This window comes from Thermosynechococcus sp. NK55a, from assembly GCF_000505665.1.
Lineage (GTDB): Bacteria > Cyanobacteriota > Cyanobacteriia > Thermosynechococcales > Thermosynechococcaceae > Thermosynechococcus.
Map to the genome: position 1 here is coordinate 57,672 of NC_023033.1, position 57,671 is coordinate 115,342.

At 54.2% G+C, this 57,671-nt stretch carries 50 protein-coding genes, 4 tRNA genes, 1 pseudogene and 1 riboswitch (2 of these 56 cut by a window edge); of the genes and pseudogenes, 23 read left to right on the forward strand and 32 right to left on the reverse strand.

Features of this window, described 5'->3' with window-relative positions; genetic code table 11:
* Both aroF and NK55_RS00270 read left to right on the forward strand, forming a co-directional pair.
* A protein-coding gene (gene aroF / locus NK55_RS00265) for a 3-deoxy-7-phosphoheptulonate synthase (RefSeq protein WP_024123867.1) crosses the window boundary here: on the forward strand, window positions 1–502 show its end. The gene continues 530 nt to the left of window position 1, outside the view; only the last 502 of its 1,032 coding nucleotides appear in the window; the start codon falls outside the window, past its left edge; it ends in the stop codon at window positions 500–502.
* Window positions 503–521: 19 nt separating this feature from the next.
* On the forward strand, window positions 522–1,010 hold the full coding sequence (locus NK55_RS00270) for a GNAT family N-acetyltransferase (RefSeq protein WP_024123868.1): 489 nt from the start codon (window positions 522–524) through the stop codon (window positions 1,008–1,010).
* Here NK55_RS00270 and NK55_RS00275 read toward each other — a convergent pair.
* Entirely contained in the window at window positions 991–1,317 is a 327-nt protein-coding gene (locus tag NK55_RS00275; RefSeq protein WP_024123869.1) for a hypothetical protein, read from the reverse strand. The genes NK55_RS00270 and NK55_RS00275 overlap by 20 nt on opposite strands.
* A gap of 3 nt (window positions 1,318–1,320) precedes the next feature.
* Entirely contained in the window at window positions 1,321–1,869 is a 549-nt protein-coding gene (locus tag NK55_RS00280; protein ID WP_024123870.1) for a thioredoxin family protein, read from the reverse strand.
* Window positions 1,870–2,067: 198 nt separating this feature from the next.
* Here NK55_RS00280 and NK55_RS00285 point away from each other — a divergent pair.
* Window positions 2,068–2,140 (forward strand) — tRNA-Val (locus NK55_RS00285).
* Window positions 2,141–2,287: 147 nt separating this feature from the next.
* Here the strand turns inward: NK55_RS00285 and NK55_RS00290 are convergent.
* The 3 genes from NK55_RS00290 to NK55_RS00300 form a co-directional block, all read right to left on the reverse strand.
* On the reverse strand, window positions 2,288–3,031 hold the full coding sequence (locus NK55_RS00290; RefSeq protein WP_225871762.1) for a TIGR03943 family putative permease subunit: 744 nt from the start codon (window positions 3,029–3,031) through the stop codon (window positions 2,288–2,290).
* A 78-nt stretch (window positions 3,032–3,109) separates the two neighbouring features.
* Window positions 3,110–3,562, reverse strand: coding sequence for a diheme cytochrome c (locus tag NK55_RS00295; protein ID WP_225871763.1), 453 nt, complete (start codon window positions 3,560–3,562; stop codon window positions 3,110–3,112).
* 49 nt (window positions 3,563–3,611) lie between these two features.
* Complete coding sequence (locus tag NK55_RS00300) at window positions 3,612–3,986, reverse strand: DUF4346 domain-containing protein (protein ID WP_024123873.1); 375 nt, start codon at window positions 3,984–3,986, stop codon at window positions 3,612–3,614.
* 132 nt (window positions 3,987–4,118) lie between these two features.
* Between NK55_RS00300 and NK55_RS00305 the strand changes: the two genes are divergently transcribed.
* Window positions 4,119–4,191 (forward strand) — tRNA-Met (locus NK55_RS00305).
* 19 nt (window positions 4,192–4,210) lie between these two features.
* Here NK55_RS00305 and NK55_RS00310 read toward each other — a convergent pair.
* The 10 genes and pseudogenes from NK55_RS00310 to NK55_RS00355 form a co-directional block, all read right to left on the reverse strand.
* Window positions 4,211–6,879: pseudogene (locus NK55_RS00310) on the reverse strand (DEAD/DEAH box helicase).
* The gene (locus NK55_RS14125) at window positions 6,876–11,093 is read right to left on the reverse strand and encodes a response regulator (protein ID WP_024123874.1); all 4,218 of its coding nucleotides are present in this window, start codon (window positions 11,091–11,093) and stop codon (window positions 6,876–6,878) included. The pseudogene NK55_RS00310 and the gene NK55_RS14125 overlap by 4 nt, the downstream one beginning before the upstream one ends.
* A gap of 18 nt (window positions 11,094–11,111) precedes the next feature.
* The gene (locus NK55_RS00320; protein ID WP_024123875.1) at window positions 11,112–14,285 is read right to left on the reverse strand and encodes a methyl-accepting chemotaxis protein; all 3,174 of its coding nucleotides are present in this window, start codon (window positions 14,283–14,285) and stop codon (window positions 11,112–11,114) included.
* Between the two features lie 222 nt (window positions 14,286–14,507).
* A complete protein-coding gene (locus tag NK55_RS00325) occupies window positions 14,508–15,038 on the reverse strand; it encodes a chemotaxis protein CheW (RefSeq protein ID WP_024123876.1) in 531 nt (176 codons plus the stop codon).
* Window positions 15,039–15,043: 5 nt separating this feature from the next.
* Window positions 15,044–15,409, reverse strand: a complete 366-nt coding sequence (locus NK55_RS00330) for a response regulator transcription factor (RefSeq protein ID WP_024123877.1) — start codon at window positions 15,407–15,409, stop codon at window positions 15,044–15,046.
* An 87-nt stretch (window positions 15,410–15,496) separates the two neighbouring features.
* Window positions 15,497–16,738 (reverse strand): response regulator, encoded by a 1,242-nt coding sequence (locus NK55_RS00335; RefSeq protein WP_024123878.1) that lies wholly within the window; start codon window positions 16,736–16,738, stop codon window positions 15,497–15,499.
* Between the two features lie 19 nt (window positions 16,739–16,757).
* Window positions 16,758–17,393 (reverse strand): MerR family transcriptional regulator, encoded by a 636-nt coding sequence (locus NK55_RS00340; RefSeq protein WP_024123879.1) that lies wholly within the window; start codon window positions 17,391–17,393, stop codon window positions 16,758–16,760.
* 316 nt (window positions 17,394–17,709) lie between these two features.
* A complete protein-coding gene (gene aroA, locus NK55_RS00345; RefSeq protein ID WP_024123880.1) occupies window positions 17,710–19,032 on the reverse strand; it encodes a 3-phosphoshikimate 1-carboxyvinyltransferase in 1,323 nt (440 codons plus the stop codon).
* 48 nt (window positions 19,033–19,080) lie between these two features.
* A complete protein-coding gene (locus tag NK55_RS00350; protein WP_024123881.1) occupies window positions 19,081–19,617 on the reverse strand; it encodes a TIGR04376 family protein in 537 nt (178 codons plus the stop codon).
* A gap of 13 nt (window positions 19,618–19,630) precedes the next feature.
* Complete coding sequence (locus tag NK55_RS00355) at window positions 19,631–20,455, reverse strand: hypothetical protein (RefSeq protein WP_024123882.1); 825 nt, start codon at window positions 20,453–20,455, stop codon at window positions 19,631–19,633.
* Between the two features lie 73 nt (window positions 20,456–20,528).
* Here NK55_RS00355 and NK55_RS00360 point away from each other — a divergent pair, with 73 nt between their 5' ends.
* Window positions 20,529–21,545, forward strand: coding sequence for a YheT family hydrolase (locus NK55_RS00360; protein ID WP_024123883.1), 1,017 nt, complete (start codon window positions 20,529–20,531; stop codon window positions 21,543–21,545).
* Between the two features lie 15 nt (window positions 21,546–21,560).
* Here the strand turns inward: NK55_RS00360 and NK55_RS00365 are convergent.
* The 3 genes from NK55_RS00365 to NK55_RS13630 form a co-directional block, all read right to left on the reverse strand.
* Window positions 21,561–21,632: transfer RNA gene (locus tag NK55_RS00365), tRNA-Cys, on the reverse strand.
* 37 nt (window positions 21,633–21,669) lie between these two features.
* The gene (gene sir / locus NK55_RS00370) at window positions 21,670–23,586 is read right to left on the reverse strand and encodes a sulfite reductase, ferredoxin dependent (RefSeq protein ID WP_024123884.1); all 1,917 of its coding nucleotides are present in this window, start codon (window positions 23,584–23,586) and stop codon (window positions 21,670–21,672) included.
* A gap of 109 nt (window positions 23,587–23,695) precedes the next feature.
* Entirely contained in the window at window positions 23,696–23,866 is a 171-nt protein-coding gene (locus NK55_RS13630) for a hypothetical protein (RefSeq protein WP_024123885.1), read from the reverse strand.
* A gap of 157 nt (window positions 23,867–24,023) precedes the next feature.
* On the opposite strand from NK55_RS13630, the gene zds reads away from it, so the two are divergent.
* Both zds and NK55_RS00385 read left to right on the forward strand, forming a co-directional pair.
* The gene (gene zds / locus NK55_RS00380) at window positions 24,024–25,463 is read left to right on the forward strand and encodes a 9,9'-di-cis-zeta-carotene desaturase (RefSeq protein WP_024123886.1); all 1,440 of its coding nucleotides are present in this window, start codon (window positions 24,024–24,026) and stop codon (window positions 25,461–25,463) included.
* Window positions 25,460–25,909, forward strand: coding sequence for an SRPBCC family protein (locus tag NK55_RS00385; protein WP_024123887.1), 450 nt, complete (start codon window positions 25,460–25,462; stop codon window positions 25,907–25,909). Before zds ends, NK55_RS00385 begins: the two co-directional genes overlap by 4 nt.
* 7 nt (window positions 25,910–25,916) lie before the next feature.
* On the opposite strand, the gene NK55_RS00390 is transcribed toward NK55_RS00385, so the two are convergent.
* The 3 genes from NK55_RS00390 to NK55_RS14130 all read right to left on the reverse strand — a co-directional run bounded on the left by NK55_RS00390 (window position 25,917) and on the right by NK55_RS14130 (window position 29,364).
* Window positions 25,917–26,906 carry an inorganic phosphate transporter gene (locus NK55_RS00390; RefSeq protein ID WP_024123888.1) on the reverse strand — a complete coding sequence of 330 codons (990 nt, stop codon included), beginning with the start codon at window positions 26,904–26,906 and terminating at the stop codon, window positions 25,917–25,919.
* A gap of 3 nt (window positions 26,907–26,909) precedes the next feature.
* Window positions 26,910–28,292: a phosphomethylpyrimidine synthase gene (gene thiC, locus NK55_RS00395; RefSeq protein WP_041429347.1), complete on the reverse strand. Its 1,383-nt coding sequence runs from the start codon at window positions 28,290–28,292 to the stop codon at window positions 26,910–26,912.
* Window positions 28,293–28,302: 10 nt separating this feature from the next.
* Window positions 28,303–28,401: riboswitch (TPP riboswitch) on the reverse strand.
* A gap of 33 nt (window positions 28,402–28,434) precedes the next feature.
* The gene (locus NK55_RS14130) at window positions 28,435–29,364 is read right to left on the reverse strand and encodes a septal ring lytic transglycosylase RlpA family protein (protein WP_024123890.1); all 930 of its coding nucleotides are present in this window, start codon (window positions 29,362–29,364) and stop codon (window positions 28,435–28,437) included.
* A gap of 515 nt (window positions 29,365–29,879) precedes the next feature.
* Between NK55_RS14130 and NK55_RS00405 the strand changes: the two genes are divergently transcribed.
* From NK55_RS00405 to NK55_RS00430, 6 genes are read left to right on the forward strand one after another with little or no spacing between them, the layout of a single operon-like run.
* On the forward strand, window positions 29,880–31,670 hold the full coding sequence (locus tag NK55_RS00405) for a DUF2339 domain-containing protein (RefSeq protein ID WP_024123891.1): 1,791 nt from the start codon (window positions 29,880–29,882) through the stop codon (window positions 31,668–31,670).
* The gene (pdxH, locus tag NK55_RS00410) at window positions 31,667–32,302 is read left to right on the forward strand and encodes a pyridoxamine 5'-phosphate oxidase (protein WP_024123892.1); all 636 of its coding nucleotides are present in this window, start codon (window positions 31,667–31,669) and stop codon (window positions 32,300–32,302) included. Before NK55_RS00405 ends, pdxH begins: the two co-directional genes overlap by 4 nt.
* Before the next feature lie 35 nt (window positions 32,303–32,337).
* The gene (locus tag NK55_RS00415) at window positions 32,338–32,643 is read left to right on the forward strand and encodes an urease subunit beta (protein WP_024123893.1); all 306 of its coding nucleotides are present in this window, start codon (window positions 32,338–32,340) and stop codon (window positions 32,641–32,643) included.
* A 33-nt stretch (window positions 32,644–32,676) separates the two neighbouring features.
* Entirely contained in the window at window positions 32,677–33,432 is a 756-nt protein-coding gene (locus NK55_RS00420) for a HEAT repeat domain-containing protein (RefSeq protein WP_024123894.1), read from the forward strand.
* A 12-nt stretch (window positions 33,433–33,444) separates the two neighbouring features.
* Complete coding sequence (locus NK55_RS00425) at window positions 33,445–34,242, forward strand: ABC transporter ATP-binding protein (RefSeq protein ID WP_024123895.1); 798 nt, start codon at window positions 33,445–33,447, stop codon at window positions 34,240–34,242.
* A 41-nt stretch (window positions 34,243–34,283) separates the two neighbouring features.
* On the forward strand, window positions 34,284–35,447 hold the full coding sequence (locus tag NK55_RS00430) for a glycosyltransferase family 4 protein (RefSeq protein WP_024123896.1): 1,164 nt from the start codon (window positions 34,284–34,286) through the stop codon (window positions 35,445–35,447).
* 6 nt (window positions 35,448–35,453) lie between these two features.
* On the opposite strand, the gene prmA is transcribed toward NK55_RS00430, so the two are convergent.
* The 3 genes from prmA to NK55_RS00445 form a co-directional block, all read right to left on the reverse strand.
* A complete protein-coding gene (gene prmA, locus NK55_RS00435; RefSeq protein ID WP_024123897.1) occupies window positions 35,454–36,353 on the reverse strand; it encodes a 50S ribosomal protein L11 methyltransferase in 900 nt (299 codons plus the stop codon).
* Window positions 36,354–36,361: 8 nt separating this feature from the next.
* Window positions 36,362–37,945 (reverse strand): phosphoglycerate dehydrogenase, encoded by a 1,584-nt coding sequence (gene serA, locus NK55_RS00440; RefSeq protein ID WP_024123898.1) that lies wholly within the window; start codon window positions 37,943–37,945, stop codon window positions 36,362–36,364.
* A 683-nt stretch (window positions 37,946–38,628) separates the two neighbouring features.
* A complete protein-coding gene (locus tag NK55_RS00445) occupies window positions 38,629–39,066 on the reverse strand; it encodes a hypothetical protein (RefSeq protein WP_024123899.1) in 438 nt (145 codons plus the stop codon).
* Window positions 39,067–39,265: 199 nt separating this feature from the next.
* Here NK55_RS00445 and gshA point away from each other — a divergent pair, with 199 nt between their 5' ends.
* Window positions 39,266–40,405, forward strand: a complete 1,140-nt coding sequence (gene gshA / locus NK55_RS00450; protein ID WP_024123900.1) for a glutamate--cysteine ligase — start codon at window positions 39,266–39,268, stop codon at window positions 40,403–40,405.
* Between the two features lie 2 nt (window positions 40,406–40,407).
* Complete coding sequence (lpxB, locus tag NK55_RS00455) at window positions 40,408–41,571, forward strand: lipid-A-disaccharide synthase (protein WP_041428844.1); 1,164 nt, start codon at window positions 40,408–40,410, stop codon at window positions 41,569–41,571.
* Window positions 41,572–41,740: 169 nt separating this feature from the next.
* Here the strand turns inward: lpxB and NK55_RS00460 are convergent, their stop codons facing one another.
* From NK55_RS00460 to NK55_RS00470, 3 genes are all read right to left on the reverse strand, one after another.
* The gene (locus NK55_RS00460; protein WP_024123902.1) at window positions 41,741–42,169 is read right to left on the reverse strand and encodes a Spy/CpxP family protein refolding chaperone; all 429 of its coding nucleotides are present in this window, start codon (window positions 42,167–42,169) and stop codon (window positions 41,741–41,743) included.
* A gap of 82 nt (window positions 42,170–42,251) precedes the next feature.
* Window positions 42,252–42,575, reverse strand: a complete 324-nt coding sequence (locus tag NK55_RS00465; protein ID WP_041428846.1) for a hypothetical protein — start codon at window positions 42,573–42,575, stop codon at window positions 42,252–42,254.
* Window positions 42,572–43,177 (reverse strand): sigma-70 family RNA polymerase sigma factor, encoded by a 606-nt coding sequence (locus NK55_RS00470; protein WP_024123904.1) that lies wholly within the window; start codon window positions 43,175–43,177, stop codon window positions 42,572–42,574. The genes NK55_RS00465 and NK55_RS00470 overlap by 4 nt, the downstream gene beginning before the upstream one ends.
* Before the next feature lie 158 nt (window positions 43,178–43,335).
* Between NK55_RS00470 and NK55_RS00475 the strand changes: the two genes are divergently transcribed.
* The 3 genes from NK55_RS00475 (at window position 43,336) to NK55_RS12215 (ending at window position 45,601) form a co-directional block, all read left to right on the forward strand.
* Window positions 43,336–43,995: a MotA/TolQ/ExbB proton channel family protein gene (locus NK55_RS00475; RefSeq protein WP_024123905.1), complete on the forward strand. Its 660-nt coding sequence runs from the start codon at window positions 43,336–43,338 to the stop codon at window positions 43,993–43,995.
* 106 nt (window positions 43,996–44,101) lie between these two features.
* Window positions 44,102–44,503 carry a DUF3110 domain-containing protein gene (locus NK55_RS00480; RefSeq protein WP_041428848.1) on the forward strand — a complete coding sequence of 134 codons (402 nt, stop codon included), beginning with the start codon at window positions 44,102–44,104 and terminating at the stop codon, window positions 44,501–44,503.
* A complete protein-coding gene (locus NK55_RS12215; protein ID WP_024123907.1) occupies window positions 44,504–45,601 on the forward strand; it encodes a glycosyltransferase family 2 protein in 1,098 nt (365 codons plus the stop codon).
* A 76-nt stretch (window positions 45,602–45,677) separates the two neighbouring features.
* Here the strand turns inward: NK55_RS12215 and NK55_RS00490 are convergent, their stop codons facing one another.
* The gene (locus tag NK55_RS00490; protein ID WP_024123908.1) at window positions 45,678–46,052 is read right to left on the reverse strand and encodes a DUF4278 domain-containing protein; all 375 of its coding nucleotides are present in this window, start codon (window positions 46,050–46,052) and stop codon (window positions 45,678–45,680) included.
* A 174-nt stretch (window positions 46,053–46,226) separates the two neighbouring features.
* Here NK55_RS00490 and NK55_RS00495 point away from each other — a divergent pair, with 174 nt between their 5' ends.
* Window positions 46,227–48,545 carry an ATP-dependent helicase gene (locus NK55_RS00495; protein ID WP_024123909.1) on the forward strand — a complete coding sequence of 773 codons (2,319 nt, stop codon included), beginning with the start codon at window positions 46,227–46,229 and terminating at the stop codon, window positions 48,543–48,545.
* On the opposite strand, the gene NK55_RS00500 is transcribed toward NK55_RS00495, so the two are convergent.
* Window positions 48,526–49,164 carry a carboxysome structural protein gene (locus NK55_RS00500; protein ID WP_024123910.1) on the reverse strand — a complete coding sequence of 213 codons (639 nt, stop codon included), beginning with the start codon at window positions 49,162–49,164 and terminating at the stop codon, window positions 48,526–48,528. The genes NK55_RS00495 and NK55_RS00500 overlap by 20 nt on opposite strands.
* 47 nt (window positions 49,165–49,211) lie before the next feature.
* Window positions 49,212–49,922, reverse strand: coding sequence for an HAD family phosphatase (locus tag NK55_RS00505; protein ID WP_051372867.1), 711 nt, complete (start codon window positions 49,920–49,922; stop codon window positions 49,212–49,214).
* Between the two features lie 346 nt (window positions 49,923–50,268).
* Between NK55_RS00505 and NK55_RS00510 the strand changes: the two genes are divergently transcribed.
* Together NK55_RS00510 and NK55_RS00515 are read left to right on the forward strand one after the other, a co-directional pair.
* Window positions 50,269–52,743 (forward strand): ATP-dependent Clp protease ATP-binding subunit, encoded by a 2,475-nt coding sequence (locus tag NK55_RS00510; RefSeq protein WP_024123912.1) that lies wholly within the window; start codon window positions 50,269–50,271, stop codon window positions 52,741–52,743.
* 14 nt (window positions 52,744–52,757) lie between these two features.
* Window positions 52,758–54,479 carry a transglutaminase domain-containing protein gene (locus NK55_RS00515; protein WP_024123913.1) on the forward strand — a complete coding sequence of 574 codons (1,722 nt, stop codon included), beginning with the start codon at window positions 52,758–52,760 and terminating at the stop codon, window positions 54,477–54,479.
* A 5-nt stretch (window positions 54,480–54,484) separates the two neighbouring features.
* Here the strand turns inward: NK55_RS00515 and NK55_RS13635 are convergent, their stop codons facing one another.
* Window positions 54,485–54,640 carry a hypothetical protein gene (locus NK55_RS13635; protein WP_024123914.1) on the reverse strand — a complete coding sequence of 52 codons (156 nt, stop codon included), beginning with the start codon at window positions 54,638–54,640 and terminating at the stop codon, window positions 54,485–54,487.
* 10 nt (window positions 54,641–54,650) lie between these two features.
* Window positions 54,651–56,462, reverse strand: a complete 1,812-nt coding sequence (lepA, locus tag NK55_RS00525; RefSeq protein ID WP_024123915.1) for a translation elongation factor 4 — start codon at window positions 56,460–56,462, stop codon at window positions 54,651–54,653.
* 103 nt (window positions 56,463–56,565) lie between these two features.
* Between lepA and NK55_RS00530 the strand changes: the two genes are divergently transcribed.
* Together NK55_RS00530 and NK55_RS00535 are read left to right on the forward strand one after the other, a co-directional pair.
* Window positions 56,566–56,639 (forward strand) — tRNA-Pro (locus NK55_RS00530).
* Window positions 56,640–56,722: 83 nt separating this feature from the next.
* Window positions 56,723–57,671, forward strand: partial view of a TrkH family potassium uptake protein gene (locus NK55_RS00535; RefSeq protein WP_024123916.1) — the 5' portion only. The gene runs 416 nt beyond the window's last position; the window shows 949 of its 1,365 coding nt (coding positions 1–949); the start codon lies at window positions 56,723–56,725; its stop codon lies off the right edge, out of view.

The window sequence follows — 57,671 nt, forward strand, 5'->3', positions numbered from 1 at the left end:
TTTAGACAAAATTGCCGAAGTGGCCGATGTGCTGCAAATTGGTGCCCGCAATATGCAAAATTTTTCTCTCTTGAAGCGGGTGGGTGCCCAACCTAAACCCATCCTCCTGAAACGGGGCATGTCCGCCACTATTGAGGAATGGTTAATGGCTGCGGAGTACATTCTGGCGGCAGGAAATCCCAATGTCATTCTCTGTGAACGGGGCATTCGTACCTTTGACCGCGAATATACCCGCAATACCTTGGATTTAGGGGCGATTCCCGTACTGCGCAAGCTTACCCATCTACCGATTATGATTGACCCCAGTCATGGCACTGGCTGGGCAGAATTTGTGCCCGCAATGGCCAAAGCCGCTGTGGCCGCAGGCGCTGATGCCCTGATGATTGAGGTACACCCAAATCCAGCCAAGGCGCTTTCCGATGGTGCCCAATCCCTTACTCCGGATCAGTTTGACGAGTTGATGCAGGCGCTCCAACGTCCCCTTGTCAGTTTGAGCCGCTAGAAAAGGCAGGAAACAGCCAATGACCGATATGCTGGTCAGGCTCTACGATCTGGTGGTGGATTGGCCCGCCGTGCTGGCGCATCAACAGCAGGGGATTCACTATCGGCAGCCCTTGGGATCAGAAGTGGATTGGATTGTCCAGTGGGTGGGCGATCGCTTGAGTGCCGGTTGGCGGAGTGAAGTGGCGATCGCCTTCAGCCAACGCCCCCCACGGGGACTGATTGCTGTTCAAGAGGGTGAACTACTCGGCTTTGCCTGCTATGATGCTGCCGCCCTAGGACTGTTTGGCCCCATGGCGGTGGCAGAACCGCACCGAGGACGGGGAATTGGTCGCCTTCTCTTGCAGTTAACCTTGGCTCAAATGCGCAGTGCAGGCTATGGCTATGCCGTCATTGGTTGGGTCTCCGCAGAGGCGTTTTATGCAAAGACCGTTGGCGCAATGCCCATTCCCGATTCTCGCCCCGGGCTCTGGCAAACTGCCCTAAGGATCAGCCCATCAGGCTCTTAACAAGGAGGCCAAGAATAAACCCCAAACCGGCAAAGCGCACAAATTGCCAAAAGTTTTCTTGAGCCAGAATCTCTTGCCAACGTTCCTGGGCCGCCTCTCCTAGATGAAAAAGCAGGGTGAGGCCAAACTCCGCCTCTAGTTGCCGCAGTTCCTGTTGCAGGCGATCGCGCTGTTGATCTAAGGCCGCCTGGTTAGGTTCTTTCAAGCGGGCTTGGGTGGCTTTGATCTGCTCATACTCGCGGTAAAGCTGGTTGATCCGCGCCTGGGTCTCTTCATAGACTTGGCGCACCTCATCTTGGGGTTCCACCGTCTAGCCCCCATGACTACGGGGATCATCACTGCGTTGACGGGCGAGGGGACCTGGGAGTTGCGACATTTCACCCGTCAGTTGACCATAGGGCAAGGGGAGGTTATTGCTGAGGGCTTCAAGATTTTTGGCCATCACTTCCTTGGGTTGGAGGCCGATCGCCACCGCTTGGGGTTCCAGTTGCCGATTCAGAAAGACAAAGTGGGGAATCCCATCCACATTAAATTGCTCAATTTCCGGTAGCCACTTGGGGTTGTCCACATTCAGCATGACAAAGTTCACGCGATCGCGATATTGCCCCTTTAATTCCCCTAAATCCTTGGCCATCGAACGACAGGTGCTGCACCAGTTGGCATAAAACTCCAAAAGTGTGGGCTTGCCATTGACTTGAGCCTCCTCCCAAGGGGTAGCGTGTTTGGCTTGCTCGGCAAGGGTGAGGGGTTGATTGCTACTGCGTAAACCAGCCAATAGGGCAAAACTAATGAGAATGGCGACAACAGCAATCACAAAATTCCGTAGCCGTTGATCACTGGCTGCCGTTGCTGCTCCCATAGGGCATTCCTTGTATATCTCAACAGGTTGATCCTAGCGGATTTTCTTTACAGGAGATGACTCGTATTGACCTACAGTGCTTTTCCCGGAGATGGTCCAGGCTTGCTTCAAACTCCTGTAGAACAGGCTAGGCCCCCTTTGGGGACCGAGATTTTAGAAATGGGCTATACCTTTGCTATGATAAATACTCTGGAACTTGGGCGGTTAACTCAGTTGGTAGAGTATCTCGTTTACACCGAGGCTGTCGGGGGTTCGAGTCCCTCACCGCCCATGAAGGCTTCCCTAGGATTCTTCGCTCTCCTTGAGCTGAGTGATCTGAGAGTCATCGGAGATTATCCTTGCTGGCGTAGCCATCTGGCTTTATCCAAGCTGTCTTTGGTTACAACAGGGAATGTGAATCAGGTGAAAAAGCATTGCCTCAGTACATAAAGGGATTTTCAGGTTCAGGAATCGGCGTGATCGTCTCAGCAACGAGTACCAATTGGCGGCGGTTGTTGAGGGTTTCTGTGGTCATCCGACCTTCAACCCGAAACCACTGATCTTGGGGATAGGCTTGGCGCGATCGCCCCAATTTCACTGGCAGGCCCACCGGATAAGCATCCGCTGCACAACAGGTAATCACAAAGCGGCTGAGGGTGAGATAGGTCTGTGGCAGTTGGGGACTATGGACAGCAAATCCCTCAATGCGAGCCGGTAGCCCGCTATAGGCGTCGGGTTCGGGATAGACGTCAAGGGTGCGAATCCAGTCAATGAGTGTGCGCTCCTGCGGCCGTTGATTCAGGCGAAAAGCCACTGGACGATTGCGTGTCACTGTCAAGCCATCCTCGAGACCGCGATGAATGGCCGTCGCACTATTGAAAGGACGGGGCGTAATCACCAAGCCCGCCACTGCCGCGAAAATGAGGATAGTGAGCGTCCAACGGGCCGGTAAGAGGGCAGCATGTTGCCCAGGTGTTACTCGCCCCCGCCACAACCGCCACCCTTGCCAACCACTCACAGCAACTAAAAGAAAACCACTGGCGATCGCCAGTCCAAAGTAGTTGGGGTGAATCAGTAACCCCAGTTGCTCCTGCAACCCATATTGGAGAAACAAAATTCCCCAGAGGAGGAGGGCCACAACCGTCCACCACTCCTGCTGTAGCCAGCGACTGCGCATCATCATCCGTTGAAGAGGCAAAGAAGAGTGATTGGAGGAGCTAGAACCCATGGGGCGCTGGAGAATTCGCCATCCCTAAACATTCTAGGGGGAATCCAGCCACTGCGGACTGAGCTCACGAAAGTTAAAGAGGGTGGCCTTGGGATGACACTGGGCACAACCATCGAGGGTGACTGGCTGCGGCACTGCAACACGGGGATGGAGGATGCGAAAGAAGGGCGATCGCCCAACGCGAAAGGGGATTTGGGCATCCTCAGGAAGCGGTCGAGAATAGGTGCGCAAATAGTTCCACAGCGGCACTAACTCTGGGCGGGGCATGGGTTCGAGGGTCGCGCCGTAGTGATTGGTATCTTGAATCAGCACCTGCCATGCTTGAGTGGGCAGTGTTTCCGGGGGCACCGCCAGATGGCAACTGCCACAGCGCTGCAGATAAATTTGCGCTCCCAACTGGGCATTTAAGGGCAAAACATCGACAGTGCCGCTCCCGTCTGGGGTGGCGATCGCTGATAGGGCAGTACCTACTAGGGCACAGAGCATCAAAAGGACTGCCCCTACCCTCCAGCGCCAGTGTTGTCTAATCTGTTGCCTAATCTTGGATATACTCAAGTCCTTCATCCAAACAAAACTGTGCCCGCATCAATTCACGACCGAGATAGGCCGCATGGTCAAACATCGTCACCAGTTGGCGATCTTTTTCAAAGAGTTCAATACATAACTCCTTAGCTGTGCGACCGCTCAGTACCAGATCGGGTTCCCGCGTGACTTTCCCTTTGGTGGGAATGGGTTTCCCGGTGTCGGGATCCACTGCTAAGCCTTTCTCATTGATGTCGTTGGGATAGTGTTTCATCCAGATCAGGTCTTGCTCAGGGTCAATGTAGATAATGAAATACCCTGCTGGATCGAGATGAATAAATCGCTGTGATAGCTTGTTGTCAAGAGCTGTGCGTTCTGCTTTGCTCAACGCCTATCCTTCCCCTAAATGGCTCTATTCTTTATCTATTCTTTATTGTAGAGTGAACTCCCCTGGAATTTGCTCGCCTGAGCCTTGAGTTTTGAGATATTCGCGTTATAATGAAGATTACGCAAAAATTTCGGCTCAGTAGCTCAGTGGTTAGAGCAGGGGACTCATAAGCCCAAGGTCGCAGGTTCGAATCCCGCCTGAGCCACTCCTTATAATGACTCAAACTATACGGTTGCCGCCTCTAGCTCCACCCCTTCCAGTAGGTCATTGACCGGGAAGCGATCGAGGAGATAGCGTGCCTGCTCGGCACTTTGGCGCAGTTGGGGACTGGTGTGAGGTGCATGGGGAATTTGGGAAAGAAAATCGAGGGTGCGCCGCAGCAATCGCACAATATCGCCGGCATCAAGATTCGTTTGAGCGCACAATTCATTCCACGGTGTACCCAAGGCCCACTGCTCCACCAAGCCAATGAGATCCCACTCGTACCAGAGGGGAAAAATAATGTGATAGCGGCGCTGCACCTGAAAGAGCCGCCGGCGAATCGGACTCAGGGCGGCCAGGCGTTCTTCCACTTCACTGGGAATGGGGTAGTTGCACCAACTGTCGGAGCGGGGTGTTTCAGTCACTAGAGCCGCGATCGCTGCCGCCAAGAGGTGGGGGGGCAAGTCATCCAGTTCGCCAGAGGCCAAGGCCAAGGCCAACCAAAGTTCGTTCTCTCCCCGCAGGGCAGCGGCCATTTCCCCAAGGGGAGTGGGGGTCAGATCATTGAGGCCACCAAAGTCTTGCAGTGCAGCAATGAGGGCAAGAAATTGCTCCCAGTGGCGTTGGGACTGTTGATGGAGCTTCTGCTGGCGATCGCGCAGCTCCGCTTGTAGCCGTTCTTCGCGACGAACTAAGCGCAGCAGCGAATGGACATTTTGCGGCAGACTTCCTTGCAGTTGGCTGAGTTTGGCCTCTAGGTCGGCAATTTGAGCAGCTTGGGCAGCCACCTCCGGCGCAGCTAAGACGGGTGGGAGATCAGGGAGGGAACCCAGGTAGTGATCTGCCCCATGGCAGGGATAACTTTCCCCTAGGCGCAGTTTCATCGCCTCTGGGAGGGGGGGAGACGATCACAGGGGGGGCGATCGGGATAGACCCCCAAAATGTCATCAATGCCAACTACCCGCAAACGACCATCGGCAGCAAGGCACAACCAGTGGGGCAACTGGCCTGAACCGGCAACGGGTTGACAGAGGACGGCGGCTAAGGGGCGCTGCTCCCGTAGGGGGGATTTGATATGGAGCCACGTTCCCGGTGGCACTGCCATCATCAAAGGGAGAAGTGCTTGGGCGCGTTCCTGCTCCGCCTGCTGTTCGAGGATTTTCAGGAGGCGTTGATCCTGCCGTAGCCGTTCCCGCAGCTTTTGATACTGCGCTAGTTGCTGGCGATCAATGCCTGCAAGGCGTTGTTGCACGGTTTGCAGTTCCGTTTCCAGTTGGGCGATCGCCTGCCGCTGCGGTGTCAGTTGCAATGTGGCCAAATATTGCCCAAAACTGCGCTCCACCAGTTCCCGCGCTTCTTCAAGGGTGTGGCGTTGGAGCAGGTTCAAGACCATGCCATAGCTGGGGGTAAATTGGCTCATCAGGGGATCGGGAGCGGCGGTGGCCAAAAATGCTGCTTCATGGGCACCCTCAAAGGGGGTTTGCAAGGTAACCACATGACCCACCGTATCCATGCCCCGGCGGCCGGCTCGTCCTGCCATTTGGAGGAACTCCGAGGCTGTCAAGAGCCGATGACCACTGTCAGTGCGCTTTGAGAGGGTAGAAATAACAGTGGTGCGCGCCGGCATATTGATCCCTGCCGCCAGCGTTTCTGTGGCAAAGACGATTTTGATCAGGCCTTCCTGAAAGAGTGTTTCCACAAGGGTTTTCACCACGGGGAGCACCCCGGCATGGTGAGCGGCAATCCCTTGGTAGAGGGGGACAATCATTTCCGGGGCAACAATGTCCTGATGCTGGACCCAAAAGGTCTCGACCCGTTCCGCCAGTGCCTGCTGTTCTGCCTTGGTGAGCAGATTCATGCCCAGGACCTCTTGAACCGCTTGGTCACAGCCACGGCGACTAAAGATAAAGTAAATCGCCGGTAGCATGTCCCGCTGCTGCAGTTGACTAACCACGTAGCGAATGCTCAAGAAGTCCCCCTTGCCGCCGCGGCGCCGCGGTTCGCTCTGGCCGTGGAGCTTCGGGTTGAGGCGTTTACGTTGTCCATCCAAAAGGGGAAAGAGTCCCTTGCCATTGCAAAAGTAAAAGTGCAGTGGAATTGGTCGCCAGTCGGAGTAGATGAGTTCGGCATCCCCATGGACAGATTGAATCCAGTCGGTGAGTTGTTCGCCGTTGGCAATCGTGGCGGAGAGAGCCACCAGTTGAATTTCTTTGGGACAGTAGATGATGGATTCTTCCCAGACGGTGCCCCGCTGGCGATCGTTCATGTAATGGCATTCATCCAGGACCACCACTTCAACGCCCGCAAGGGAGGTGCCCACTTCGCCAATGGGGGTGCCATAGAGCATATTGCGGAAAATTTCCGTCGTCATCACCAGAATCGGGGCATCACGGTTGATTGAGATATCCCCGGTTAAGAGGCCCACCTGCTCTGCGCCAAACTGCTGCTGAAAGTCACGCCACTTCTGGTTTGAGAGTGCCTTAAGGGGGGTGGTGTAAAACACCCGTTGCTGCCGCGTCAGGGCACGGTGAATCGCATACTCACCAATGAGGGTTTTGCCTGACCCAGTAGGGGCGCAAACCACCACAGAGCGACCTGCATCGAGGGCAGCGATTGCCGCCGCCTGAAAGGCATCCAGGTCAAAGGGGAGTTGGGCAAGGAAGTCTGCTAGGGTGGGCGATCGCTCACTCATGAGGTAGGTGTCGGCTCCTGCTGCACAAGAACTTCACCCCTGAGGAGCCGCGCCGCTGCATCCAGTAATTGCTCCTCCAGGTAGGGCTTCGTAAAGTAGCCCCGTGCCCCTAGTTGCGCGGCCATCTTGCGGTGGCGATCGGCACCCCGGGAGGTGAGCATGGCGATCGGCAGATGGTTGAGTTTAGGATCCTTTTGAATTCGGGAGAGCAACTCCAAACCATCCATGCGGGGCATCTCAATGTCACAAAACACTAAGTCACAGGGCAAGCCAGAGCGCAGTTTTTCCCACGCATCTTGACCATCCCGTGCCTGCTCGACGCGGTAGCCTGCCCGCGTAAAGGTCATTGAGAGCAACTCCCGCACCGTAATTGAGTCGTCGATGATCAGCACTAGGGGCTCGGAGGCTTCCTCTGGCTCGGTGACCTCCATGGTGTGGCCAAACCCACGCCACTCGCGATCCATGCGTCCTAGGGACAGATCAATGATTTCCAGCACGTCAGCGATCGCCATCGCGCGGCCATCCCCTTGGACAGTGACCCCAGCAACCCCCACCGGCTTCGGCACCGGCCCCGACAACTGCTTGATCACGATTTCCTGTTCACCAATGACCTGATCCACCTCCATGGCCACGAGATCGTCGCCACTGCGCAGCACGACAATCGAGACCATGCCATCATCTTGGGTGCTACCGCCATAGACACTGCTACGGCTGATGGGGCGGCTGTACTTCAGCAAATCCCCGAGTTTACGCACCGGCAGCTGGCGATCGCGCCACGGGAGAACGCGCTGACCATCCTCTAGGGTTTGGATGCGCTCTTGGGGAATATCCAGCATATCTTCCACGCCGTCAAGGGGGAAGGCAATGCGGCAGTGGTTATCAATGCAACAGAGGGCTTTGGTAATGCTCAGGGTCAGGGGTAGGCGGATGGTAAATGTGGTGCCTTTGCCTACCGTGGAGTCAATGTTAATCGTGCCGCGAATGTCCTCCAGATTTTTGCGCACCACATCCATGCCCACCCCCCGACCGGCAAGGGCATCCGCTTGATCTTTGGTGCTAAATCCCGATTGGAAGAGGAAGGCATAGACCTCTTGGCGGGAAAGGTTGGGGGCATCGGCCTCCTTCAGGAGACCCTTCTCGATCGCTTTGCGTTTTACCCGTTCTGGGTCAATCCCTGCCCCATCGTCACTGATGGAGATAATCGCTTGACTCCCTTGATAAAATGCCCGTACGCGAATTAGGCCTTTTTCGGGTTTGCCTAATCGTCGCCGCTCTTCGGGCATTTCAATACCATGATAGACAGCGTTATTGATCAGGTGGGTCATCGGGTCAAAGAGTTTTTCAAGGATGCCCTTGTCAATCAGGGTATCTTCTCCCTCAATCTTGAGTTCTACTTGTTTGCCGATGGTACTGGCAACGCGGCGCACCGCTCCCGGTAAGCGGGAAGACATTTCACGGAAGGGGACCATTCGGGAGCGGCTCAAGCCCTCTTGGACTTGGGTCGTGACTTGACGAAACTGCCGGGCCACCTGCTCCACTTCATCAATTACGTACTGGATGTCATCCGCTGCCTCCCGGACCCGCACAATCCGCTCAATCACCTCCTGCGAGAGGGTGTGGAAGCCGGTAAAGCGATCCATTTCCAAGGCATCAAACTCGACACCCGTGGCGTGGGTGCTCTGTTCTTCTTGGCCATTGGCTGCCCGTGCTGTTGTCACACCTAACAGTGAACTCTCTAGGAGCGATCGCTCGTAGAGGTCCTGCATTTGTTGGCTCACTTCCCCCAGTTGTTGCACCTGATAGAGCAGGTTATCGAGAAACTGCCGCAGGCGTTCTTGGGTGTCCTCGAGGCTATTGCGGTTGACCACCAACTCCCCAACGAGGTTACTCAGGGTATCGAGGTGGCGCACCGGCACCCGCATGGTTTGTTCCACTAAGGAGCCACCTTTTGCCCCTGCTGCGGTTCGCCGAGGGGTGGCCGCCTTTTCACTCCTCCCTGCGGGTTGGGGAATTAATTTCTCTAAATCGGCAAAACTATCATCAGCGGTGGGAGGTGCTGCTGTTGCCGGCGGTGGCGTGGGTGCTCCAGGGGTAGCTTGCCCCAAGAGCTGCTCTAGATCTTCAAAGGCGGATGTCGGTGGTGCTGCCGTCTCTAAAAGCTGATCCAGTTCGTGGAACGGGGCAGCCTCGGGTGGGGTTGTATGGGTTGTACTTTGCTCAATCAACCCCTCCAATTCCTCTAGGATGCTTTCGGGGGTGGCAGGTACGGTGGCGTCATTCACCACTGCTTTGGGCTCAGCAATGCTCGCAGCCTCAGCAGAGGGTACAGACTCCTGCAACAGGGATTCTAGCTCGGCGATGCCCTCAGTCTCGGCAGAGGGTACAACCTCCTCCACCAGTGCTGCGGGTTCAGTCATATTTGCCGCTGGGACGTCAGGCATCCTTGGCTCGGCGATCGCTGGCCCCTCCAAGGCGGAGGGCGTTTCCGCCCAAGGATCGTCAACGCTTGGCGGGGTAATCAATTCTGAAAGGGCTTCCTCCGCCCCATTATCCACGACCAAGTTTTCTAGGACATCATTGAGACCTGGTACCTCTTCGAGGAACTCAGCCACATCCTCAGCAACATCACTCAGGGCAGGGATTTCAGAATCCTCTTCTAGGGGAAGCAGATCGGGAACCTCGGGGGTTTCCACCTCACCCAAAAAATCTTCTAGGGAAGCAACTGCCTCATCAAAAGCTGCCATCCCTGAGGGGGCTTCCTCGGTAAATTCCGCAAGGAATGCACTCAGATCGAGTTCGGAGGGCTCTGCGGCTGCCCTCTCCTCAGCAGGACTCTCAAGTGTTAGGGACCCCTCAATACCTTCAGCTATGCTTTCGGCGATCGCCGGCGGCGTGAGATCATCAAGGGATGCCTCCACCACTTCTGCAGAGAGCCGCTCATCAGAAAGTTCCTGAATGTCATCGAGGATGGCCTCAAGGCTGGATTCTGCCTCAGGCAACTCCTCAGTCGTAGTCATGTTCAAAAAGTCGGAAATCTCCTCATCAAAGGCCGCTTCATCGACCGGTCCTAAACTGGCCAAATTCTCCTCAAGGGTGTCCTCCAGCCAGTCCGTCGGCAGCGCTGTTGGATCACTAAAAATGTCACTCAATTCTTGGAAATCAGTGCTACTTTCCTCTCCAAAAACAGTGACACCATGGCCGCCACTCATTGGCTCGGAAATCTCAACTTCTTCAGGGGCAGCCACCTCTAGAGGAGCATCTAGAGGAGCAACCTCAGAGGCCATTTCAAGGGGTGCCGATGGTTCCTCAAGGGTCACGGGGGCTGATGCCAAGACCGCAGGCTCTGGCTCTTCAGGAACAACAGCCGAAGTCTCCTCAATCACAGGGGGTTGAAGCGCCACTAAACTGTCACTGGGACGAATCGCACTGCCTTGACCATTGAGCACCAAGTCGCGAGCTGCCATAATCTCTTTGATCACCACTGGCGCCAAAGCCGTGAGGGGCTGAGCCGTGTTACTTACCGCCTGTTGGGCGATCGCCAGCAATTCAACCCACTGGGGCAGGGCAAAGGTTTCCCCCAATTGACCCAAATTAGAACAGGCCGCCGCCAATTCTTGCCGCACCTGGGGCGAATCGGTCTGCTTAAAGAGTTGCAACATTGCCCGCAGGCGATCGGGTACCTCCGTTTGAAAGACTAAGCGGTAGCTGGAATCAGCAACGGGTTGTACCGCTGGCTGAATGGGTTCGGCCGCGGGGGCAGAAGAAGCAGTCACAGGCGGCGGCGCCTCTACTCCTTGGGTCAGGTGGCTCAAGTGAGCTTGCAGTTGATTAAAGACTGGCTCCACCCGGTTCAGGGTTGCCGTTGCTGTCTCCTCCGTCAAACCAAAGGGGCCTTGCAATTCATCGAGGAGTTCCCGCAGGGCATCAAAGGCTTGCAAAAACAGGTTCTCTAGGGTTTCATCCACGGTGACGGGATGCTCCCGCAGGATTTTAAAGTAGTCCTCCAGCTTGTGGGCGGTGTGCTGAATACTGTGGAGTCCGAGCATGGCCGCTCCCCCTTTGACGGAGTGGGCCGCCCGAAACATTTCACTCATCGCCTCAGGGTCATTGACCACCTGCTGGAGATTCATCAAACTATCCTCAATGGTGGTCAGGTGTTCCTGCGCTTCCTCAATGAAGTAGCCAAGAATGCGCTTTTGTTGATCGCTTTGCATAGCCCCCTCCCGGATTGCTTAGGCTTGATCTTCAGTATTTTCAACGCGGAACCGTTCCACCGATGCCTGCAAGTTGCGTGCCACACTCACTAGACCTTGCAATGAGTCGGACACCCGCTGTGCCTCCTGAGAAGTGGCCTGCGCTGTCAGCTCAATGGATTGCATCACCTGAGCCATCGCTCGTGCCGATTCGGTTTGTTCCACCGTAGCGTTGGTAATCGAGCGCACTAGGGTATCAATTTGCGACGAAACTTGGATGATGTCCTCAAGGGCGTGCTTGGCTTGCTCTGCCCGCTTCGTCCCCTCAATCACCTGCTGCGTCCCTTCTTCCATAGCGGTCATCACCGCACCAGTTTCGCTTTGAATTTGCAAGACAATCTGCTCAATTTCCTTCGAAGCTTTGGCTGCTCGGTCGGCCAGTTGCCGCACCTCATCGGCCACCACCGCAAACCCCCGACCTGCTTCCCCGGCCCGTGCGGCCTCAATACTGGCGTTTAGGGCCAACAGGTTTGTGCGGTTGGCGATCGAGGAGATCACACCCACAATCTTGGCGATCTCTTGGGAAGATTCCGCTAGGCGCTTCACCTTGCGGGTGGTCTCCGCTACCGTTTCCCGAATCTGCAAAATACCCGCCACCGTGCGTTCCACCGCCTCACCACCACGAAGGGCTGTTTCTGAGGCATTGCGGGCCACCTCATTGGCTTCTTGGGCACTTTCGGCCACCCGCTGAATCGCATTGGTCATCATCTGTACCGAGTTTAGGGTGACGGCTAGCTCCTCCGCTTGCCGCAGGGCATCTGCTGAGAGACTACGGGCAAAGGTTTCGTTTTCTGCGGCACCACGACTCACCTGCTGGGCAGCAATTTTGACCTGTTGCACAATCGTCCGCAGGTTGTGAATTGTCAGGTTAAAGGAGTCGGCCACTGCTCCGAGTACGTCCGCCGTCACTTCCGCTTGTACGGTCAGGTCCCCGCGGGCAGCACCCTCCACATCATCGAGGAGTCGGATCACTTGGCGCTGCAAATCATCCCGCTGCCGCTCGATTTCCTCAGCTTTTCTCTGAGCATCAGCGGTAATTTGCTGGATTGTGTCGGTCATCTGGTTAAAGCTTTGGGCGAGAAGTCCTAGCTCGTCATCACTGCCCACTGGCATTCGGGCTGTCATGTCACCGGCAATCACGGCGTTACACTGAGCCTGCAAATCTGTACAGAAGTGTTTGATGCGACTGACACTGCGCCGTCCTAAGCCATAGGCTGCTCCACCGGCAATCAGACCGGTAGCAGCAGTACTGATCAAAGGAACAGGCAGCGGTGTGCGAAAACCCACACTGACAGCCCCAGCGGCTAAGCCCGAAAGAACACCGGTTAACAGCGCTGAGGTAATGGTTTGTTGCTCTAAGGAGCCTGTGGGTGCGGCCGGGGTGGACGTTGCTGGGCTCTCAACCGCAGGTGAAGCCGTAGGCGGTGAAGCAGCGACACTGGCAACCGACGCTTGCTCAGTAAAGGCTGAGGGATGTTGTTTTTCTTTGGCGGCAGGCGCTTCGGTACGGCTGGCTGTGCTTTGGCTGAGATCGAGGCTAAAATCAGCCAACTCCTCAAGACTTTGCTGGCTGAGATCAAATTCATCCGGTAGAACCGCAAAGGTCTCCGTACCAGCATCGGTCATCACTGTGGCCTCTGAGCCAACGGCACCCATGCCATGGACTTGGGGATTGGCAATGGTCATTTCATCATCAAAACTGCCAAAGGAAAGATCTTCTAGATCAAAGTTGGCAATGGATTCAACGGGTTCAGCACCACCAGAGCTAACTTCCCCTTCAGCGATCGCCGGTGCTGCCGACCCCCTCCTGTCTTCGGCAATGGCTTCACGTGCCGGAAACTCAGAGATGGCGATCGTCTGTGCATCCTCAAAGGTGGCGGGGTCAAGGGCCTCAGGAGACAGGGGTTCTGCCACGCTATCTGGAGCTTCAAAAGCTTCAAGGGAAGCTGGGAAGTCACTAAAGAGATCGTCTTCTTCCTCGGCAGCCTCAGAAGAACTTAATTCCGGCTGCGGCAGCAACTCAATGGCCTCTGCTTTTTCATCTTTTTCATTAGTTAACAAATCACTGATACCAGCAGCAGAGGTAGAGACCTCAGGAACATTCGTCTGAATAGATTCCGTCAGATTTGGCAAGAGGTTCTCTTCAGAAATGCTGGCTGCTGGGGCTTCCTCAATATCACCAAAGAGACTTTCTGTCGAGATATTTACTACCGGAGATTCCTCCACATCCGGAAAAAGGTTCTCTTGAGAAACATTGGCTGCTCCCGATTCTGTCAGCCCCCTAAAGAGGCCCTCGTCAGATGCGGCCACTTCAGCGGCAAAGGGATTATCAAATGTTTCTGGGGAGGGCGGGGTCATTTCTTGAAAAGGATCCGCAGTACTTGCTGCCGCCTCCCTATCAAAAATAGGACTAGGGCTGGGCGGTTCAGAGGGGGTCAAGGGAGAACTTCCCATGAGCATCGTGATATCATCATCCCCAATGGCTTCAACGCCTAGAGGTGGCATGGATTCACCAATGGGAATTTCTGGAATGTCTGCGACTTGCTCTTCTAAAGGATGAGCGGAAAAGCTAAAGGGATTCTGAACCGCTGCATCTTCGTCGAAGGGATTAAAGGTACCCTGTTCTAAATGGGCGTCAAACTCTTCCTCAATGCCAGCAATCTCTAGATCGTCAAAGGGGTTGCTCGTCCCTAAATCGCTGCCAAAGTCATCAAAGTGTTCAAGACTCAATTCTTCTGCTGGGGGGTTCGCGGCTTGGGGTTCCCCAATGGCTGGGGTGGTTTGCAAAATGGTATTCTCCCCCTGAAGTTGGGTATAATCTCCTTGCGCAGTGGTGTGGTATTCTTCGCCCCTGTTCTTGGCAGGTTCAGCAGTAGGAACGAGATCCTTAATCTTGGCGAGGCTCTCGTTGGCCAGATTGATTAATTCTGGATCAGTTGTGGTATTGAGAACCACCTGGTAATGCTCTTGAGCCTCCCTGTAGCGTTGTTGGCAGCAGTAAATGTGCCCCCGCAGCAGCCGTAGGTTTGGATCGCCCGGTCGGTTGCCCACCAATTGGTCAGTGATTTTGGCTGCTTCTTCGTAGTTGCCTTGCACATAAGCGGCAACCGCTTTTTGATATTCTTGGGTGTGTTGGGTGCTGCTGGATGCCATGGGCTTACTCCCAGAATGGACGATCAGAAGAGGACGATCAAAGACGATCAAAAGAGGTAGATAATTCTCAGAACGAAATCAAGGAAGCTTTAATTACAAAGTATGCGCCAATCCCTGGGAAAGATATCATGGGTGTGTTAATTTTCCTAAAGTGACTGGTCTCGATGAGTTCCATGGTGATGCTTGAGCGCGAGTCTCCATTGAGATTCTACTTTTTCTAGTTTAGAGTCCCCAGCGAGCACTGCGTAAAATGGCAAGGGGATCTAAAAGCTTCACAATGTCCTGTTGCTCCGCATCAAAGACCCACTCGCCCCGTACAAAGGGAGCCATCTGATCGCTGACATGGGTAGCGGGCCTGATGGTGTCATTGTTGAGCCACTCCATACCCCGCACCTGATGAACTGCTAGCCCCACCATTAACTCATCATCCTCAATGGCAATAATCGATAGCTCAGAGCGATCGGTATTCAAGGGGGTGTCGTTCCCCAGAAACTTACCCGTATCCGCTACCCAAATTACCTGGCCCCGCAAGTTCAAAATCCCCAGTAGGAGATTGGAGGTATTGGGCACTGGGGTAATGCGATCGGGGCTCACGGCTACGACTTCGCGCACCCCAATAGCCGGTAGCGCCAAGGTATCACCGCTAGGGATCGTAAAGAGAATATGTAAATCTCCCTCGGGGGTTCTGAGGTCATCGATACGGTCACTGTCGATGGGGGCATTGGTGGCGAGTAGGTCTGAGCTGCTAAACATCTTTTCTAGCCTCGCAAGAGTTGCTTGATGGTGCCAACGAGTTCTTTGGGATCAAAGGGCTTCGTAATGTACGCATCTGCCCCCTGTTTCATGCCCCAATAGCGATCAAACTCCTCACCTTTGGAGCTACACATAACCACGGGAATTGATTGGGTGCGGGGGTCGGACTTAATTTGGCGGCAGACTTCATACCCATTCATACGGGGCATGACAATATCGAGGACAACCACATCTGGGGTGCTCTGCTGCAATTGCTCCATTGCCTCCACACCATCGCTGGCAACCGTTACGTCAAAGCCTGTTTTTGCCAGCAATTCGCTAATCATTTCCCGCTGGGGTGGACTATCTTCGACAACTAAGACTTTGGTCATAGGGGGTTACACGTAAGAATTAAGGTTTTGCTTTATATTCTAAAAGCCCAAGAGTATGACAGCTTCATCACAGTTAACCTGGGGAGGTTAATGGGACGTCTCGAGACCTGACTTTGGTTCTAGCACGTCGCTAAAGAACTCGTCTGTTAAGGAGGTTACAGGCGGGGCTGCGCCAATGTAATGATGCGTAATTGTTAATAATTCTTGGGTTGAAAAGGGCTTACTGAGGTAATCAGTGGCACCAGCCACCTTGGCTCGCAGGCGATCGCTCCAACCAACGAGGCTAGTCAGCATAATAATCGGCGTATAGCGGAAGCGAGGCGTGTGCCGCAGGAGGGTGCAAAATTCGTAGCCATCCAATTCGGGCATGGCAATATCCAGGAAAATCAGATCGGGGTTGAGTTGGAAAATGAGACTCAAGGCGGTCAGTGGGTGGGCGATCGCTGTGGCTTCATAACCTGCGGCCTGCAGAGTAGACTCAACCACTTGACGCACAGTGGCGGCATCATCCACACACACGACCCGGGGCGATCGCCGCCAAGAAAGGGGTGGAAATGTACGGGTGTGGCCATTGGTTCCCCAAGAACTGACTTGTAAGTACCCTTTATGAAGATAGGGCAGCAGGAGTTTGCCCACAGTCACGCCATCTCGTCCCAGTTGTCGACTCAGGCGGCGCAAGGTGATGGGCGCGCGCACAAAGGGCTCCAGTTGACGAAACCACTGATCCGCTGGATCGTTGCCCGTGGGTTTAATATCCGTCAGTTCAAGGGATTGATCCAAGGAACGCAATTCTGGATGCAGTTTTTTCCATTCCTGCAGATGACTCAGGCTGTCATTGAGTAGCGCCGTTAGGGAGAGATGGTGCCATTGGGGAGTGAGGGGACTCGCACTATAAAACTTAAACCAAGCGCGATTGAGGCTAACAACGTCAAAGAGACTCTCCCGCAGCAGCGCCCGCCACACGCTATGGATTTGATTGAGCTTGCAATAATCAAGGAGCCACCACAGGCATTCGTATTCCACCCAACTGGCACCGGCTTTGCTTTCGATGAAGCTATCGGGACTTGGCCAAGGAATGTCCTGTCCATAGAGCAGATCCTGCAACCGCTCTAAACTGTGGCTGTGGCGATCAGCAATGTAAACCAAATAACCATGATTCAAAAACAGAAGCCACGTACGACCGGCATCATCTTCGATGTACAGTTCCCCAGTGCGCTGGCCAAGGGCAAGGGTTTGGCACAGCGTGTAGATATCCGTATCGTTGAGGCATCCTTCCATGGCGTTATTATAGCGATCGCCGGTGAGCTGACCGCGACACAGGATATTCAATCTCGGTTGGCGCTCTCCATTAGCGTTGGGTATAGCTAGAGAGCAATTGCACCAGTTGTTTTACCAGGGCTTCCTGATCGCGATTGATTTGGGGAAAGTTAAAGTCATCGCGAATATGAACTTCAAAGCCGGGCGCCACCTCAATGCGCTTCCAAGACTCCGGTTGCGGCGAATGACTTGAGGGCGGCACCTCGCGACGGCTGATAGTGGGACTGACGCGCATGGGCTCCCCATAGCGATGCTCGGAGCGCTCCTGTACCTGCTGCAAAAAGGCCAAAGCTGGGTTGATTGGGGGTGGATTCAATTGAAGATGCACCCCCTGCTCAAGGAGGGCCCGCAGTTCTGGGGTGCTCATGCGATACACCAGTTTGTAAATGGCACCTGCGGTATAGCCCTCCATCAACAGCCGCCGCACCACCAGCAACTGCACAAGGTGGCGATAGCCGTAGCGACCTTCGCGGCCAATGCGAGCGGGGCGGTCAATCAATTTACAGGAGGTGTAATGGCGCACCAGCCGCGGGTTGACCTCTTCCAAAACACGGTTTTTGGAGTCCTCCTGGGGGAGGTGCTGGGGCAAAAGTTCGTTGGCGATTTCCACCAACTCATCTAATGACCATTGGTCCTGAACATGAACGAAGTCTTGAATTGTTGCCATGATGAAAAAGCTCAACTTTTTTTGAACAAAAACAGAAGGTCAGGGGGGCCCAAAGCCTGAGTTAAAGGGAGCAACGTTCCTAGGATAGAAGTGAAACTATGATACCGTATTTTATTGATTGTGTATCATTTTGGCGCTCAATTTACAATTTAGTCGAGCGATCCCCGGGAACACCAACACTCCATCACCTAGGGGTACGCAGAATTCAACATCGGGCAAGCCCCGATTGTGATGCCAAAACAATTTATTTGATGCTAGCATACAGCGTTTAGTGTTGAGTGAAGTTCTCCCAAGAATTACTGGGATTTTTGTGCTATCAAGCAATTTGTTGCAGAGTTGTTACAAATTCTGGATAGGAGACCGCTGCTGCACTGGCGTTGTGAATTTCACTGGTTCCCTTGGCATTGAGGGCAGCGATCGCCAGACTCATGGCCATCCGATGATCGCCGTAGGTTTCCAGATGGCTGCCCTGCAAGGGCACGCCCCCTTGAATATCGAGGCCATCCCTGAGTTCAGTGACCTTAGCGCCCATTTTTTGCAATTCTGTGGCCACGGCCTTGAGGCGATCGCTCTCCTTCACCCGCAGTTCTGCCGCATCGCGAATTTCAGTGACCCCCTCTGCAAAAGCAGCAGCCACAGCCACAATGGGAATCTCATCAATCACGCGGGGAATCAATTCACCGCCAATATGGGTGCCCTTCAGCCTCGCCGATCGCACCCGCAGATCTGCCACCGGTTCTCCCGTAACCAGCCGCTCATTTTCAAGGGTAATCTCTGCCCCCATTGCCCAAAGAACATCGAGAATGCCGGTGCGGGTGGGGTTGACCCCCACATTGGTCAGCAGCAATTCTGAATCAGGAATAATAGAGGCTGCCACCAACCAAAAGGCAGCTGAACTGATGTCCCCGGGGACAATGACCTTCTGACCCTTTAGGACCGCCGGCCCTGCCAAACTGACTGTACAGGTGGCCTCATCCACGCTCAAACGGGCACCAAAGGCCTGAAGCATCCGTTCACTGTGATCTCGGGAGCGGTGGGGTTCGCGAATAATGGTGGTGCCTTCGGTGTGGAGGGCGGCCAGCAATAGCGCTGATTTTACCTGAGCGGAGGCAATGGGACTGTAGTAGGTGATGGGCTCTAGGGGCTGTCCCAAAACGGCCAAGGGGGCACGACTGTGGTGTTGACGGCCCCAAATCTGGGCACCCATCTGTAGGAGGGGTGTGACGACCCGGGCCATAGGGCGCGATCGCAGGGAAGCATCCCCAGTCATCGTAAAAAAGCGACCCGTTTGCGCTGCCAATACCCCCAACAATAGCCGCATCGTTGTACCGGAGTTGCCGGCATTCATCACATCCACCGGCTCCTGAAGGCGGCCAATGCCCAAGCCTTGCACCGTTACTGCTGTGGCATTGAGATCCGAAATCTCCACACCAAGGGCACGGAAACAGGAGGCAGTACTACAGATATCCTCACCCACGAGCAATCCTTCGATATGGGTGGTGCCCTCTGCTATGGCCCCCAACATCAGGGCCCGGTGGGAAATGGACTTATCCCCCGGTACTTGGAGGGTACCCCGCAGGGGATGGCCATCGGCCTGAATCTGCCAAGTGTCGTCGGATGCAATCTGAATAACCGCCATGGGACATTTGGATAAAACCGCGTTCTCGATTGTCCCACGTCTGTTGCCCTATAACCCCATGGAGCGTTTCAGTTCCTCAAGGGCAGTTTGCAATTCCAGACGGCGAAACTCAGCTTCAATTGGATCATTGAGGTCACTGCTGATGCGCGGCGGGGGTGGGGGCGGGGGCGCACTGGCGGCAGGAACGCGGTGCATCACTTCCTGACGGCGATCGCGAATCTTGTGCAAAAGCTGCTGGGTAACGGAAATTTGATTGAGGGCATCGAGACGCTGGGTCCACAATTGCTCTCCGCGGCGGCGTAATTCAGCCTCCCGCTGCTGTGCCAATGCCACAAGGTCGGGGCGCTGAGCGGCCATCGCCGTTTGGATGCGATCGCGCCAGCGGCGAATTTCGGAAACAAGGCCTAAAATCTGCTGTTCACAGGTATTGACTTCCTGTTGCAACCGTAACAGGCGCTCTTGGGTTTGCCGTTCTTGATCTTCTAGCTCAAGGAGCAGCAGATTAAGTTCAAGCTCAGGGTTGGCACGGATAAAGTCCTCGAGTTTTTGCTCTAGGAATGCATTTAGGTCCCGAAAAAAGCTCATGGGTGCCCCTTCCCTAAAAACTTTGGCCAACAGTGAGGGAGCGCACTTCCCCTTGACGTCGTAGCACCGCCCGCTGATTTTGAATCTGCACCAGTTGCCAGCCGTCGTTGCCAATGGTGTCGCCCACACTCAAGCGCAGCGTTTGGCCATTGCTTTGAAAAAGCGCCACCGAGCGATCGCCCAGTTCGAGGATGCCCACTAGGGTATGTTGGGGGGGAGCAGGCGGCGGGGGGGACGGCGCCGGTGCTGGCGCTGTTACCGTGGGTAAATTGGGCAGTGGGACCGCCGGCGGGCTGGGGGCTTGGTAAACGGGAACGTAGATGCGCTCAACGGTTGGGGCAGAGGCTGTGGGGCTGGGCATGGAATTGCTGGCGATCGCGGGGGGTGAAGGGGTTGGGGTGGCGACCTGTTGGCTAAGGAGTTGCAGGGAGGTTTGCAGATACTCAGCAAAGGCCATGTCGGCGGGGCTAGTGCTTGTGGTCACCGCAGCGTCAGGGGCAACTGCAACCGGCTGGCGATTCAGGCTGATCCAGAGGCCAACCCCCAGTACAAAGGAGGCAATGCCTACCCCCATCAAAAAGCGATCGCCCCAAGAAAATGTTTGCTGCGGCTCTGGACAGTGCAGCCAGCGAGAAGGTTCCGAAGGAGGAGTGGTGGGTTCAAAAGGGACGGGGAGGGAAGGCTTAGGCTCTAAAACCGCTGCTAGGGATTCTGGCTCATTGGGGTTGGCCTCCACAGTGGCAAAGACTTCATCTAGCAAGCGATTGGCTTGGACATCTGTCAGACAGGTTTCTCTGATGTAGGGCTCTGTCCGCTTCGGATGATTGCTCTGTGTCATCGCCCATGCCTCACAATGATCACCAAAAACGCCCAACCTTGCCCATTTTGCCTACGATGGATGACTAGATTCTATGCAATCCCTATCCTATTGGCCACCCCTGCCGCTGCACTCTGGCGTGATCCACACCGTTTTTACCGCCTATGTTCAACGCTGGGGATGCCTCTACCCTTGGCAACCACAAACTAGTCATGTTTTCCATGGAGCTGAGGGCGTGCCCCTGTACGGTGAGGGGTATCGGGTTGGCCAAGCCCGCGGCACCATCATTGCCACCTACGGCATTACGGGTGATCTCAAGAATCAATGGTACTTGCATACCCTTGCCCATTGGGCGATTGCCCGCGGCTTTGATGTCCTCCTTTTCGATTGGCGTGCCCATGGGCGCAGCGCAGAACTGTCCCCCGTGTTAACCAGTGATGGTCTCTATGAAGGACAAGACTTTGTGGCGATCGCCCAGCAGTGTCAAGCCCTCGGCTATACCCCTCCCTATTGGTTGGTTGGCTATTCCTTGGGGGGGCAGTTAGCCCTTTGGGGTGCCTGGTATGCCCAACAGCAAGGGAAAACAGAGATTGGGGGGGCTGCGGTCATCTGCCCCAACCTTGACTCCAATCGTTCCCTTGCCTACCTAGGCCAGACTTTTTGGGGACGGCAATTTGAAGGCGCCATCAGTCGTCAACTCCAACACTTGGCTCGCCACCTTCATCGCCTTTATCCTCAGATCTTTGATCTCAACACTGTTGCCAAGATTGACACTATTGCCGGTTTTGACGCCGCCCTCGTCATTGACCGCCTTGGCTTTAGCAGTGTGGCCGAGTATTACGCTGCCAGCAGTCCCTTGCCGCTGCTGCCCCAATTGACAATACCCCTATGGATTCTCTATGCCGCCGATGATCCCCTATTTGATCCCTGTCTTGTGCCCGAACTGCTCACTATTGCCGAGGGGAATCCTGCCCTTACCCTGCTGCTGACCGAACAGGGGGGTCACGTGGGTTTTACCAGCGATCGCAAGTGCCAACGCCTTTGGGGTGATCCAGACTACTGCTGGGGTATCCATCGACTCTTAGATTGGCTTGAGCAGCGAGCTGGATAAGCGATGGAATGGTGAAGGCGGCACCCGGATTCGAACCGGGGGATAAAGGTTTTGCAGACCTCTGCCTTACCACTTGGCTATGCCGCCCTATTTGGCAACTTCTCATTATAGCCGATAGGCAATCCTATCCTTGCTTGTTTTGCCGCGATTGCTCAAGGTAATGCTGAATGGCTTCACGGGTCACCGCCGCTAGGGACCTGCCCTGTGCTGCTGCCAATTCCTTGAGTTGTTGGTATTGATCAGCCCGCACATCCACGCGATAGCGCTTCGTTGTGGCAGTGGGCACGTAATTTGCTGCAAACTGTCGCAAGGCTGCAAAACCAACCCGATGGCAAAAATCACCAAAGGATTCTCCCCGCTGCCGGCGATCGCGATAAAAGACCAGCAATGGCTCTAGGGCCGTTTCCAGTTCGGCAATAGGCAACCGCTCAATGTAGACCGCTGCCAAGCGGGTTTGATCGGGACTTCCCCCCAACCAAGTTTGATAGGCGCCGGGCACAATGCCGACAAAGCCCAATTCCGCCAAGTAGGGACGGGCACAGCCATTGGGACACCCTGTCATCCGAATCACAAAATGTTCGTCCTTCAGTCCCAGCCGATCCATGAGGCGACGAATCCGCTCCAGTACCCCCGGAATTGCCCGCTCCGACTCGGTAATGGCCAAGCCACAGGTGGGCAATGCTGGACAGGCCATGCTATAGCGTTGGAGGGGATCAATGGCCCTGACATCCTGAACGCCGTGCTCCTCAAGGAGGTGCTGAATCGCAGCCTGCTGATCGGGAGAGACATCGCACAGGAGCAGATTTTGGTGGGGCGTCACCCGCAGGGGGAGATGAAAGTCCTCAACGATTTTCTTGAGGGCCGACTTGAGTCTGAAGTTGCCCTGATCTAGGATGCGGCCATTGGCAATGGACAAGCCATAGAAGAATTTGCCATCCCCTTGGGGGTGCCAGCCCAAAAAGTCCTGATAGCGCCACGGCGGCAGCGGGCGAAAGGGTTCGAGGGGTTTGCCAAAGTATTCCTCCACTTTGGCCTTGAATTTTTCGACCCCCCAGTCGTGGATCAGATATTTCAAACGGGCGTGGCGCCGATTATAGCGATCGCCATAGTCCCGCTGGGTCGCCACGATCGCCTTCACAGCCTCATAGACATCTGCTGCTGGCACAAAGCCAATTTCATCGGCCATGCGGGCAAAGGTTTCTTCCTTGTTGTGGGTGCGGCCCAAGCCACCACCGGCATAGATATTGAACCCCTCAAGATGGCCTTGGGAATCTGTAATCACCACCAGGGTCAAATCTTGGGAGAAAAGATCCACAGAATTATCCCCCGGCACCGTGACGCAGCACTTAAACTTGCGGGGCATATAGTGATCGCCGTAGATTGGCTCTTCGTTATTCGGGAAAATGGTGCCATGGCCATTGCGCTGCCGTGCTGCCTTGACATCGGGGTGCTCTTCGGCGGAGATTACCTTTTCGCCATCGAGCCAAATCTCGTAGTAGGCACCCGTTTGGGGTGTTAGGAGATCGGCAATGCGGTGGGCATACTCATAGGCAAGGATATATTCTGGGCGATCGCGAAAGGGGGCGGGGGGCGCCATGACATTGCGGTTCACATCACCGCAGGCTCCCAAGGTCGATCCCATGCTGCGGACAATGGCAGCGATCGCTGCTTTTAAATTCTTCTTGAGAATGCCATGCAGCTGAAATCCCTGCCGTGTTGTGGCTCGCAGCGTGCGGTTGCCATACTCATCTGCCAAGCGATCCAAGGTTAAATAGAGCTGCGGCGGAATATAGCCCGCTGGACTGCGGGTGCGCAGCATGAACTGGTAGTCTTTTTCCTGCCCTTTGACGCGGTTATCGCGATTGTCCTGCTGATAGGAGCCATGGAACTTGAGGATCTGCACACCCTCTTCACTAAAACGATTCGTTGGTTCTAGTAATTCTGTGGCAACAGGTTCTCGCAGATGTTGGCTCTGTTCCTTGAGAGTCTCAATTTTTGAGCGTTTCAGTGTGGCATTGGCAGAGGGGGGCGAAGCAACCATAGTATTTTTGTCTTCCAACAGGCGAAGGTAACCAAAATGACGACAGCTAAAAGTCCCTAATCTTGATCGGGAAAGTGAGCTATCTCATTTTAGCGAACCTGTGGAATGATTAACAGGAGGGTTCTTCCTTGGAGGCACAGTCCTTTTGCCAGCAGCGTTCGAGGTAAGCATTGTAATACTGCCGCCAGAACCGCTTGGGATTCAGGGTAAAGCCCGGACTAAATAGCCGTTGGTTCAAATACTGCCAGAGGGGAAAGGCAAGGACACAACGCGTAGCCATAAGCACACCGTGAGCGTGAGCGATTCAAAAACTTCAACTTACCTCGATCATAGACGAGGGTTCTGGGGGGCAAGGGTCTCTGCCAAGTTTCTTAACGCGCGGGAAAGCGCTCGAGAGCGAAAAATGTTAAAATCTGTAAAGTTTTCTGGGATCGCCGATGCGGGTTGTCATTGTTGGTGCAGGGTTGGCCGGCTTAGCCGCCGCAGTGGATTTGGTGGATGCCGGTCACAGTGTTGAAATCTATGAATCCCGTCCCTTTGTGGGGGGCAAAGTCAGCAGTTGGCAAGATGCCGATGGCAACCACATTGAGATGGGGCTGCATGTTTTCTTTTACAACTACGCTAATCTCTTTGAACTGATGACCAAGGTGGGGGCGATCGCCAACCTACTGCCCAAGGAACATACCCACACATTTATTAATTGTGGGGGTCAGGTGGGGGAACTGGATTTTCGCTTTCCCTTGGGCGCCCCCTTCAACGGTCTCAAGGCCTTCTTCACCACCCGTCAACTCTCTGCTGCCGATAAATTTTTTAATGCTATTGCCCTTGGCACCAGTCCTGTGGTGCGGGGTCTGGTGGACTATGAGGGGGCGATGCGCCAAATTCGCGCCTTAGATTGCATGAGTTTTGCGGAGTGGTTTCGGCGGCATGGTGGTTCAGAAAATAGCCTCAAACGCCTCTGGAATCCTATTTCCTACGCCTTGGGTTTTATTGATACTGAGCACATGTCTGCGCGCTGTATGCTCACGATCTTTATGATGTTTGCCGCCAAAACAACCGCCTCACGGCTGAGTATGCTCAAAGGATCACCAGCGGAATACCTGCTCAAGCCCTTGGTGAACTATATTGAAGCGCGGGGGGCTAAAATTCATCTGCGGCGACGCGTCAAGGAAATTCTGTTTCGCGGCGAGGATACCAGCACTTGGCAGGTGGAAGGCTTGCTGATTCCCCGTGGGGAAGCGCTGGAAACAGTGACGGCGGATGCCTATCTGTGTGCCTGTGATGTGCCGGGGATTCAACGCCTGATTCCAGAGGCCTGGCGATCGCACCCAACCTTCGACAACATCTTTAAGCTCGCGGCTGTGCCTGTGGCCACGGTCCAACTGCGATTTGATGGCTGGGTTACGGAACTGCAAGACCCCAGTAAACAAAAACAGGTGGCGGCAACGGGTATTGATAACCTGCTGTACACCGCCGATGCCGATTTTTCCTGCTTTGCCGATTTGGCCCTCACTAGCCCAGCGGACTACTATCGCGAAGGCCAAGGCTCTCTGCTCCAAGTGGTGCTCACCCCCGGCGATCCCTTCATTAAGGCCAGCAATGAAGAGATTGCCCAACACGTGTTGCGCCAAGTCCATGAACTTTTCCCCTCGTCGCGCCATCTCAACATGACATGGTACAGTGTCGTCAAATTGGCGCAGTCCCTCTATCGCGAAGCCCCCGGCATGGATCCCTATCGTCCACCCCAAAAGACGCCGGTTCCTAACTTTTACTTGGCGGGCAGCTACACGCAGCAGGACTACATTGACAGTATGGAGGGCGCGACGATGTCCGGACGACAAGCCGCCCAGGCGATTTTGGCAGGAGGTCACCCATGAGTTGGTTAGAGCATACGGTGCAGACTGAAGTGGCCGCTGATGTTGATCGCGTCTGGGCACTGTGGTCCGACCTAGAGAAAATGCCCCTGTGGATGAAGTGGATTGAATCGGTGGTCATCACCGCAGAGGACCCCACGCTATCCCGCTGGACATTGGCCACGGGAAACTGGCACTTTAGCTGGCGATCGCGCATTTGCCGCCAAGTAAAGCACCAAATTATTCAATGGGAGTCCGTGGATGGCCTACCCAATCGGGGGGCAATTCGCTTTTACGATCGCCAGGGCAGCACCATTGTCAAGCTCTCGGTCTCCTATGCAATTCCCGGAGTCTTAGGACAAATTATGGATCGCCTGTTCTTGGGTCGGGTAGTTGAAAGTACACTGCAAGCGGATCTCGAACGCTTTCGGGAGTATGCCCAACGGATGCAACCCACACAGGTTTCCTGAGTTTGGCTTACAGTTGCGCTAGACAAAAAGAGATTGCCATCGCCAGCAGGGCTGCACCGGGAAACGTCAGCACCCATGCCATGAAAATTTGGCCCCACACGTGCCAGTTCACTTCCCCTTGATGGCGATACCCGGCACCCGTAATTGCCCCCACCACGACTTGGGTGGTACTGACGGGAAAGCCCACTAGACTAGCGGCTCCGACTGTTAAGGCGGCACTCAGGTTAGCTAAGCAGCCACTCACAGGGTCAAGGGATGTAATTTTCTCCCCTGTGGTGTGGATAATGCGCTCGCCGCCGCCATAGGTCCCGAGCGCGATCGCTAAGGCACAGGCAGCAATCACCCAGACGGGGACACCGGCATCCGGAGACAGTTCTCCCCAACTCACCAGGGCAAGGGTCATGACCCCCATTGTTTTCTGGGCATCATTGGCACCGTGGGCCACTGCCATCAACATTCCAGAGAGAATCTGTAACCGTTGCCAGTGTTCTGGGGGAATGTCTTGCCATTGCAGCCATTTCTCGACAAGCGCCATGAAACTCAGGCCGACCGCGATCGCCACCAAGGGAGACACGACCATGGGAATGACTACCGACCCAATAATTCCCTGCCAATAGATGATCTGGGGTGACACTTGAAAGAGGGCTGCCCCCACCAAGCCACCAATAAGGGCGTGGGAAGAACTACTGGGCAAGCCCCAATACCAAGTGAGCAAATTCCAGGCCATCGCACCAAGGAGTGCAGCACTAATCACGCCAAACCAATGGCTACCCAAGGCAGTGCTGTTGAGAATACCTGCTTCAATGGTTAGCGCCACCCGCGTACTCAAGAAAGCACCACCAAAATTAGCCACAGCAGCAAGGAGGAGCGCCGAGCGCAGGGAAAGGGCACGGGTGGCCACCACCGTTGCAATGGCATTGGCGGCATCATGGAAACCATTGGTGACATCAAAAAGGAGGGCGATCGCCATCAGCCCCCCCTTGAAATCAATGGCCATGCCCTAGGCAGAGGCACTCACTTGATCTTTGTCCTTGGCGAGGAATTGCTCCAGCTCAGCAAGGGCCTCGGCATCTACCTTCGTTTGCATGGGGCAAAACTTGGGCCCGCACATGGAGCAGAACTCAGCCGTTTTATAGATATCTGCCGGTAGGGTTTCGTCGTGGTATTCCCGGGCTCGCTCCGGATCAAGGGCCAGTTCAAACTGGCGGTTCCAGTCAAAGTTGTACCGTGCCCGCGACAGTTCATCATCGCGATCGCGCGCCCCCGGACGGTGACGGGCAATATCCGCCGCGTGAGCCGCAATCTTGTAGGCAATCAAGCCATTGCGCACATCTTCAGCATTGGGTAAGCCAAGGTGCTCTTTAGGAGTCACATAACACAGCATGGCCGTGCCGTACCAACCCGCCAAGGCAGCGCCAATGGCACTAGTAATGTGATCATAGCCGGGGGCAATATCCGTGACCAACGGCCCAAGGACATAGAAGGGAGCTTCAGCGCATTCCTCCATCTGCTTGCGCACATTAAATTCAATTTGATCCATAGGCACATGGCCAGGGCCTTCCACCATCACCTGGACATCGTGTTCCCAAGCCTTGCGGGTGAGTTGACCGAGGGTTTTCAATTCCGCCAGTTGGGCTTCATCGGAGGCATCATGCAAACACCCCGGCCGCAGCGAGTCCCCCAAGGAGAAGGAGACATCATATTTTTTGAAGATCTCAATAATGTCGCGGAAGTGGGTATAGAGGGGATTTTGTTTGTGGTGATATAGCATCCACTTGGCAAGAATGCCGCCGCCACGAGACACAATCCCTGTGATGCGGTTTTTCACCAAGGGCAGGTATTCAATGAGAAGCCCCGCATGGATGGTCATGTAGTCCACCCCCTGCTGAGCGTGCTTTTCAATCACATGGAGAAAATCCTCAGGGGTGAGCCGCTCAACGCTGCCGTGGACACTTTCAAGGGCTTGATAGACGGGCACTGTGCCGATGGGCACCGGTGAGGCATTAATAATGGCGGTGCGAATGGCGTCAAGGTCACCTCCCCCTGTGGAGAGATCCATCACCGTATCGGCACCATACTTCACTGCTAGACGCAGCTTCGCCAATTCTTCCTCCAGGTTCGAGGAGTTGGGAGAGGCACCAATGTTGGCATTGACTTTACACTTGGCGGCAATCCCGATCGCCATGGGTTCGAGGTTGGGGTGATTGATATTGGCGGGAATAATCATCCGCCCGCGGGCAACTTCATCGCGAATCAATTCAGGGGGCAAGTTTTCCCGCCGCGCCACATAGTGCATTTCTTCGGTGATCATTCCTTGGCGGGCATAATGCATTTGGGTGACATTGTCGTGCCCTTTGCGGGCAGCAATCCATTGGCTACGCACCATTGATAGAATCCTCTCTAGACAGCTTCCCTGCGCCAGCATGATCCGGTTCAGGTTCTAAGGGTTTGCTCTCAGCCTGCGGTGACCGCAGACACCCCTAGCATGTCGTTCATTCTATCACTTTGCCCTTGGGGGGTGGGGGTTAGTCCAAAACGTCAATGCGTACATATCCGACACCGGCACCAATGAGGCCAATGGCAGCAGCAGCCCCCCGCGAGAGGTCAATTTCCCGCCCTCCCGTAAAGGGCCCGCGATCGTTAATCCGCACCACCACTGAGCGGCCATTTTGGAGATTGGTCACCCGCACCCGTTTCCCAAAGGGCAGTGTGCGATGGGCAGCCGTCAGGGCATTTTGATCAAATCGCTCACCATTGGCGGTGCGGGCACCATGGAAGCCGGGGCCATACCACGAGGCAATGCCCGTAAACTGCATCCGAATTGGCCCCATGGCCACAACTGTATTTGGGCTGCCCTCTACGCTGGTTAAAGCAGGAGCATTGCCCAACTGGCGTCGGATCAGATTGGTAATTCGCAGGGCGTTTTCAGCGCTGCGTTGTGAACTATTCGGGAGTATTACCTGATTGTTTAGGGTCAGGAGAGGTTCTTTATCGGCGTAGATGCGATAGTTCTGTTGTTGGGCATCCCAACGCACACGCACAAGATTGGCGTCAAAGCCCTGTTCGTGGAGCTGATTGAGGCGAGCGGTGAGAAGGGTTGCCTGTTGGGCTGCCTCTGAGAGGGTGGTTTGCTCTGGCATGCCAGCGCTATTAGCGGCAGCGACTTTGACCCTCTCCGTGGCTGCTAGCCGCTGCCCCAAGAAGGTGAGTACCGGAATCCCCCGCAAGTAGACGGTTACGGCTTCGCGGCCTTGCTGTTGGTGACGATGGAGACTGGCGATCGCTGGCGTTGTCGCTGGAGCAGTGGCTTGGCGTTCCCCAACTTTGGTGGCAACGGCGGCGGGGGCTGAAACAGATTCTGGGGCTGGCGTGCTTGTAGTTGCACGGCTACTGGAAAGCATTCCCAACACAGCCAACGTGGTTGTTGTCAGACCCACATAAAGCGTTTTTTTCATAGGCGTCCGTTAAAAAGGGCATCCATACGGCTGGACAGTAGGGCACCAACATCACACAGGGGTAACCCCTACTGGTGCCGTGTTCGCTCTCATCGCGGAACTGTTTCAACCTACCACGAAGGCCTAGAATCAAGCATCAGGAGCATTTTGTTCGTGACAAACATTTTGAAAGAGAATAAAAAACCGCTGAAGTCGGTAAAACCTACGCAGACTGGCACATTGACGGAATTTACAGTTGGCAAAAGAAAATAAGAAAATTTTATAAACCTTTAATAAATTGTTTTTAATTTCCGAATGTCTTTGTGACTCAGATCACTAAAAATAAAAATTTTTCTGAAATAGAAAATTTGCTTTTTGTAACCTTTTCTGTGTGTTACAGGACGATTTCTGACCCAATTTTGTTGCCCTTTTACTCCTGTTGGGGTGCTCGTCCAGCCACTTCATAAAGTGCATTGCCCAAGGAATTGCCCTCCCTTGTAGCACATAAAACGGGGATATCGTCCGTAGGGAGCCAGATGATGGAAGACAGGGATGACTTGCGGCGTCGTCTGGAGAACTTAGAAGCCGCTGTGGCTGCTCTCCAGCGATCGCTCGAGATTTTGCAAACCGCTATTTTCCGTGAAGACCTCTCCTCTTCTGGAGTCCCAGAACTTGCAACCCAATCAACGCCACCGGAGGAACCGGCTGCGATCAAAGCGCAACCCCCAGCTCCTGAATTCCCATCGGTGGCACCCCTACGTCCAGTGACGCCTTCCCAACCTGACTGGCTACAAAATTGGGAACTGTGGCTCAACCGTCTTGGCATTGGCCTGCTGCTGTTGGGGATTGGTTTTCTCTTTCGGTATGCCGTTGAATTGGGCTGGATTACCGATGCGGTTCTGGTTGCCATGGGTTTGGTGATCGGCACTGCCTTGATGGGGTTGGGCTGGCGGTTGCAGCGGCGAGCTATCTTTAGCCAGTTTTTGCAGGGGGGTGGCCTCGCAACCTATTACCTGACGATCTTTGCTGCCTATCAGTTTTTGAGCGTCATGCCTTGGGGGGTGGCTTTCCCATTGATGGTGTTGGTGACCCTCGGGGCGTTTTTCATGTCCTTGCGCCAAAATCGAGCCATTTTTGCAGTGATTGGTGGGGTTGGTGGCCTAGGGACCCCCTTGCTGCTCTACAACCCAGAGATGAGTCGTCCTTTGGCCTTGGCCAGTTACACCTTTTTAATCCTCTTAGGCAGTTGGGCAATTTATGCAGTGAAGGGCTGGCGATCGCTCCTGCTGTCAGCCTTTTGGCTGGGATGGGTGATGTTAAGGGTGTCTATGACCACTCAGCACCTTGATCAGATGGTGGCGTTACAGGGAATTCTGGCGTTGACTTGGTTGGGCTTTACGGTATTGCCCCCTTGGTATCAGTGGCGCGATCGCAACAGGGCAGTGGAGCTATATCGCCCCCAAAAGACTTCCCCACAACCCTACGGTCAAACGATCGCCCCTTTTAACCCAGTGATTGCCCTCAGCTTAAGTGCTTCCCTCTGGGAGTGGTCAGCAACGATAACGGGGCGGGTGTTTATCCTTTTTGGGGTACTCTACCTCGGAACCAGTCTGCTCTGGCGACGCCTACCGCACCCTTGGCGCTGGGTCTATAGCTTGACGGGACTTGTGCTGATTGCCTTTGGCATTGTTGTTCGTTACTACAGCAATCGCTTTATCCTCGCACCCCTGGCGATCGAAGGGCTGATTTTGCATTATCTAAGCCAACACTATTGCTCGCGCCCCCTGCGGGTTATTGCCCATCTTTGGTGGGGACTACTCAGCCTTGGCTTTGTTGGTCAACTGCTTTTTACCGCTGCCGATCGCCCCCCGCTGTGGAATCTGGCTTTTGCCACCCATTTGGTGGTGCTTGGCGCCGCAGCAGTCAGTATTCGTTTTTTGCCCCCACCCACCCGCCCCCTGTACTGGACCTTAGGCTACGGGGTGACGATGATCTGGATTCAGCACGAACTAGCACCCTTGGGCACGGGGGCAGCCACCCTTGTGTGGGGACTCTTTGGCGTGGGACTGCTCATCGCTGGGTTGCAACGGGACAGCTCCGCCGTGCGCACTGTGGCTTTAATCACCCTCATCACTACTTTAGGGCGGCTTTTCTTTGTTGATCTCCTCAATCTTGCGCCGGTGGGGCGAGTACTCCTATTCATGGGGTTTGGTGTGACTTTTTTACTGCTGAGCTATTTTTTCCGCGCCCTCTGGCGGCGATCGCCCGTGGAATCCTCTAGGATGAGTGAAGAATCCCCAAGCAAGAAGTCCAAAGAAAACCCATGACCCGCATTGCTGATCTGCGCCGTGATTACCGTCGTCAGCGTCTCCTCGAAAGCGAGGCTGCCGAGGATCCCATCGAACAGTTTCGCCTCTGGTTTACGGATGCTGTCAACGCCGAGTTACCAGAACCCAATGCGATGACACTGGCCACAGTTGGTCTTGATGGGATGCCCACTGCCCGACTAGTGTTGCTCAAAGAAGTGGACGATCGCGGGTTTGTCTTTTTCACGAACTATCGCAGTCGCAAAGGTCGGGAATTGGCCGCCCATCCCAAGGCCGCCCTTGTGTTTTGGTGGGCAGAGCTAGAGCGGCAGGTGCGCATTGAGGGCAATGTTGAGCAAATTAGTGCAGCGGAGTCTGATGCCTACTTTCAAAGTCGTCCCCTGGGTAGCCGTTGGGGGGCATGGGCATCCGAGCAGAGTGAGGTTTTAGAGTCCTACGCCGAGCTGGAAGCCCGCCTTGCGGCAGTGGAAGCCCGCTACGGCGAAAATGTCCCTCGGCCACCGCATTGGGGAGGCTATCGTGTCCTCCCAACTCTGATTGAATTTTGGCAAGGGCGACCCAATCGCCTCCACGATCGCCTGTGCTATCGTCGCCAGGGAGACCACTGGCAGCGGGTGCGCCTCTACCCCTAGGATAGGGATACCTTGAGAGATGGGCTGAGACCCCCATGATTCCCGGTGAACTGATCCCCGCAGAGGGAACCATTGAACTTAATGCTGGCCGGCCAACGGTGACTTTAACGGTCGCCAATAGGGGCGATCGCCCGATTCAAGTGGGATCTCACTACCACTTTTACGAAGTCAATCCGGCCCTCCAGTTTGATCGTGAACAAGCGCGAGGAATGCGCTTAGATATTCCCGCTGGCACAGCCATTCGCTTTGAGCCGGGGGATGAGCGGGTGGTGCAACTAGTGGCCTTTGGTGGCACTCGTCAAATCTATGGCTTTCGGGGGGAAGTCAACGGTGCGCTCTAGTCGGGATTCCAAGCATCCTGTAGATTAAACAGTATGGATGACAATGATTTCCCCCTTCTGGACAGTTCCGAGGATGCACTAGCGGCGCTACCGAATGAGGAAAGCGATCGCCCCGATCCTGAAGCCATGCTGCCCCTGCTGACCTCTGCCGACGTGACAGAGCGGATGTTGGCGGCTCGCGCCTTTTGCGAATTGCAGGATGAACGCGCCACACCCTATCTCATCCATCTCCTGCAAGAACCCTGTCCCCTTGTTCGCGTCAGTGCGGCCTATGCCCTTGGCCGTAACCCCAGTTTGGCAGCGGTGGATGCCCTCATTCAGCAATTGGAGCGAGACTGGAATGGCTATGTCCGCAAAGGCATTGTTTGGGCCTTGGGCAACTGTGGTGTCCGCTTTCCCTTGCCAGAAATTTATCGCCGAACCCTTGACCCCTTGATTCATGCCCTGCAAACGGATATTTCTGCCGTGCGCCTGTGGGCAGCTAGTTCCTTGGGTCAGGTGGCAGAAGCAAGTGAAGAGGCGGCCACGGTTGCCATTCCTGCCCTTGCCCTCGCCTTGGCTCAGGACGAGATCGCTGCTGTGCGTAGTAACTGTGCTTGGGCCTTAGGTCATGCCTGTCGCAAAATTCCCCTTGGGCCCCTTTACACACAAGCCATTGATCAACTGATTGCTGCCCTACAAGACAGTGATATGGGCGTCCAAGAAGATGCCAAAGCAGCGCTGTTTAAGCTGGGGGATGCACGGGGACTACAAGCGATCGAAGATCTACAACTAGAAGCCTTTGGCTAAAGGATAGATCACATGGCCGAACCATTGGTAGAGCTGCGCGGTGTCTGCAAAACCTTTGGCAATAAGCATGTCCTCAATGATGTGGATTTAGTGATTTATCCCCAGGATGCCCTTGTGATTCTGGGACCTTCTGGGACTGGCAAGTCAACGATTCTGCGGATTATTGCTGGGTTGCTCGCTCCTGATCGGGGCGAAGTTTATGTGGCCGGTAAACGCCGCCAAGGCTTGCGCCAGGATGGTCTGTGCCGGTTGCGCATGAGCATGGTCTTTCAGCAATCTGCCCTCTTTGACTCTCTCACGGTTGCTGAGAATGTTGGCTTTTATTTATACCAGCACACCCGTTTGCCCGAAGCCCGCATTCGTGAAATTGTCAGTGAAAAACTGGCGATGGTCGGTCTCTCTGGCATGGAAGACCTCTACCCAGCGCAGTTGTCTGGGGGAATGCGCAAGCGAGTCAGCTTTGCCCGTGCCATTGTCGATAATCCGGAAGACCCCGATGATGATCCCTATCTCCTGCTTTACGATGAGCCAACGGCAGGGTTAGATCCCATTGCCTCGACAGTGATTGAGGATCTGATTCGTGAATTACAGCAGAAGACGGGGCATGCCTACGTTGTCGTGACCCACCAAAACAGTACGATTAAACGCACGGGCGATCGCTTGATTTTGCTCTATCAAGGGCGCATTTATTGGGAGGGAACCCAAAGGGAAGCTCAGACAACAGATAATCCCTATTTACGGCAGTTTCTCAGCGGCGATGTCAATGGTCCCATTCGCATCATTGATCAAGTGGGTACCACTGCTCTATAAATAGGCTCCATGGACAACGCATAAATAAGGAATCAATAATTGTGGCTTTACATATCGCGTGGCTTGGCAAAAAATCTCCCCCCTGTGGCAATGTCACCTATAGTCGTGAAATTACCAATGGCCTATTGGATCGCGGTTATCAGGTGAGCTTTCTGCATTTTGCCCAAGAGGATGAGCAGGAAGCCGAGCGCGAAGGTGAGATGCCAGATGTAACGCTCCCTTGCCTCTATAAATCGCAAGTCTATACCCTGCCCTCCCTGCGAGCCAACAAAGTTCTGGTTGAATCCCTCAAGAAACTTAAACCCGATATTGTCCACGCCTCATTGACCCTGTCCCCCCTCGATTTCTTTCTTCCCGACATCTGCGAAGAGTTAAAGATTCCCCTAGTTGCCACATTTCATCCTGCCTATAGCGAAAAGTATCGTACCCTAACGGCGGGCACCGCCTTGATGACTTACCAGCTCTATGCCCCCTTTTTAGCTCGCTATGACCGCGTGATTGTCTTTTCTCAATCGCAAAAGGAACTGCTAATTCGTCTTGGGGTCGGTGCTGAGACCCTGCGAGTGATTCCCAATGGGGTGGATACGCGCAAATATACCCCAGGACCTTCTACGGCCAAAGAGGACTTTAAAGCGCGCTACCTCTATGTCTACCAAGGGCGGATGGCCATTGAGAAAAATGTTGAAGCGCTCCTGCGCGCTTGGTGCGCAGCAGAAATGCCCTCGGATTGTAAGTTGCTGATGGTGGGGGGTGGTGCGCTGATGACCTCACTGATGGCGAATTATGGCCCGGAGCAAAATATTCTCTGGCTTGGCTCGATTATCAATGATCAAGAGCGGCTGCAAATTTTACGTGGCTGTGATGTCTTCATCCTGCCCTCACAAATTGAGGGGTTATCCCTTTCGCTGCTAGAGGCAATGGCCTGTGGCTTGGCCTGCCTGGCCACTGATGTCGGTGCTGATGGTGAAGTGTTAACCGGTGCCGGCATTGTCTTGAATCCCCAGTATGTGAAAACGCAGTTGCAAGCGCTGCTGCCCATTTTTTATCAACATCCGGAAATGATTCGCCTCCTGGGGGACAAAGCCCGTCAACGCGTGCTGCAGCGCTATAGCCTTAGTCACAACTTGGATCGCCTAGAGGCCTGTTATCAGGAAGTGATGACCTCCTATTCTTTGGTGCGACCGGCGGCGAAGGTGAAAAGCTAGCTCCCTTTAGTCGGGCAAATGCTCAAAGCGCGCATTGAGACAACACCACTCGTTCCGTCGCCAGACACTGCCCAAGCTCCAGCCCTGCTGTTTCAGTTGTTCTGCAACACGATCTGCTTGATCCAAGAGAATGCCACTAAAGATACCCCAGCCCTTGGGTTTCACAATTGCGGGCAAGTGGGGCAGAATCTCAATAATCACGGGTGCCAAAATGTTACAGACGACCCCATCAACGAGTTCGAGAACTTGCTCCCAACTGCCTTGGCGGACAATCAACTGGTCGGCTCCAATGCCATTCAGTTCTGCATTCCGTTGAGTGGCGGTGACAGCAAGATCCGAGGTATCCACGGCATAGGCTTTTTGTGCCCCCAGCGAGAGGCTGGCGATCGCCAGAATACCGCTACCACAGCCAATATCAGCAATCACCGTAGGCGGCAGCGGCTCAAAGGTCTGATCCAACTGCATCTCTAGGGCTTCAAGGCAAAGCTGGGTGGTTTCGTGGGTGCCTGTGCCAAAGGCCATGCCGGGATCCAGTTTGATCACCAAGCGCGTGTTATCGCGGGGCGGCATTTCCCAAGCGGGACAAATCAGGAGGCGATCGCCCACGGCTATCGGATGCCAATAGGCTTGCCAGCTATGGGCCCAATCCTGCTCGTTCACCAATTGCCAGTGGAGTTTTGGCGAGAGATAGCCCTGCGCCACCACATCCTGCTCAATCCAAACCCCTAGGGCAGCAATGTCCAGTAAGGTCACCTGCTGCTGCGGCACATAGCCTTGGATCAACACCCGTCCCTGCTGTAGTTGAGTTGCCGTTCCTTGACAGCCAAAGGATTGAAGGCGCCAATAGACCAGCTCTTCCGCCTCAGCTTGGCAAGTGACGGTAATTTCCCACCAACGCTGCACCACAACCGTGCCTACAAATTCACGATATAGGCATCACGAATACCGGGGACCTTGAGGATTTCCTCCAAGAGTCCTTCGGGTAGGGGATCGTCCAAGCTAATCACCATCACCGCATTGCCGCGCACCATCTTGCGTCCCACCTGCATACTGGCAATGTTGACATTGAAACTCCCCAACTGGGTGCCAATCTTCCCAATAATGCCGGGCATATCGCGGTGCAGTGTCAGCAGCATATAACGGGTTGGCGCCACACTAATGGGAAAGTCATCAATACTGGTGATGCGCAATTCATTGTGGGAGAGCAAAGCTCCAGACACCGAGCGCGTCACCGATGGGCTTTTGGCAATCAACGTCAGGGAGCCAGCATAGTCGCGCTGCGATTCATCGCGAGTCTCAACTACGCGAATTCCCCGCTCCTTGGCTTCTAACCCAGCATTGACATAGTTGACCCGCTCCCGCAAGGCTGGGGAGAGCAACCCCTTCAGCGCAGCAATCACAATGGGTTGACTGTCATTAGTGGCCAGTTCTCCTTGCAAACGGACTTCCAGAGACTCGACCCGGCCACCAGCCAACTGCCCCACCAAGTTACCAAGGGTTTCTGCCAACTGCATATAGGGGGCTAGTTTTTCTAGGACATCTGGGCGCAGGCCGGGAATATTCACCGCCGATCGCGCCGGCAATCCCAGGAGGACATCGCGAATTTGCTCAGCAACATCAATAGCCACATTCACCTGTGCTTCTTCAGTGGAAGCCCCCAAGTGGGGAGTCAAGATAGCTTCCATTCCCAGACTCCGCAGGGGAGAATCGGCCTCAAGGGGTTCATTTTCAAAGACATCGAGGGCAGCCCCCGCCAGCCTACCACTCTTGAGCGCTTCCACAAGGGCTGCCTCATCAATGATGCCGCCCCGCGCACAGTTAATAATGCGAGCCGTCGGTTTCATCTTGGCAATGGTTTTGGCGTTAATTAAATGCTGCGTTTCGGGAGTTTTCGGCAAGTGCAGTGTAATAAAGTCTGACTCCGCAAAGAGAACGTCCAACTCCACAAGGCGGCAGCCCAGTTGTTCAGCTCGCTCCGTTGAAAGATAGGGGTCATAGGCAAGGAGTTTCATCCCCATGGCCCGGGCAACCGTGGCTACATGGGAGCCAATTTTACCCAAGCCAATAATGCCAAGGGTTTTCTTGTAAATTTCGACCCCTGTGAAGCGTTTGCGATCCCACTGACCCGCTTTAACTGCAGCATTCGCATCGGGAATATGACGGGCAAGGGAGAGCATCATCGCTAAGGTGTGCTCCGCAGCAGCAATGGTGTTGCCCTCCGGAGAGTTGACCACCATGATCCCTTTGCGAGTGGCGGCAGGCACATCGACGTTATCTACACCTACCCCAGCACGGCCAATAATTTTCAGTTGGTTGGCAGCCTCAATCACATCTTTCGTGACCTTGGTTCCCGATCGAATCATGAGGGCATCGTATTCGGGAATAATTTTGATCAATTCTTCCTCTGAGAGGCCGATTTTGACATCTACTTGTGCCACTTGGGCAAGCAAATCAAGCCCCACCTGTTCAATGGGATCGGAAACCAGAACTTTGGGCATAGCTAAACACTATCTATAATGCCAGAGCAGATATGCTACCACATTTTATTTCGCCCAAGGTAGGGGTAGGATGCGTTTTAGGGAGAGTCTCCCCCTAAAAGGGTGGTACATGCTTTTTCTTCCGGATGGCGCTTCACCATTCAAATTAAGATGGATTACCCAAAAAGAGCTGAGATAGCAGTAGGATGACCCCCGCTGCCGCAGCAATTCCGAGACCGGTCCCAACGAGATGCCCCCACTGCTTATCCTTTTCTTTTTGTTTTATGGCCAAGAGTAGTGAGATTTTGAACAAAGGATTCTGAAAGCATCTCTAAGGGTAGATTTCTGAAGTGCTCAATACGGCGATGAATATATGCTGATGGCTAGTGTAATCGTGTGCTTCCTTCTGAAGAGCATCGGTTTTGGCTGCTTCAGTTTTCCTTTTAATTTGGCACATAATATCACATAGTATTGAGTCCACTCCAACCCGCTAGGGTGCGCTTCTGGCGATCGCAGCTAATGTGTTAGCCAGCGCAGTGAGTCGGAATATGCAGCAGGGACACCCCAAAAAATCTTTTTCTATTTTTGAAATGATTTACCCCCGTTGAGTTGTGGCGGCAGCGGGCTTGAATCAGCCAGCAGCTCGCATCTGGAGTCACCCTAGGCGGTAACCATTCCTGAGGATGGGTTAGAACAGCTAAAAACTAGAGGCGATCGCCCGCCTCAAGAATTTTTTCTAATTCGTCAGCCACCTGTAAAACGATACGGATACTCATATTGAGGGCTTCTGCATCACAATCAGCGGCGACCTTGTTACAGAACACAGCAATGTATTTATTATTAGCAAGGGGGCGCAATTCCCAAGCGCCAATTTTCTTAGTGCTATTTTCAATTAAGAGATAGTTAGCTATCTCCTGGTCAAGATAGCCGTCGGAGATGTAGCCAATTGACCAGACATCGCGAATCTCGTAGCTGCCCAGTTGCTGGGTCTGCGAGTCAATAAAGGCTTGTTGCGATCGCCCGTTACCTAGGTCAAAAATAACACGATAATCGCCATCCTCATCCACTTGGTAACGGATCCCCAATTGATCTAAGAGACGCCCGACACGCACATCTGCTTGGACTCGCCGCTGACCAAACATGCAAAAACTCCTACTGGCCAGTGTAGTTTGCACTACAGGCTATCCTATCAGATTGTTATGCTTACAGTGGCAGTTTCACGAATGTTCATATATTGTTCATATATGCGGCAAGGGCGAGAGCGTGGTATTGTGACTAAGTATCTAAAAACTCCCCATTTACGCGGGGTTGCCCATTCACCCAACTCAGTAAGGGGCTACCATGCTGTCAAAGGGCTTTGAGGTTGAACTCTATACGGGTAAACCCACAGGCGAGATTGTGGGATTGTCGGATCGCATTGTGAGGGACTTGCCGGGGTTTGTGCGTGAACCGGATAGCCGCAATGTGGAATTTACGACACCCCCTGTGTATCTCTATGACCAAGCCCTCTGTGACTTGCTGCGCCCCCGCTTTCGGCTGCGGGCCTATCTGCAATCCTTGGGGGATTTCACGCTGGTTCCGGGCAGTACCCTGAGTCTTGGTGATACTCAACGCTTTTATCGTTCTGACCCGCAGAATCCTTATCACACCTACATTGAGCAAACCTACGGCACGCGGGTGGTGACGGCCAGTGTCCACATCAATATTGGTTTGCGGGATCCAGAGGAGTTGATGCGTGCCTGTCGGCTTGTGCGGCTGGAGGCACCCCTGTTTCTAGCGCTCAGTGCTGCTTCACCGTTTCTCGATGGCCAGGTTACGGGCTATCACTCCACCCGGTGGGCCATCTTTCCCAAAACTCCACCCCAAGTGCCCCTATTTACTAGCCATGCCCACTTTATTGAGTGGACGGAGGCACAACTTCAACAGGGCACGATGCAAAATGTGCGGCACCTCTGGAGTGCCGTGCGTCCTAATGGCGATCGCCGGCCCTACGATCTGAATCGTCTGGAACTGCGCATTTGTGATTTGGTGACGGATCCCATTGCCCTACTGGCCATTACGGCTCTCCTAGAGGCGCGGCTGCTGCAATTGCTCGACACCCCTGAGCTGGATCCTTTGCGCTGGGGCGATCGCGAGACCTTGGCACAACTGGCGGATGAGAATGAGCAGCTTGCTGCAAAACGTAGCCTTGAGGCGGTGTTGACCCACTGGCGCGATCGCCGGCAACTAACGGCAGCTGCCTGGATAGCAGAACTCTATGAGGAGGTCTGGCCAATTGCCAAAGCACAGGGCTTTAGCTGCTTTCTGGCACCGATCAAGAAAATCCTGCGACAGGGAAATACCGCTCAGCAATGGTTGGCTCAATATGCAGCAGGACAATCCCTCCCTGAGATTATGGCCACAGCCGTACAAGAAATGGCCGCCAGTGAACAGGAATTTGCGGATCAACTCTGTCAACCAGTGGCGGCAGTGCGGGGCTAGGGATGGCACATTTGTTCATTAGTACGGGGGAAGTTTCCGGGGATTTGCAGGGTGCGCTACTGGTGAAGGCACTCTATCGCCTGGCTGCAGAGCGGGGAATTCCTTTGGAAATTTCTGCCCTTGGGGGCGATCGCATGGCAGCAGCAGGGGCAAAGGTGCTCTTTAATACGGGGAGTCTTGGCTCGGTAGGACTGCTAGAAGCCCTGCCCCTGATCAAACCCACGATCGCCCTCCAACTGAAGGCACGCCGCTACCTACAGCAGCATCCGCCGGACTTGGTGGTTTTGATTGATTACATTGGTGGCAATGTGGCCATGGGGCAGTTTATTCGGCGGCACTTTGCCATTCCAATTGTCTATTATATTGCCCCCCAAGAGTGGGTCTGGTCCCATAGCCTCAAGACGACCCAGCAGATTGTTGCCCTCAGCGATCGCCTGCTGGCCGTTTTTCCGGAGGAGGCCAGCTATTATCGCCGTCACGGGGCCAATGTGGTGTGGGTAGGGCATCCGCTGTTGGATCGTATTGCCGCCGCCCCAAGTCGTGAGGTGGCGCGCCAAAGTCTGGGCATTGCTGCCGATGAGCTGGCGATCGCCCTATTGCCCCTTTCGCGCAAACAGGAAATTCAATCCCTCTTGCCACTGATTTTAGGGGCTGCCACGAATATCGCTAAAGCCTATCCCAAAGCCCACTTTTGGTTACCGTTGTCTCTACAGCAGTATCGTCCAGCCATTGAAGCAGTTCTCAAGCAATATCCCATTTCCGTCACCCTTGCGGAAGACTCACTGCAAGTTCTGGCGGCAGCGGATCTGGCGATCGCCAAATCGGGCACAGTGAATTTAGAAACGGCGCTTTTGAATGTGCCCCAAGTGGTCATCTACCGTGTGCATCCCCTGAGTTTGTGGCTTTATCAGCGCTTCCTCAAATTCGATCTCCAGTTTGTATCGCCTCCGAATCTACTGGTTGGCAGAGAAATTGTCCCTGAGCTCCTACAGGGTCGCGCCACCATTGACAACATCACCGCGGCAGCTTTTGCCCTATTGGATCACCCGGAAAAACGATTGGCCATGCAGGCAGGCTACGCGGAAATGCGAGCGGCCATGGGCACTCCTGGCGTCGTCGATCGCGCCGCTACAGAGATTCTGAACTTCCTCGCTCAAAATTGCTGATCTTAAGTTGCTGAGTGGCTCTCCTGCCTTAAAGCCCAGTGCGGGACTTCCCATGCCCTTCAGGGAATATGGGAGTAAGGATGCCATAGACTTTTGCCAATCGCAAGAAAAGGGCCAGAGCCTGATGCCCTGACCGCCAACAGGGCTCAAAGCCCTATAAAACAGTTGCCTAGCGCTCTAGTCGCCGCTGACCCTGACGGTTTTGCAGGCGTTCTGCCAGGGCTTGGCGCTGCTCAGGGGTCAAAATTTTCCGTGTGGCCAGCATGCTTTCAAACCGTAATGTTGCCAGTTTTTGCTGAAGCTGTTGCACTTGGGCATGTTTGGCCCGGATTTCCTCATCGCTAGCATTGCTGGCCATGAGCCGCCGCAGTTCATCTTGGGTAGTGCGCAGTTGGGCACGGGTTTCCTCTATTTGGCTTTGATATCGCTGCCGCACCGCCTGTAAGTTTTGGCGTTGTTCAGGGGTGAGATTGAGATTCTCCACTTTGGCACCCCAATCAATGCCACGGTTAGCCGGACCTGCAAAGGTGGGCAACACAACTGCCAAGGAACTGAGGGTGCTACAGAGCAAAAGGGTAGTCAGGGATTTTTTCAACATTGCTGTGGTCTCCTGTGTCAAAAGTTAACAAAACGAATTAGCAAAATGAAAAAATGAAAGCAAGAATTACCTAAGAAAAGATTCACTCGAAGGTGACAGGTTCCGCACTCTCAAACAGCGCTTGCCAATTGGTGGCAATGAAGGTTTCTAGGCCATCGGCAGGTGTCTGCTGCGCCACTTGAGCCGCAGGTTTGAGGAACCACACACTGGCGGTGGTGGTGGCGATCGCGCCAACCCCCAAAATAGACACGACCTGCCAACGTCGCTTATTCAGCTGATATTGATGCAAACCGGCTTCAACAATACACTGTTCCAAGTAGGGAGGCGGTAGCGGGGGCGTTCCCGCGTACATCTGCACAAACTCAACCAAATTTTTATCCTCCGTAGGTGGGGGTTCACGTTTCATAGGCTGACTCCGGCTTCGGTAAAGTAAGTCCGCAAGGTGCCACGGGCGCGAAAGAGGCGGGATTTTACAGTACCCACTGGAATCCCCAGAATTTCAGCAATTTCTTTTTGGGGTAAGCCCTGGAGATCGTGCATGACCAAAACGCTGCGATACTCTAAGGGCAATGTAGCCAACCCTCGCTGTACCAAATCTTCATAGTGCAATTGCCGTAGATCTAGTCCAGGGGTGAGTGACTCCCTGTGATACAAGTATTGCTGATGTCGCGATTTGCGCATTGCCAATTGACGGCGATAGTCGCAAGCCACATTCCAAGCAATCCGGTAGAGCCATGTCGAAAACTTTGCCTCGTGTTTGAGACCCTTTAGCCCCTTCCATGCCCGCAGGAAAACCTCCTGCACCAAATCATCAAGGGCAACTGCACCGCACAACTGAAACAGGAGCGATCGCACCCGTTGCTGATGCCGTTGATACAGCTCCCGAAAGCCGTTGGGATGCCCGGCAAGGCACTGCTCAATCAGGGGGCGATCGGGATCGTTCACTTGCGGTCGGGTCCCGATATCTGTTGATGCGGTTGCCGCTGATAGGGGTAAAGATACACTCATGCGAGGTATCGCTCCATTAACGCAATCACTGTATTAGACAGGACATCAGCAACAGTGGTTCAAAACCCTTGGCAGTAGGGTTTGCTAGAATTTGGGAAACAATTGCCGCCACCGGCTGGACTATACTAAACGTCGGATGCTCTGACAGGGAACTGGCCGTGAATATCGCTGAAATTTTTAACCGTGGTGGCTTGGCCATGTGGCCACTACTCATCCTCTCGATCTTGACCTTAGGCACCATTTTTGAGCGGCTTTGGTTTTGGGGTATGGTTCTCCGAGGAGAAACCAAACTGGCGGAGCAAATTCTGGATGCCGCTCGCCACGATTGGCAAGAGGCGCTTGAGTTAGCGGCAAATGCCTGTGATCAACCCATTGGGCGCTTCCTCTACACTCCTTTACAACTGATTGACACCAACCCAGAAATCTTTCGCTTGGCTCTAGAGGCTGCAGCTGATGAGGAACTAAGTGCTATGCGGCGGGGCGAGAAGGTCCTAGAGGCAACGATTACGATGGCACCTCTACTGGGTTTATTGGGAACAGTCCTAGGTCTAATTAATGCCCTCAGTTCTATTCGCTTGGGGGATATTGGCACACCCGCAACCATGGGGGTAGGTCTCGGCATTAGTGAGGCCTTAATTAGTACCGCCTCTGGCTTGGTGGTCGCGATTATTGCCCTTGCCTTTCAGCGGCTCTTTCAAGCTTTTCTGTTGCAGCAGGCACAAATTTTTCGTCGCACTGGCAATGAATTAGAACTCACCTATCGCCAAGCATGGCTTGAGCAGCGGATCAAAGGGGAACCTGAAAAAACATTGTTCTAACTCAAGGTCTATTTTTGCATTTGGATTACCCGCAACTCAAAAATCCTAGGGGTAGGGTGAACTAAAATCGTTATAATCGCTGTTGAGATTTCATTGGCGAGGCATCATGCGCGTTTACGTGTTGCTCTATAATCCCGGGACTGAAAATGAGGGCATTCATTCTCTGCAACTGGGCGATCGCAACCTTATTCTGATGTTTGAAAGCGAAGACGATGCCAATCGCTACGCCATGCTCCTAGAGGCACAGGATTTTCATCCCCCCAGCGTCGTTCCCATTGATGCCAAGGAGGTTGAGGACTTTTGTGAATCCTCAGGCTATAGCTGTCACTTGGTTCCCGAGGGATTTGTGCCGACAAACGAGGCTGAGCGTCTCTTCTTGGCGCCCCCCGAACGCAATGTTGAAGAAACCGACTGGGAACTGGAAAATCGCGTGCCGCCCGCTGCGGAGAGTGAGTTCTCCGAAAGTGAGCTGAATCGCCTGCGTCAACAATTTGAAAAGCTCCTGTAGATGGTGCGGGTTTCTGCCTGTCTGATTGTCAAAGATGAAGCTGCCCATTTGGCACGCTGTCTGGGCAGTGTTCAGCCCTGGGTGGATGAAATTGTTGTTGTGGACACTGGCTCCAGGGATGAGACGCCGGCGATCGCTCGCCAGTTTACGGAGCGCATCTTTACTTTTCCTTGGCAGGATGATTTTGCCGCCGCTCGTAATTACTCCCTAGAACAGGCGACGGGCGATTGGATTTTAGTGATGGATGCCGATGAGGTGCTCGTGACATTGCAGGAGCCGCCTGTGCCCCTCGGACAGCAATTGGAGGGCAGTACCTTCACCGCCTACCAACTCCTACGGCGGGAAATCGGCACGGGGGAGCAATTTTCGGACTTTGCCATTGTGCGGCTCTTTCGCAATTTGCCAACACTGCGCTATCAGGGGCGCTTCCATGAGCAGTTGGTTTCCACAGCCACAGCATCCCTGACCATTGGTACTCTGGAAACCCTGCGCATTGATCACTATGGCTATCAACCTGCCCAAATTCAGGCCAAGATGCGCGATCGCAACATCCCGATTTTGGAGCGCATCCGTGCCAGCGAAGGTCTGCCTTTGAATCTCCTTTTTGCCTTGGCAGATATGTACCAGGCGGTGAATAATCCTGCCGGAGCGGAGAACTGCTACCAGGAACTCTTTGACCGCCTACTGCCTCACCTCCTCAGCGGCCAACTGCCTGAGAATGCCCCCGGTGCCCTGCCGGAAATGCTCAATCAACTGGGACGGCGCCTCTTGGCCACAGGGGATCACGATACCTTGCAACTGCTGTGTCAGCAAGGTTTGGCTTGGTTTCCCACCTATCCTCCCCTCAATGATTTGGCCGGTCGCTGGCTGATGACCTTGGGATTTCCTTTGGGGGCAACGGCCTACTTTCAGTATTGCCTTGAACTGGGGCGCACCAATAGCTACAGCAAACAGATGATTTTTCCTTTGGGTTATGTGCGGGAAATTGCCGCCGAACAATTGGGGCATGCCTATGAAGCCTTGGGCGATCGCGAGCGGGCGACGGCGGCCTTTGCCCAAGCAGCAGCCTTTCGCCAGGGGAAGGAGGATCACCCATAAAAAACAAAACAGTTAAAAAATAAAAAGTGCCGCTGTGACCAACGGCACCACCGTTTGGGTTTCGGTGATCCAAACCTTAGGCAAATTGCTGCCACTCTTCTTCTAGCAGCCTGATGAGCTCTTTGTTGCCCTGACTCCGGGCCACTTGCAGCCGCCGCTCCAGGGTTTTCAGAATCGCATGGCGATGGGCTTCGACCCAGGACTCGCGCTTACGCTGCGGCAGTACAGAAGGGGCAGCACTCACCCTTGGAGCGGTTGTGGCCGCTGGCTCCCGGTTGGTTTGGTAGGTCACCCCCCGCCAGCAGAGAACATGATTGGGTTGAGGAACAGTTTCAGCCGCCTTCTGCCCCACCCATTGGGCGCCTCGGTAGAGACCCTTGGCCCCTGATTCAATAAGGGGAATGTGCTGCTCAGAAGTTTCGTATTTAGCGCCGCGATAGATTAGTTGCATAATTAAATCAAGGCTCCTCGGTGCGTCTTATTGACTTGTCTTTAAGCGTTTAGGTGGTCTATCTGAAGGAACAACCTGTCCCTAACTTTCTGTATTCTATTATACGATTTTTCGGTATTCATCCGGTAAACGCCAGTTTTTTAATAAATCTTTTGCTCTCCTAATGGTTTTCCTATGAACTTGTTGCCACTCTCCCCCACGGTGACTCACCTCCTAGGGACACTACGTCCGGGTCAACGGGAAATCAGTGAATGGCAAGGGGGAATGCTGGCCGTCGCGGCAGTGCCGGGAGCGGGCAAATCCCACGGCATGGCGGTAGGGGCAGCGATCGCCATCGCTCGGGAAAAGCTCCATCAACAGCGGCAACTGGTGGTAGTCACCTACAGTCGTTCGGCTGCCGCCAATATCAAGGTGCGCATCCGCAAGTACCTACGGGAAATGGGGCTGCCCCGCAATGGTTTTAGTGTGCAGACCCTCCACAGTTTGGCCTTGAAAATTGCCACCAGCCACCCCACAGCGGGTCTGCGTTTGAGGGGTGAAAACTTAATGAGTGAGCATGAGCAGCGACGCCTCTGTGTCACCTGTGTCAAGGAGTGGGCGCGATCGCACCCCGATATCCTCGAGCAACTCATCCGAGGCTGCGATACCAGTCCCCTGAGCGACGTTGAACACGATGGCCGCAAAAGTGCACTGTTGACCGACATCTTGGTGAAGTTGGCGCAGACCGTTATTGGCAGTGCCCGCAGTATGGCTTTGATGCCCCATGATCTGCGGCAGTTGTCCCAGCAGTTGTGCTCCCAAGGTGCAGCCGAAGCAGGACCCTACCCTTTTTTAGAGATTGGTGCCGACCTTTTGGAACTGTACCAGAACCATCTGGCGCAGCGGGGGCAAATTGACTACGATGAAATGATTTTGGCAGCTGTTCAACTCCTAGAGGGCGATCGCCAGTACCGCCACGAATGGCAACAGCGAGTGTATGCCGTCTTTGAGGATGAAGCTCAAGACTCAACCCCCCTGCAATCGCGGTTACTGCGGCTTTTAGCCGAGGACCCCACCACCGGACAAGTTCATTTTGTGCGGGTGGGGGATCCGAACCAAGCCATTAACTCCACCTTTACGGCTGCCGATCCCCTATTTTTCAATGAATTTTGTAACGAGTGTGCCCAGAAGGGGGCTTTCTATGAAATGACCCAAGCGGGGCGATCCACCCCTTTGATCATTCGCGTCGCTAACTATTTGGTGCGATGGGCGAATTGGGCACTCAAAGATCAAGAACCCCCCTTCCGTGACCAAGCCATTCAGTGTGTGTCGCCGCCGAGTTTGGAACCGGGGGCCAACCCACCCCCCTGGGGACAAGGGGTAGAAATTGTCCGACCGCCAACGGTTGTTGAGACGGTTAAACATCTGGCGCAGCGCATTTCTCAGGTGTTGGCGGCGCATCCAGAGGCTTCAGTGGCGGTGCTGGTGCGCACTAACCGCCAGGCTGAATTTGTTGCCGATGTCTTGCGATCGCCCACTGACTTCAACCTTGATATTGACCTTTGGGCGCAAGGAATTCCGCTGCTGGATGTGGCCGGCATCGAACGGCGATCGCAGGTGCCCAAGGAATTGCTGGACATTCTCTACTTTCTCCACTGTCCCTATTCTCCCGCAGCGGTCAAGGCAGCCCTAACGGTGCTTCAGGAGCGCAAACGCATTCCACCCCAAAATTTGGATCGCTTGGCAGCTCAGCCAGAGGTCTTCCTCTACCCCGGTCCTTTAGACCCCCCTGCCGAGGAACCGGTGCTCAAGGCACGCCAACACTGCCAACGCCTCCTCAAAGCCCGCCTAGAGCTGTCTCTATTTCCCTTGATCACCTACTGCGCTCAGGAATTGGGCTATGACGCCGCTGAATTGGCCACTGCCGATCGCCTGATCTGGGAATTGACCCAGCAGGAACCAACGCAACTGTGGGAGCGTATCTATCCCCGTTGGCAAGAATTGGTGGCAGCGGATCGCTTTCAAGCGGTGGAGATGGAAGATCTCCATAGCCGCTTAGTGCGATCGGGTCAGGTGACCATTATGACGATGCATCGCGCCAAGGGTCTGGATTGGGATGCGGTTTTTGTCCCTTTTTTAGAGGAAACAACCCTCCCCGGTAAGAGTTGGGTTGCTGCCAATGCTAAGTTCCTCAGTTCTGACGTGGATTTTATAGACGTGGTGCGATCGCAACTGCGGGCCTACGGCCATAACCAGCCACTGCCCAACTGGCAAACTGCCTACAAAAAAGCCACAGCCGCCAAAACCGCCGAGGAATATCGCCTGCTCTACGTCGCCATGACCCGTGCCAAGCGCCTCCTGTGGCTAGCGGCTGCCCAGCAAGCTCCCTTTCACTGGCAAAACTTTAATTGGCGAGGGTTTTATCAACTGCAGGACAGTCCCCCTTGTCCTTTTATCGAAGACCTTCAGAGAAAGTTAAAGGCCCATGCAGCAGCTACTCCCGGCGATCGCTAAAACTATCGCGCCCCGGTAAGCGTTCCATGGCGGCCAAGACTGCCCGTTCCGCCGCCAGAATATCCCGCTCTGCCCCCCCCAAAAAGAGACGACCAAAGCTGCCCACAGCGGAAATCTGCAAAATATTAATCAGTGCTGCCTTTTCAGCCTCATTCGCTGCCAGTGCCGCATAGGCTGCCGGTTCCACCTCAAAGACATAGAGGGTTTGTCCTGCCAGGATCATGTTGCCCCGGCGGGAGCGGTTAATCAGTTGGGTGTGGTGGGCATCAATGTTGCGAATCACTTGACTCGAAATCACCCGTGGCCGCAAGCAATCCTGGACCCGAGCGCCAATGGCATCTAAAATGGCCTGTCCTGCTGCCCGCACTTCCCCCTGATTGCCCGAATGCACCTCCAGTAGTCCGTAGAGTCGCTCGATGAATAAGACTCCCGGCCGCACCACCGCAGACTTCAGGGCAATATCCAAAAGGCGGTTCACATCAATCCCCGGTGAAATCTCCACCCAAAGGGAGCAGTCCCCCGGCAACGGCAAAAACCCCTGGGCCACGGTTCCCAAATAGGCCGCGTGTTGCGGTTGGATCGAATCGAGATAGACATAACTGCGCAGATCAACGCCCAATGTGGTGGATTCCTAACGCGCCAGTACCCATGATCGCCGAAAATTCCCTAGGACAATAGCCGTTGAAGGCGTGGATCGGTAAAGTCCTCAATACAGACCTCTGCCCCTGCGGCTTGAAGGGTCATTGCCGATTGCGTTGTCAACACTCCCCAGCAGAGCATCCCTGCCCGCACCGCTGCCATAACGCCCGCCACGGCATCCTCAAAGACAAGACAATGCTGCGGCACCACCTGTAACCGCTCCGCCACCAGTAGATAGCATTCTGGATCGGGCTTGCCCCGCTGCACATCCTGCTCCATCACCACCGTATCGAAAAAGTAACCCACCCCTTCACAGGAGAGCACCAATTCCACATTGGCGGCACAGGCGGAGGTGCCCAAGCCCAAGCGGTAGCCTTTTTCCTTGGCACTTTTGAGAAAGGGCAATAACCCCGGCAACAGTTCCAAATGGGGTGCTAGCAGTTCCCGAAAGACCGCCTCTTTCCCCGCGCCCCAACGCTCTATTTCCGCTTCGCTCAGCGATCGCCCTAGAAGTTCTGGCAAGAGTTCCGCATTGCGTTTGCCCCCCATATGCCGCAGGTGTTCTAGGTTGATGTGCTGCCGCAGTTCAGGGGTGCGATCCACATAGACGCGCCAAGCCTCCAGGTGATAGGGCATCGTATGGCAGATGACCCCATCCATGTCGAAAATCAGGGCACGCTGGGAGGGTTCAACGGCGAAAAACTGGGAAAAATTAGCCATTGTGGAAAATTTGGGCATCAGCAAGTGTAGTCTATCGCCTTTTGAGCCTAGGGAGGCTGACCAATTCATCAATGGAATATTGCCGCAGGACAGCCCACAAAATCTCAATTAAAATACGGGCAACCACACCTGCAAAAAATAAGTCAACATCTATAGTAAGAGTATAGTAAGAGTACAGCCCTGTATCTGGGCTATGCCATAGGGTAGGTCAAGGGACGTTGATCCTGTTTAAGAGTGGATTTGACGGTTCTGAGTCGGGTCCATATTTTGGAAAAAGGGCTGTAAATTGGCATACAAAAACACGCCAAAGTGGACGTGTTAAGATGAGTGTTACCAGCACGCAGGAGCCATTAGGGGAAGGGTCATGTTTGAACGCTTTACAGAAAAAGCCATTAAAGTCATCATGCTGGCACAGGAAGAGGCTCGCCGCCTCGGCCACAACTTTGTCGGTACCGAACAAATTCTCCTCGGACTGATTGGTGAAGGTACCGGTGTGGCTGCCAAGGTTCTACGTTCCATGGGCGTGAACCTCAAGGATGCCCGCATCGAAGTGGAAAAAATTATTGGCCGCGGGTCTGGTTTTGTCGCCGTGGAGATTCCCTTTACCCCCCGTGCCAAGCGAGTGTTAGAACTCTCCCTTGAAGAAGCCCGCCAACTGGGTCACAACTACATTGGTACCGAACACCTCCTGTTGGGACTGATTCGCGAAGGGGAAGGGGTTGCCGCCCGCGTCCTTGAAAATTTGGGTGTTGATCTCTCGAAAGTGCGCACTCAAGTGATTCGGATGCTGGGTGAAACCGCAGAAGTGACCGCTGGGGCTAGCCAAGGACGTACCAAAACGCCGACGCTGGACGAATTTGGTGCAAACCTCACCCAGATGGCTATTGAGGGCAAGCTAGATCCCGTGGTGGGTCGGCAAAAAGAAATTGAGCGGGTGATTCAAATTCTGGGTCGTCGCACCAAAAATAACCCCGTGCTGATCGGTGAACCGGGGGTGGGTAAAACCGCGATTGCTGAAGGCCTTGCCCAGCGCATTGCCAACAAAGATGTCCCCGACATTCTTGAAGACAAGCGGGTGGTCACCCTCGATATCGGTCTTTTGGTGGCAGGCACGAAGTACCGGGGTGAATTTGAAGAGCGGCTGAAAAAGATCATGGATGAAATCCGCCAAGCCGGTAACGTGATCTTAGTGATTGACGAGGTGCACACGTTAATTGGGGCTGGGGCGGCTGAGGGTGCCATTGATGCAGCAAATATCCTCAAACCCGCCCTGGCGCGCGGTGAGTTGCAGTGCATTGGGGCCACTACTTTGGATGAGTACCGCAAACACATTGAGCGGGATGCTGCCTTGGAGCGGCGCTTCCAACCGGTAATGGTGGGTGAGCCCTCCGTTGAGGAAACCATTGAGATTCTCTACGGCCTGCGGGAACGCTATGAGAAGCACCACAAACTGAAAATTTCCGATGAAGCCCTTGAGGCGGCAGCGAAGCTGTCCGATCGCTACATTAGCGATCGCTATCTACCCGACAAAGCCATTGACCTCATTGACGAAGCGGGCTCACGGGTGCGCCTGATTAACTCGCAACTACCGCCTGCGGCCAAGGAACTGGATCGCGAATTGCGGCAGGTGCTCAAAGAAAAAGACGATGCCGTGCGGGCCCAAAACTTTGACAAAGCGGGTGAACTGCGCGATCGCGAGATGGAACTAAAAGCGCAAATCCGCGCCATTGCCCAGCAGAAAAAAGCCGAAATCGCCAACGGTGAAGAGGAAACCCCCGTCGTCACCGAAGAGGACATTGCCCACATTGTGGCCTCTTGGACGGGCGTGCCCGTTAGCAAGCTCACCGAAAGCGAGTCGGAAAAACTGCTGCACATGGAGGAGACCTTGCACCAGCGGGTCATTGGCCAAGATGAAGCAGTAAAAGCGATCTCCCGCGCCATTCGCCGTGCCCGTGTCGGTCTCAAAAATCCCAATCGTCCAATTGCCAGCTTTATCTTCTCTGGGCCAACCGGTGTCGGTAAAACCGAGTTAACGAAAGCCTTGGCGGCCTACTTCTTTGGCTCTGAAGAGGCGATGATCCGCTTGGATATGTCCGAATACATGGAGCGGCATACCGTCTCCAAGCTCATCGGTTCGCCCCCCGGCTATGTTGGCTACAACGAGGGCGGTCAGCTCACCGAAGCCGTGCGGCGGCGTCCCTATACGGTGGTGCTCTTCGATGAAATCGAGAAAGCTCACCCCGATGTCTTTAACCTACTGCTGCAAATCCTGGAGGATGGCCGTCTGACTGACTCCAAGGGGCGTACCGTTGACTTCAAGAATACCCTCTTGATCATGACCTCGAACATTGGCTCGAAGGTGATTGAGAAGGGGGCGGCTGGCCTTGGCTTTGAGTTTGGCACTGAGGATGCGGCTGAATCCCAATACAATCGCATTCGCTCCTTGGTGAATGAGGAACTGAAGCAATACTTCCGCCCTGAATTCCTCAACCGCCTTGATGAGATTATTGTCTTCCGTCAATTGACGAAGGACGAAGTCAAGCAAATTGCCGACATTCTCCTCAAGGAAGTGTTCTCGCGCCTCACAGAAAAAGGCATTACCTTGGAGGTGACTGAACGCTTCAAGGAACGGCTCATTGATGAGGGCTACAACCCCAGCTATGGAGCCCGGCCCCTGCGGCGGGCAATTATGCGCCTTTTGGAGGACACCTTGGCTGAGGAAATGCTCTCTGGCCGCATCCGCGAAGGTGACACTGCCCTCATTGATGTGGATGAATCCGGTCAAGTGAAGATCCAAGCTCAACCTCGGCGTGAGCTATTGCCCCAGGCGGTTGAGTAGGGTATTTGCTGCCTATGCCAGATATACCGGCACAGGGTTATGGAGACTCCCTCAACTCCCGAGCCCTGGATCACAATTGGCGCACTATTTATCCCCTAGGTGCTTACCAACTCTCCGGTTTGGCATGGGTCAATCCCCAAGCCCTGTGGTTACGTCAATTGCCCCGTTTACCCTTTTGCCAAGCAACCCTTGGCGCCAACTTTTTGGCCTTGGATCGGGTGCGGGGCTTTATTTTGCTCATTAACGGCGAAAACGACCACAGCGAGATTCTCAATCCCTACGATCTAGAGCCATTTCTTGATGCCCATGGCCTCTGTCTCTATCGCGAGACCCTCTGGTTTTGTCGGGACACATGGCTCTATCGTTGTCATCTCCCTGACTGGCACGTAGAAAAGGTGCTGGAGTGCCGCTATCCCATTTACGGTGTGGCGGTGGATGACACAGGCATCTATGTAGCCTGTCAAAAATCCGGTTACATCCACTGTTTTGATGAGACCGGTCGAGAGCAGTATCGCCTCAGTGCCCCGGGCATTGGCTGTGAAAATTTAGCCCTCAAGGATGGCTATTTGTGGGTGAGCGATCGCCTAGAGCAATCCATCTATTGTCTCGATCGCCAGAGTGGCGGTGTTGAATGGGTGGCCTTGACCCCCTTTGCCCAGCCAACGGCTTTCACCTTTGATGCGACGGGCCAGTTGTGGGTGGCCTATGGCGGTGAAGAACCCTATCTGCGGGATAACCCCAACAACCGCGCAGCCCCCCTCGAAATTGATTATCGCGATATTTGCCTGATTCATCCGCTGCTCTACCACACCCATCGGGAGGAGCATTACACGGTCTCCAATGGCTATCTGATTGAGATGGCCTACGTAGAGGAAATGTCTCCCCTCGATGCGCTGCACCTAGATAACCTAGAATGGCGGATTGCGCTGCCGGCCAATTCCCTACGCCAAAAACTACTGCGGGTCGAACCCGTGGGTACCCCCTTTCGCTTGGAAACGGTGGTGGATCAGCAGGTGGCGGTGTTTGATTTTCCTGAGGTGCGTCCCTATGAAGCCCGCCTTTTTGGTTGGCGGGCTTGGCTAGAAGTGAGAGGTATAAAGTACCATCTTGGCTTTGACGACATTGACGAGACGCTACCGCTGCCGCCGGAATTTGCAGCGCAGTATCTGGTGGATAACGATGAGTTGGCAATGGATCAACCCATTGTCCGAGAGGCGGCACGGGAAGCCGTGGGCACAGAGACCCATATCCTGCGCAAGATGCTCAAGATTCGTAACTATGTGTACGATCGCCTCAGCTATGCTATGCGCCCCACTATTGACACGCCCGATGTGGTTTTGAAGCGGGGAACTGGGTCCTGTGGCGAGTACGTGGGTGTGCTGCTGGCCTTAGCACGATTGAACGGCATTGCCTGCCGTACGGTGGGTCGCTATAAATGTCCCCCCCATCCTCAAAAGCGCGGTATTCCCCTCCAGCCCACCTACAACCATGTCTGGTTGGAGTTTTATGTGCCGGGGGTGGGCTGGCTGCCCATGGAGTCTAATCCCGATGATGTGGTAGAGCGCGGTCCCTACCCAACGCGGTTCTTTATGGCACTGCCTTGGTACCACGTGGAAGTGGGCAAAGGCATTCGCTTTGAGACCACCAATTATCGCGATCGCGGGCTACGCCTCGGAGATTTAGCCCTCAACCATGTGCGATTTACCATTCACAGTGAACTGTCCCCGGTTATCTAAAAGTTCTAAGGCAAGAGCAATCGCAGGACTCCCAAGGGAGCTGGCTGCCAATCGCCGCGCCAATCCAAAAGCTGTACTAACACCAAGTAGCCAATTCCCAACAGTAGGGAAATAGCACCGGTGGCGATCGCCACCCATTTGCCCGATGATCGTTGAGACATCCTGAGCCTCCTATTCATTTTTGAGTCGCAACACCGCCATAAAGGCCTCTTGGGGCACATCCACCCGCCCGATTGCCTTCATTCGTTTTTTACCCGCTTTTTGTTTTTCTAGGAGCTTGCGTTTGCGGGTCACGTCGCCGCCGTAGCACTTGGCCAAGACATCCTTGCGCAGGGCGGGAATGCTTTCACTGGCAATTACCCGCGAACCAATGGCCGCTTGAATGGGAATTTTGAACTGGTGGCGTGGGATTAGATCCTTGAGTTTGCTAACCAAGGCTCGCCCCACATAGTAGGCCTTATCGCGGTGGACAATGGCCGCTAGGGAATCCACAGGGTCGTTATTGATAAGGATATCCAGTTTCACTAAGTCGTTGGCACGGTAGCCAATGAGGTGATACTCCATACTGGCATAGCCCCGCGATCGCGACTTCATTTCATCGAAAAAGTCCGTCACAATTTCCGCCAAGGGCATTTCATAAACCAAGGTGGTACGCCCTTGGGTGAGGTAGCGCATATCCTTAAAGACGCCCCGGCGCGACTGTGCCAATTCCATGAGGGTGCCTACATAGGTTTCGGGGGTAATCATCTCCAGTTGCACGTAGGGTTCCTCAATTTTTTCGCGGTATTGGGGTTCCGGCAGGAGGCTGGGGTTATCAATCATCAGCACTTCCCCTTTGATCGTGGTGACGCGATAAACCACCGAAGGAGCGGTAATGATTAAATCCAGATTGTATTCCCGCTCTAGCCGCTCTTGGATAATTTCCATGTGCAGCAGCCCCAAAAAGCCACAGCGGAACCCAAAACCCATGGCACTGGAGGTTTCCGGCTCGTAGTGGAGTGAGGCATCATTGAGTTTTAATTTCTCCAGGGCCTCCCGCAGATCCTCAAACTGATCCGCATCCGTGGGAAATAGGCCACAAAAGACCATCGGTTTGGCTTCGGCGTAGCCGGGGAGGGCGTCCTTGGCCGGGTTTTGTGCCAATGTAATCGTGTCGCCGACACGGGCATCGCCAACCGCCTTAATGGCGGCGGCGAGGTAGCCGACTTCCCCGGCATGGAGACTCTCCACAGGTTTTTGGTTGGGGGCAAGCACACCTAGTTCATCAATTTCGTACTCTTTGCCGGAGGCCATCAAGCGAATGCGATCGCCCTTGCGGACCACGCCATCCATGACGCGAAAATAGACAATCACCCCGCGGTAGGCATCGTAGTAGCTATCAAAAATCAGCGCCCGCAGGGGTTGGTCCACCGTATCGCGCGGGGGTGGTACCAAATGCACAATGGATTCCAGAATCTCCTCAATGCCAATCCCTTCCTTAGCAGAGGCTAGAACTGCTTGGGAGCAGTCGAGGCCAATAATCTCTTCAATTTCCGCCTTCACGCGATCGGGTTCAGCTCCCGGCAGATCAATTTTATTGAGAACAGGAATAATCTCTAGATTGTGCTCCAACGCCAGATAGACATTGGCCAGTGTTTGCGCTTCTACCCCTTGGGAGGCATCCACTACCAACAGCGCCCCCTCACAGGCCGCCAGCGATCGCGACACCTCATAGGAAAAATCCACGTGGCCGGGGGTGTCAATCAAATTCAAGATGTACGTTTCGCCATCGCGACTGGTGTAGGTCATGCGGGCGGCCTGCAGCTTAATCGTAATTCCCCGCTCCCGCTCCAGTTCCATATTGTCGAGAAACTGTTCCTTCATTTCACGGGGATCCACCGTGCCCGTAAATTGCAGCAGGCGATCGGCAAGGGTCGATTTGCCGTGATCAATGTGGGCAATGATCGAGAAATTGCGAATGTGGGAAACGGGGACGTCGGTCATACCAGCGAGGGCAACCTTAACAAAATGAAAAACTCCTTTCTTGATTCTAAGGGTCCCTGTCCTATTGTGCTGAGAATTCAGTGGTACGATAGAAATTAACTGCCGGGATGTAGCGCAGCTTGGTAGCGCATCTGCTTTGGGAGCAGAGGGTCGCAGGTTCAAATCCTGTCATCCCGATTGGGAACTGTCAACCTAGAAGATTGTTGCCCATACAATCCTGCGATAGATTAGCCTCAGGGCTTTTGGATACGCATTCATTGATGTTGACGGTTCCACGGACAATTTGCCTTGGATTTTTAGCAGTGATTATGGTGGGGACGCTCCTACTGTGTCTGCCTTGGTCCACCAGTAATGGGCATTGGAATCCCTTCGTTATTGCCCTATTTACAGCCACCTCAGCGGTTTGTGTGACAGGTCACATCATTGTTGATACGGCCACCCATTTTTCCCCCTTTGGCCAACTGGTGATTCTGCTGCTGATTCAAGTGGGCGGTCTGGGGTACATGACGGCCACGACGTTTTTGATTATTTTACTAGGGCGCAAGTTTAACCTACGGCAAAAAATAGCGGTCCAGCAGGCCTTGGATCGGCGGGGCATCCAGGGGGCACGGCAACTGGTGCGCTCGATTTTGGGCTTGACCTTTCTCTTTGAATTGACGGGTGCCTTTTTGCTGTGGCTAATTTTTCGCCAAGACTTTAGGGAGCCACAGGCCCTGTGGCTTGCGGTGTTTCACAGTATCAGTGCTTGGAATAATGCCGGGTTTAGCCTCTTTAGCAACAGTTTAATGGGGTATCAAACCTCAGTGCCCTTGAATTTGGTGATTTCCCTACTGATTATTTTTGGTGGTATTGGCTATGAGGTCATCTTTGAGTTCTACCTTTGGCTGCGGGAGCATCTGCGCTACTGGGGCAAACCCGCCTACTTGATCCGCAAAGCCAGCCAGATGACGTTTAGCCTCAATTTCAAAATTGTGACAAGTACAACAGTGATTCTCCTAATTTTGGGAACAGTCATGCTCTTCCTGACGGAGATGCGATCGCCCGAGCGATTTGGTCTTTTTTCCTGGGATCAGAAGCTCCTCTTGGCGTGGTTTCAGTCGGTTACAGCGCGCACAGCGGGCTTTAATACGGTCAACATTGGGGAATTCAATAATAGCGGGCTATTTATTATGATTGCCCTGATGTTTATTGGCGGCAGCCCCGGTGGCA

Bases quoted from the DNA above. Each gene is read 5' to 3' on its own strand.
- NK55_RS00280 (WP_024123870.1), bottom strand. From the start codon at position 1,869: ATGGGAGCAGCAACGGCAGCCAGTGATCAACGGCTACGGAATTTTGTG.
- gshA (WP_024123900.1), top strand. From the start codon at position 39,266: ATGCTGTCAAAGGGCTTTGAGGTTGAACTCTATACGGGTAAACCCACA.
- NK55_RS13635 (WP_024123914.1), bottom strand. From the start codon at position 54,640: ATGTCTCAACGATCATCGGGCAAATGGGTGGCGATCGCCACCGGTGCT.
- NK55_RS00385 (WP_024123887.1), top strand. From the start codon at position 25,460: ATGAGTTGGTTAGAGCATACGGTGCAGACTGAAGTGGCCGCTGATGTT.
- sir (WP_024123884.1), bottom strand. From the start codon at position 23,586: ATGGTTGCTTCGCCCCCCTCTGCCAATGCCACACTGAAACGCTCAAAA.
- NK55_RS00390 (WP_024123888.1), bottom strand. From the start codon at position 26,906: ATGGCCATTGATTTCAAGGGGGGGCTGATGGCGATCGCCCTCCTTTTT.
- NK55_RS00360 (WP_024123883.1), top strand. From the start codon at position 20,529: ATGCAATCCCTATCCTATTGGCCACCCCTGCCGCTGCACTCTGGCGTG.
- serA (WP_024123898.1), bottom strand. From the start codon at position 37,945: ATGCCCAAAGTTCTGGTTTCCGATCCCATTGAACAGGTGGGGCTTGAT.
- NK55_RS00490 (WP_024123908.1), bottom strand. From the start codon at position 46,052: ATGCAACTAATCTATCGCGGCGCTAAATACGAAACTTCTGAGCAGCAC.
- NK55_RS13630 (WP_024123885.1), bottom strand. From the start codon at position 23,866: ATGGCTACGCGTTGTGTCCTTGCCTTTCCCCTCTGGCAGTATTTGAAC.
- NK55_RS00420 (WP_024123894.1), top strand. From the start codon at position 32,677: ATGGATGACAATGATTTCCCCCTTCTGGACAGTTCCGAGGATGCACTA.
- lpxB (WP_041428844.1), top strand. From the start codon at position 40,408: ATGGCACATTTGTTCATTAGTACGGGGGAAGTTTCCGGGGATTTGCAG.
- NK55_RS00465 (WP_041428846.1), bottom strand. From the start codon at position 42,575: ATGAAACGTGAACCCCCACCTACGGAGGATAAAAATTTGGTTGAGTTT.
- aroA (WP_024123880.1), bottom strand. From the start codon at position 19,032: ATGGCGGTTATTCAGATTGCATCCGACGACACTTGGCAGATTCAGGCC.
- NK55_RS00330 (WP_024123877.1), bottom strand. From the start codon at position 15,409: ATGACCAAAGTCTTAGTTGTCGAAGATAGTCCACCCCAGCGGGAAATG.
- NK55_RS00355 (WP_024123882.1), bottom strand. From the start codon at position 20,455: ATGACACAGAGCAATCATCCGAAGCGGACAGAGCCCTACATCAGAGAA.
- NK55_RS14130 (WP_024123890.1), bottom strand. From the start codon at position 29,364: ATGAAAAAAACGCTTTATGTGGGTCTGACAACAACCACGTTGGCTGTG.
- NK55_RS14125 (WP_024123874.1), bottom strand. From the start codon at position 11,093: ATGCAAAGCGATCAACAAAAGCGCATTCTTGGCTACTTCATTGAGGAA.
- NK55_RS00480 (WP_041428848.1), top strand. From the start codon at position 44,102: ATGCGCGTTTACGTGTTGCTCTATAATCCCGGGACTGAAAATGAGGGC.
- NK55_RS00340 (WP_024123879.1), bottom strand. From the start codon at position 17,393: ATGGCAACAATTCAAGACTTCGTTCATGTTCAGGACCAATGGTCATTA.
- NK55_RS00495 (WP_024123909.1), top strand. From the start codon at position 46,227: ATGAACTTGTTGCCACTCTCCCCCACGGTGACTCACCTCCTAGGGACA.
- NK55_RS00325 (WP_024123876.1), bottom strand. From the start codon at position 15,038: ATGTTTAGCAGCTCAGACCTACTCGCCACCAATGCCCCCATCGACAGT.
- pdxH (WP_024123892.1), top strand. From the start codon at position 31,667: ATGACCCGCATTGCTGATCTGCGCCGTGATTACCGTCGTCAGCGTCTC.
- NK55_RS00510 (WP_024123912.1), top strand. From the start codon at position 50,269: ATGTTTGAACGCTTTACAGAAAAAGCCATTAAAGTCATCATGCTGGCA.
- NK55_RS00515 (WP_024123913.1), top strand. From the start codon at position 52,758: ATGCCAGATATACCGGCACAGGGTTATGGAGACTCCCTCAACTCCCGA.
- NK55_RS00270 (WP_024123868.1), top strand. From the start codon at position 522: ATGACCGATATGCTGGTCAGGCTCTACGATCTGGTGGTGGATTGGCCC.
- NK55_RS00460 (WP_024123902.1), bottom strand. From the start codon at position 42,169: ATGTTGAAAAAATCCCTGACTACCCTTTTGCTCTGTAGCACCCTCAGT.
- NK55_RS00320 (WP_024123875.1), bottom strand. From the start codon at position 14,285: ATGGCATCCAGCAGCACCCAACACACCCAAGAATATCAAAAAGCGGTT.
- NK55_RS00295 (WP_225871763.1), bottom strand. From the start codon at position 3,562: ATGCTCTGTGCCCTAGTAGGTACTGCCCTATCAGCGATCGCCACCCCA.
- NK55_RS00505 (WP_051372867.1), bottom strand. From the start codon at position 49,922: ATGCCCAAATTTTCCACAATGGCTAATTTTTCCCAGTTTTTCGCCGTT.
- NK55_RS00415 (WP_024123893.1), top strand. From the start codon at position 32,338: ATGATTCCCGGTGAACTGATCCCCGCAGAGGGAACCATTGAACTTAAT.
- zds (WP_024123886.1), top strand. From the start codon at position 24,024: ATGCGGGTTGTCATTGTTGGTGCAGGGTTGGCCGGCTTAGCCGCCGCA.
- NK55_RS00445 (WP_024123899.1), bottom strand. From the start codon at position 39,066: ATGTTTGGTCAGCGGCGAGTCCAAGCAGATGTGCGTGTCGGGCGTCTC.
- NK55_RS00425 (WP_024123895.1), top strand. From the start codon at position 33,445: ATGGCCGAACCATTGGTAGAGCTGCGCGGTGTCTGCAAAACCTTTGGC.
- NK55_RS00405 (WP_024123891.1), top strand. From the start codon at position 29,880: ATGATGGAAGACAGGGATGACTTGCGGCGTCGTCTGGAGAACTTAGAA.
- NK55_RS00470 (WP_024123904.1), bottom strand. From the start codon at position 43,177: ATGAGTGTATCTTTACCCCTATCAGCGGCAACCGCATCAACAGATATC.
- NK55_RS12215 (WP_024123907.1), top strand. From the start codon at position 44,504: ATGGTGCGGGTTTCTGCCTGTCTGATTGTCAAAGATGAAGCTGCCCAT.
- NK55_RS00290 (WP_225871762.1), bottom strand. From the start codon at position 3,031: ATGATGATGCGCAGTCGCTGGCTACAGCAGGAGTGGTGGACGGTTGTG.
- lepA (WP_024123915.1), bottom strand. From the start codon at position 56,462: ATGACCGACGTCCCCGTTTCCCACATTCGCAATTTCTCGATCATTGCC.
- NK55_RS00350 (WP_024123881.1), bottom strand. From the start codon at position 19,617: ATGAGCTTTTTTCGGGACCTAAATGCATTCCTAGAGCAAAAACTCGAG.